Annotated in this window: 52 protein-coding genes and 1 pseudogene (1 of these 53 cut by a window edge); 29 read left to right on the top strand and 24 right to left on the bottom strand. The window is 70.9% G+C overall.

The annotated features are described in order from the left end of the window. The 3 genes from CG719_RS13480 to CG719_RS13470 form a co-directional block, all read right to left on the bottom strand. On the bottom strand, window positions 1-1354 hold the 5' portion of the coding sequence (locus CG719_RS13480) for an ATP-binding cassette domain-containing protein (protein ID WP_100568823.1). 1031 nt of this gene lie to the left of the window's left edge; 1354 of the gene's 2385 nt are visible here — the first part of the coding sequence; the start codon lies at window positions 1352-1354; the stop codon falls past the left edge of the window. 382 nt (window positions 1355-1736) lie between these two features. Then, window positions 1737-2111 carry a VOC family protein gene (locus tag CG719_RS13475; RefSeq protein WP_100568822.1) on the bottom strand — a complete coding sequence of 125 codons (375 nt, stop codon included), beginning with the start codon at window positions 2109-2111 and terminating at the stop codon, window positions 1737-1739. Between the two features lie 206 nt (window positions 2112-2317). Continuing rightward, the gene (locus CG719_RS13470) at window positions 2318-3574 is read right to left on the bottom strand and encodes an amidohydrolase (RefSeq protein WP_100568821.1); all 1257 of its coding nucleotides are present in this window, start codon (window positions 3572-3574) and stop codon (window positions 2318-2320) included. A 210-nt stretch (window positions 3575-3784) separates the two neighbouring features. On the opposite strand from CG719_RS13470, the gene CG719_RS13465 reads away from it, so the two are divergent. From CG719_RS13465 to CG719_RS13435, 7 genes are all read left to right on the top strand, one after another. Continuing rightward, complete coding sequence (locus tag CG719_RS13465; protein WP_100568820.1) at window positions 3785-4336, top strand: DoxX family protein; 552 nt, start codon at window positions 3785-3787, stop codon at window positions 4334-4336. Between the two features lie 183 nt (window positions 4337-4519). After that, a complete protein-coding gene (locus tag CG719_RS13460) occupies window positions 4520-5248 on the top strand; it encodes a DUF1684 domain-containing protein (protein ID WP_100568819.1) in 729 nt (242 codons plus the stop codon). Window positions 5249-5293: 45 nt separating this feature from the next. Continuing rightward, window positions 5294-6814, top strand: coding sequence for an ABC transporter substrate-binding protein (locus CG719_RS13455; protein ID WP_100568818.1), 1521 nt, complete (start codon window positions 5294-5296; stop codon window positions 6812-6814). Continuing rightward, entirely contained in the window at window positions 6814-7779 is a 966-nt protein-coding gene (locus tag CG719_RS13450; RefSeq protein WP_100568817.1) for an ABC transporter permease, read from the top strand. The genes CG719_RS13455 and CG719_RS13450 overlap by 1 nt, the downstream gene beginning before the upstream one ends. After that, window positions 7776-8654 carry an ABC transporter permease gene (locus tag CG719_RS13445; RefSeq protein WP_100568816.1) on the top strand — a complete coding sequence of 293 codons (879 nt, stop codon included), beginning with the start codon at window positions 7776-7778 and terminating at the stop codon, window positions 8652-8654. Before CG719_RS13450 ends, CG719_RS13445 begins: the two co-directional genes overlap by 4 nt. Continuing rightward, window positions 8651-9451 (top strand): ATP-binding cassette domain-containing protein, encoded by an 801-nt coding sequence (locus CG719_RS13440; RefSeq protein ID WP_100568815.1) that lies wholly within the window; start codon window positions 8651-8653, stop codon window positions 9449-9451. Before CG719_RS13445 ends, CG719_RS13440 begins: the two co-directional genes overlap by 4 nt. Then, complete coding sequence (locus CG719_RS13435; protein ID WP_100568814.1) at window positions 9448-10212, top strand: ABC transporter ATP-binding protein; 765 nt, start codon at window positions 9448-9450, stop codon at window positions 10210-10212. The genes CG719_RS13440 and CG719_RS13435 overlap by 4 nt, the downstream gene beginning before the upstream one ends. 55 nt (window positions 10213-10267) lie before the next feature. Here CG719_RS13435 and pepE read toward each other — a convergent pair whose 3' ends face one another. After that, entirely contained in the window at window positions 10268-10996 is a 729-nt protein-coding gene (pepE, locus tag CG719_RS13430; protein ID WP_100568813.1) for a dipeptidase PepE, read from the bottom strand. 29 nt (window positions 10997-11025) lie between these two features. Then, window positions 11026-11898: an IclR family transcriptional regulator gene (locus CG719_RS13425; protein ID WP_442802723.1), complete on the bottom strand. Its 873-nt coding sequence runs from the start codon at window positions 11896-11898 to the stop codon at window positions 11026-11028. Window positions 11899-12009: 111 nt separating this feature from the next. Between CG719_RS13425 and CG719_RS13420 the strand changes: the two genes are divergently transcribed. The 3 genes from CG719_RS13420 to CG719_RS13410 are packed head-to-tail and all read left to right on the top strand — an operon-like array spanning window position 12010 to window position 15694. Continuing rightward, the gene (locus CG719_RS13420; RefSeq protein WP_100568811.1) at window positions 12010-12963 is read left to right on the top strand and encodes a DUF1177 domain-containing protein; all 954 of its coding nucleotides are present in this window, start codon (window positions 12010-12012) and stop codon (window positions 12961-12963) included. Between the two features lie 2 nt (window positions 12964-12965). Beyond that, on the top strand, window positions 12966-14372 hold the full coding sequence (locus CG719_RS13415; RefSeq protein WP_100568810.1) for a cytosine permease: 1407 nt from the start codon (window positions 12966-12968) through the stop codon (window positions 14370-14372). Beyond that, window positions 14369-15694, top strand: coding sequence for a M20/M25/M40 family metallo-hydrolase (locus CG719_RS13410; protein ID WP_100568809.1), 1326 nt, complete (start codon window positions 14369-14371; stop codon window positions 15692-15694). Before CG719_RS13415 ends, CG719_RS13410 begins: the two co-directional genes overlap by 4 nt. Window positions 15695-15781: 87 nt before the next feature. On the opposite strand, the gene CG719_RS13405 is transcribed toward CG719_RS13410, so the two are convergent. Next, entirely contained in the window at window positions 15782-16498 is a 717-nt protein-coding gene (locus tag CG719_RS13405; RefSeq protein WP_100568808.1) for a TetR/AcrR family transcriptional regulator, read from the bottom strand. Between the two features lie 100 nt (window positions 16499-16598). On the opposite strand from CG719_RS13405, the gene CG719_RS13400 reads away from it, so the two are divergent. Beyond that, on the top strand, window positions 16599-18284 hold the full coding sequence (locus CG719_RS13400) for a CocE/NonD family hydrolase (RefSeq protein WP_100568807.1): 1686 nt from the start codon (window positions 16599-16601) through the stop codon (window positions 18282-18284). 56 nt (window positions 18285-18340) lie between these two features. Here CG719_RS13400 and uriT read toward each other — a convergent pair whose 3' ends face one another. Further along, window positions 18341-19783 carry a uridine transporter UriT gene (gene uriT, locus CG719_RS13395; RefSeq protein ID WP_100568806.1) on the bottom strand — a complete coding sequence of 481 codons (1443 nt, stop codon included), beginning with the start codon at window positions 19781-19783 and terminating at the stop codon, window positions 18341-18343. Then, window positions 19780-20727, bottom strand: a complete 948-nt coding sequence (gene uriH, locus CG719_RS13390; RefSeq protein ID WP_100568805.1) for a uridine-preferring nucleoside hydrolase UriH — start codon at window positions 20725-20727, stop codon at window positions 19780-19782. The genes uriT and uriH overlap by 4 nt, the downstream gene beginning before the upstream one ends. 262 nt (window positions 20728-20989) lie before the next feature. On the opposite strand from uriH, the gene CG719_RS13385 reads away from it, so the two are divergent. The 3 genes from CG719_RS13385 (at window position 20990) to CG719_RS13375 (ending at window position 24439) form a co-directional block, all read left to right on the top strand. Beyond that, window positions 20990-22087, top strand: coding sequence for a LacI family DNA-binding transcriptional regulator (locus CG719_RS13385; RefSeq protein WP_324838201.1), 1098 nt, complete (start codon window positions 20990-20992; stop codon window positions 22085-22087). Next, window positions 22084-22977 carry a ribokinase gene (rbsK, locus tag CG719_RS13380; protein ID WP_100568803.1) on the top strand — a complete coding sequence of 298 codons (894 nt, stop codon included), beginning with the start codon at window positions 22084-22086 and terminating at the stop codon, window positions 22975-22977. The genes CG719_RS13385 and rbsK overlap by 4 nt, the downstream gene beginning before the upstream one ends. A 334-nt stretch (window positions 22978-23311) precedes the next feature. Beyond that, window positions 23312-24439, top strand: coding sequence for an acyltransferase family protein (locus CG719_RS13375; protein WP_234375557.1), 1128 nt, complete (start codon window positions 23312-23314; stop codon window positions 24437-24439). A 7-nt stretch (window positions 24440-24446) separates the two neighbouring features. Here CG719_RS13375 and CG719_RS13370 read toward each other — a convergent pair whose 3' ends face one another. From CG719_RS13370 to CG719_RS13360, 3 genes are all read right to left on the bottom strand, one after another. Then, window positions 24447-24878, bottom strand: coding sequence for an ArsR/SmtB family transcription factor (locus CG719_RS13370; RefSeq protein WP_234375556.1), 432 nt, complete (start codon window positions 24876-24878; stop codon window positions 24447-24449). 197 nt (window positions 24879-25075) lie between these two features. Next, window positions 25076-25450 carry a hypothetical protein gene (locus CG719_RS13365; protein ID WP_100568801.1) on the bottom strand — a complete coding sequence of 125 codons (375 nt, stop codon included), beginning with the start codon at window positions 25448-25450 and terminating at the stop codon, window positions 25076-25078. A gap of 193 nt (window positions 25451-25643) precedes the next feature. Continuing rightward, window positions 25644-26939, bottom strand: coding sequence for a PP2C family protein-serine/threonine phosphatase (locus CG719_RS13360; protein WP_100568800.1), 1296 nt, complete (start codon window positions 26937-26939; stop codon window positions 25644-25646). Between the two features lie 409 nt (window positions 26940-27348). Here CG719_RS13360 and CG719_RS37130 point away from each other — a divergent pair, with 409 nt between their 5' ends. The 6 genes and pseudogenes from CG719_RS37130 (at window position 27349) to CG719_RS37125 (ending at window position 34066) form a co-directional block, all read left to right on the top strand. Then, entirely contained in the window at window positions 27349-29013 is a 1665-nt protein-coding gene (locus CG719_RS37130) for a glucuronyl esterase domain-containing protein (protein ID WP_100568799.1), read from the top strand. Between the two features lie 887 nt (window positions 29014-29900). Then, complete coding sequence (locus tag CG719_RS13350; RefSeq protein ID WP_100568798.1) at window positions 29901-30647, top strand: IPT/TIG domain-containing protein; 747 nt, start codon at window positions 29901-29903, stop codon at window positions 30645-30647. 158 nt (window positions 30648-30805) lie between these two features. Beyond that, window positions 30806-31825, top strand: a complete 1020-nt coding sequence (locus CG719_RS13345; RefSeq protein WP_199836627.1) for an IPT/TIG domain-containing protein — start codon at window positions 30806-30808, stop codon at window positions 31823-31825. Window positions 31826-31887: 62 nt separating this feature from the next. Next, window positions 31888-32298: pseudogene (locus CG719_RS37530) on the top strand (SH3 domain-containing protein); the annotation flags it as partial. 831 nt (window positions 32299-33129) lie between these two features. After that, on the top strand, window positions 33130-33552 hold the full coding sequence (locus CG719_RS36375; RefSeq protein WP_234375555.1) for a collagen-like protein: 423 nt from the start codon (window positions 33130-33132) through the stop codon (window positions 33550-33552). A gap of 379 nt (window positions 33553-33931) precedes the next feature. Continuing rightward, on the top strand, window positions 33932-34066 hold the full coding sequence (locus tag CG719_RS37125; protein ID WP_267895358.1) for a hypothetical protein: 135 nt from the start codon (window positions 33932-33934) through the stop codon (window positions 34064-34066). A gap of 69 nt (window positions 34067-34135) precedes the next feature. Here CG719_RS37125 and helR read toward each other — a convergent pair whose 3' ends face one another. Further along, window positions 34136-36304, bottom strand: coding sequence for an RNA polymerase recycling motor ATPase HelR (gene helR / locus CG719_RS13330; protein WP_100568795.1), 2169 nt, complete (start codon window positions 36302-36304; stop codon window positions 34136-34138). A 188-nt stretch (window positions 36305-36492) separates the two neighbouring features. On the opposite strand from helR, the gene CG719_RS36370 reads away from it, so the two are divergent. Beyond that, complete coding sequence (locus CG719_RS36370; protein ID WP_234375554.1) at window positions 36493-36858, top strand: hypothetical protein; 366 nt, start codon at window positions 36493-36495, stop codon at window positions 36856-36858. 28 nt (window positions 36859-36886) lie between these two features. Here the strand turns inward: CG719_RS36370 and CG719_RS13320 are convergent, their stop codons facing one another. Next, window positions 36887-37459 (bottom strand): TetR/AcrR family transcriptional regulator, encoded by a 573-nt coding sequence (locus CG719_RS13320; protein ID WP_100568879.1) that lies wholly within the window; start codon window positions 37457-37459, stop codon window positions 36887-36889. A 96-nt stretch (window positions 37460-37555) separates the two neighbouring features. Here CG719_RS13320 and CG719_RS13315 point away from each other — a divergent pair, with 96 nt between their 5' ends. Then, on the top strand, window positions 37556-37894 hold the full coding sequence (locus CG719_RS13315) for an EthD domain-containing protein (protein ID WP_100568878.1): 339 nt from the start codon (window positions 37556-37558) through the stop codon (window positions 37892-37894). A 132-nt stretch (window positions 37895-38026) separates the two neighbouring features. Here the strand turns inward: CG719_RS13315 and CG719_RS13310 are convergent, their stop codons facing one another. From CG719_RS13310 to CG719_RS13290, 4 genes are all read right to left on the bottom strand, one after another. Next, a complete protein-coding gene (locus CG719_RS13310; RefSeq protein WP_100568794.1) occupies window positions 38027-39040 on the bottom strand; it encodes an MASE1 domain-containing protein in 1014 nt (337 codons plus the stop codon). Window positions 39041-39226: 186 nt separating this feature from the next. Next, the gene (locus tag CG719_RS13305; RefSeq protein ID WP_234375553.1) at window positions 39227-40531 is read right to left on the bottom strand and encodes a PP2C family protein-serine/threonine phosphatase; all 1305 of its coding nucleotides are present in this window, start codon (window positions 40529-40531) and stop codon (window positions 39227-39229) included. A gap of 184 nt (window positions 40532-40715) precedes the next feature. Beyond that, entirely contained in the window at window positions 40716-40973 is a 258-nt protein-coding gene (locus tag CG719_RS13300; protein WP_159024869.1) for a hypothetical protein, read from the bottom strand. A gap of 493 nt (window positions 40974-41466) precedes the next feature. Next, window positions 41467-42609, bottom strand: a complete 1143-nt coding sequence (locus CG719_RS13290) for a chitinase (protein ID WP_100568790.1) — start codon at window positions 42607-42609, stop codon at window positions 41467-41469. Window positions 42610-43137: 528 nt separating this feature from the next. Between CG719_RS13290 and CG719_RS13285 the strand changes: the two genes are divergently transcribed. The 6 genes from CG719_RS13285 (at window position 43138) to CG719_RS13260 (ending at window position 49591) form a co-directional block, all read left to right on the top strand. Continuing rightward, window positions 43138-43485 carry a DUF1330 domain-containing protein gene (locus CG719_RS13285; protein ID WP_100568877.1) on the top strand — a complete coding sequence of 116 codons (348 nt, stop codon included), beginning with the start codon at window positions 43138-43140 and terminating at the stop codon, window positions 43483-43485. 67 nt (window positions 43486-43552) lie between these two features. After that, entirely contained in the window at window positions 43553-44284 is a 732-nt protein-coding gene (locus CG719_RS13280; RefSeq protein ID WP_100568789.1) for a FadR/GntR family transcriptional regulator, read from the top strand. 11 nt (window positions 44285-44295) lie between these two features. Further along, entirely contained in the window at window positions 44296-45351 is a 1056-nt protein-coding gene (locus CG719_RS13275) for an asparaginase (protein ID WP_100568788.1), read from the top strand. Window positions 45352-45388: 37 nt separating this feature from the next. Next, window positions 45389-46801, top strand: a complete 1413-nt coding sequence (aspA, locus tag CG719_RS13270; protein WP_100568787.1) for an aspartate ammonia-lyase — start codon at window positions 45389-45391, stop codon at window positions 46799-46801. Between the two features lie 208 nt (window positions 46802-47009). Beyond that, window positions 47010-48398 (top strand): polyprenol phosphomannose-dependent alpha 1,6 mannosyltransferase MptB, encoded by a 1389-nt coding sequence (gene mptB, locus CG719_RS13265; RefSeq protein WP_100568786.1) that lies wholly within the window; start codon window positions 47010-47012, stop codon window positions 48396-48398. Then, window positions 48395-49591: a glycosyltransferase 87 family protein gene (locus tag CG719_RS13260; RefSeq protein WP_100568785.1), complete on the top strand. Its 1197-nt coding sequence runs from the start codon at window positions 48395-48397 to the stop codon at window positions 49589-49591. The genes mptB and CG719_RS13260 overlap by 4 nt, the downstream gene beginning before the upstream one ends. A 49-nt stretch (window positions 49592-49640) precedes the next feature. Here CG719_RS13260 and CG719_RS13255 read toward each other — a convergent pair whose 3' ends face one another. From CG719_RS13255 to CG719_RS13240, 4 genes are all read right to left on the bottom strand, one after another. Beyond that, window positions 49641-50783, bottom strand: coding sequence for a site-2 protease family protein (locus CG719_RS13255; RefSeq protein ID WP_100568876.1), 1143 nt, complete (start codon window positions 50781-50783; stop codon window positions 49641-49643). 137 nt (window positions 50784-50920) lie between these two features. Continuing rightward, a complete protein-coding gene (locus tag CG719_RS13250; RefSeq protein ID WP_234375552.1) occupies window positions 50921-52504 on the bottom strand; it encodes a multicopper oxidase family protein in 1584 nt (527 codons plus the stop codon). Next, window positions 52501-52917, bottom strand: a complete 417-nt coding sequence (locus tag CG719_RS13245) for a hypothetical protein (protein ID WP_100568784.1) — start codon at window positions 52915-52917, stop codon at window positions 52501-52503. The genes CG719_RS13250 and CG719_RS13245 overlap by 4 nt, the downstream gene beginning before the upstream one ends. 146 nt (window positions 52918-53063) lie before the next feature. Then, the gene (locus CG719_RS13240) at window positions 53064-53537 is read right to left on the bottom strand and encodes a MarR family winged helix-turn-helix transcriptional regulator (protein WP_100568783.1); all 474 of its coding nucleotides are present in this window, start codon (window positions 53535-53537) and stop codon (window positions 53064-53066) included. Window positions 53538-53610: 73 nt separating this feature from the next. Between CG719_RS13240 and CG719_RS13235 the strand changes: the two genes are divergently transcribed. After that, complete coding sequence (locus tag CG719_RS13235; protein WP_100568782.1) at window positions 53611-53985, top strand: cupin domain-containing protein; 375 nt, start codon at window positions 53611-53613, stop codon at window positions 53983-53985. A 4-nt stretch (window positions 53986-53989) separates the two neighbouring features. Here CG719_RS13235 and CG719_RS13230 read toward each other — a convergent pair whose 3' ends face one another. The 3 genes from CG719_RS13230 to CG719_RS13220 are packed head-to-tail and all read right to left on the bottom strand — an operon-like array spanning window position 53990 to window position 56924. Then, window positions 53990-55147: an endonuclease/exonuclease/phosphatase family protein gene (locus CG719_RS13230; protein ID WP_442802722.1), complete on the bottom strand. Its 1158-nt coding sequence runs from the start codon at window positions 55145-55147 to the stop codon at window positions 53990-53992. A 12-nt stretch (window positions 55148-55159) separates the two neighbouring features. Next, window positions 55160-56236 (bottom strand): sensor histidine kinase, encoded by a 1077-nt coding sequence (locus tag CG719_RS13225; RefSeq protein WP_100568781.1) that lies wholly within the window; start codon window positions 56234-56236, stop codon window positions 55160-55162. Then, entirely contained in the window at window positions 56229-56924 is a 696-nt protein-coding gene (locus CG719_RS13220; RefSeq protein WP_100568780.1) for a response regulator transcription factor, read from the bottom strand. The genes CG719_RS13225 and CG719_RS13220 overlap by 8 nt, the downstream gene beginning before the upstream one ends. Between the last annotated feature and the right edge of the window lie 213 nt (window positions 56925-57137).

The following is a 57137-nucleotide window of genomic DNA, read 5'->3' as shown; positions in this document are numbered from 1 at the left end:
CGGCTCCGGGACCGAGGTCGACGACGTGGTCGGCGATCGCGATGGTCTCCGGCTTGTGCTCCACGACGAGCACGGTGTTGCCCTTGTCACGCAGCCGCAGCAGCAGGTCGTTCATCCGCTGGATGTCGTGCGGGTGCAGTCCGGTGGTGGGCTCGTCGAAGACGTAGGTGACGTCGGTCAGAGAGGAGCCGAGGTGGCGGATCATCTTCACGCGCTGTGCCTCGCCGCCCGACAGCGTGCCCGACGGGCGGTCGAGCGAGAGGTAGCCGAGGCCGATCTCCACGAACGAGTCGAGGGTCTGCTGCAGTGTGGCGAGCAGCGGTGCCATCGACGGCTCGTCCAGGCCGCGGACCCATGCGGCCAGATCGCTGATCTGCATCGCGCAGGCGTCGGCGATGCTGGTCCCGCCGATCCGCGACGACCGGGCCGCCTCGCTGAGCCGGGTGCCCCCGCACTCGGGGCAGTCGGTGAAGGTGATCGCCCGGTCCACGAACTCCCGGATGTGCGGCTGCATCGCCTCCCGGTCCTTGGAGAGCATCGACTTCTGGATCCTCGGGATCAGACCCTCGTAGGTCATGTTGATGCCCGCGATCTTCATCCGGGTCGGCTCGCGGTGCAGGAAGTCGTGCAGCTCCTGCTCGGTGTACTTCCGGATCGGCTTGTCCGCGTCGAAGAAGCCGGACTCGCTGTAGAGCCGGTAGTTCCAGCCGCCCGGCTTGTAGCCGGGGATGGTCAGCGCGCCCTCGGTGAGCGACTTGGAGTCGTCGTAGAGCTGGGTGAGGTCGACGTCGGAGACCGTGCCACGCCCCTCGCAGCGCGGGCACATGCCGCCGGTGATGCTGAAGCTGCGACGCTCCTTCACGGTCTTTCCGGCGCGTTCCACGGTGACCGCGCCCGCTCCGCTGATCGAGGGCACGTTGAAGGAGAACGCCTTGGGGGAGCCGATGTGCGGCTGTCCGAGCCGGCTGAAGAGGATGCGCAGCATCGCGTTGGCGTCGGTGGCGGTGCCCACCGTGGAACGCGGGTCGCCTCCCATCCGCTGCTGGTCGACGATGATCGCGGTGGTCAGCCCGTCGAGGACGTCTACCTCGGGCCGGGCCAGGGTCGGCATGAAGCCCTGCACGAAGGCGCTGTAGGTCTCGTTGATCAGCCGCTGCGACTCGGCGGCGACCGTGTCGAAGACGAGTGAGCTCTTGCCCGAGCCGGAGACACCGGTGAACACCGTCAGACGCCGCTTCGGGATCTCGATGCTGACGTCCTTGAGGTTGTTCTCGCGCGCGCCGAGCACGCGGATCATGTCGTGGCTGTCGGCAGCGTGTGCCGCGGGCGACGGCGTGTCCGTGGCGTTGCTCATCGTGTCTCCATCTGTGAGGCTGTGCCGCCTTCGCGGCGACGGTGGGTGTCCGCCTGAGCGGCGGTGCCGGCCGGGCTGGCGCGACGCTCGTCCGGCGGCGCTCACCGGGGCCGCGCTCCGCGCGAGAACCAAGGAATTATCCACACATTCCGACTTTGCGCACCCTTCCGCAGGTCATCGGACTGATCGCCGGACGGCTCGGCCCACGCTACCGGCGGCCCGGTTCCCGGCGCTTCTCGATTCCTGACCTTCCCGGGGCACGCCCTGACGGTTCGGAGAGCGTCCTGCCCGGTCAGGGCACGTACTGCCGGTCAGGGGGCGCGCCGAGCGCCCGGCCGGGCACCAGGGTGCCGGTGCCCGGCCAGGCTGGCTCCGCCCCGGTCTACAGATACGGGCGGGTGATCAGCTCGATCCCGTGGCCGGCGGGGTCCTTCAGGTAGACCCCTCGACCGCCGTGCTCGTGGTTGATCTCACCGGGGTGCTGCAGGTGCGGATCGGCCCAGTGCTCGATGCCGCGGTCGCACAGCCGCTGATACGCCCGGTCGAACAGGTCGTCGTCGACCAGGAACGCGTAGTGCTGCATCTGGATCTCCACCGGCGGCTCGGCGAACTGGAGCAGCACGCCGTCGGCGAGCTGGACGTTGGTGAACGGGCCCCAGGACGGCGCTGCCCCCACTTCGAGCAGCTCCCGGAAGAAGCGGGCCGACTCCTCGCGGTCCTTGGAGGCGATGATGGTGTGGTTGAACGTGGCTGTCATTCGGCTGACCTGACTGTGATTCGGCACGGAAACGGACTCGTCGTGGTGCACGAGCACGGGAGGTCCGCGTGCCGAACCCGGGGGGTGCCTTCTCGGCACCCGCGGTGCGATCAGCCCTCCACCGGGTTGCCCGTCCGTGAATGGCCTGTAGCCGGTCCGGTGTTCACATCGAGGACCCTACTCGATCCGGCTTCCCCGCGGGTGGGTCATGCGGAACGCGGGGCCGGGCCGAGCCAGGTGAGGGCCGCAGTGGTCAGGGCCGTGACGCCGTCGGTGAGGGTGGGCCGCATGACGGGGGCGAAGAGCGGCGAGTGGTTCTGCGGGATGTCACGGCTCCGGGTGCCCGCGGCGTCCGCCTTCGCGTAGGTGTCGGGGTCGACGCCGCCGAGAAGCCAGTAGCAGACGGGCACGTTCGCGCTGGTGCCGAAGACGCCGACGTCCTCACTTCCGGAGGAGGCTCCCGGGTCGGTCAGCCTGTCGTGGCCGATCACGTCACCGATGGCGGCCATGGTCCGGGCGCACGCCTCGTCGTCGTTGACCATCAGCGGGAAGGTGTGCAGGGTGCTGATCTCGGGATCCTGCTGCGCCCCGGCGACCGCCGCCTCGCCGCGGACGATCCGCTCCACCGCGTCCAGGACGGTCCGGCGGACCTGCGGGGCGTGGGTGCGGATGTTGAGCTGGAGTCGGGCCTCGTCCGGGATGATGTTGTCCTTGGTGCCGGCCTGCAGGGCGCCGACGGTGACCACGGCCCGGTCCTTGGAAGCGATCTCGCGGGAGACCACCGTCTGCAACCGCATCACGGTGGAGGCCGCCATCACCACCGGGTCGATCGACGCCTCCGGCATGGACGCGTGGGCCCCGCGCCCGAACATGCGCACCTGGAGCGCGTCGGTGGCGGCGAAGGCGAGCCCGGGGTGGCAGGCGACGGTGCCGGCCGGGAGCGCCATCACATGCTGGCCGAGGACGACGTCTGGGGTGCCGAAGCGGCCGTACAGGTCGTCGTCGACCATCGCCTGGGCGCCCTGGCCGAGCTCCTCGGCCGGCTGGAACACGGCCAGCACGGTGCCCGACCACCGCTCGCGGGCGCCGGCCAGAAGGGCCATGGTGCCGAACAGGCAGGTGACGTGCACATCGTGACCGCACGCGTGCATCACGCCTTCGTTGGCCGAGGCGTACGGCAACCCGGTCCGCTCGGTGACGGGCAGCGCGTCGAAGTCGGCGCGCAGGAGCACGGTCGGGCCCTCGCCGTTCACCAGCCTGGCCACGACGCCGGTCCGCCCGACGCCCTCGGTGACCTCGTACCCCAAGTCCCGTGCGCGGCGGGCGACTTCGGCGGCCGTGCGGTGCTCCTCGAAGGACAGCTCGGGATGGGCGTGCAGGTCCTGGTAGAGCGCTTCGAGGTCCTGGTTCAGGGGGGTGTCCAGACCGGCCAGGACCTGCCGGGCGGTGTCGTGTGCGGTCATCGTGATGCCCCTTCGGCCGGTGGGGGGCCGCCATGTCCGACGTAACCACACGCGTGGGAACGCGGCAGGCCGGCGGGCCGCCACGCCGGGCTGCTTGAAAGTTGTAGCAATAGCACCGTCCGGTATAGCTTGAAGTTTCAAGTTAACTCGGGTCCCCACGCCCAGCGCCGCGAGACCCCGCGCCCCCACGACCCGCGAGGAGCCACCACCATGACCACTTCCGACGCCACCCCGACCCGACCCGCCGCGGCGCCCGAGACGGCCCCGGCGGCCCCCGCCCACGCGTACGACGCCGGCCTGCTCGTCCTGCGCCTCGCGCTCGGGCTGACCATGGCCGCGCACGGCACCCAGAAGCTGTTCGGCTGGTTCGGCGGAGGCGGTGTGGACGGCACCGGGCAGTTCTTCGCGGCCTCCGGCTACCCCTCACCCAAGGCCTTCGCCGTCGTGGCCGGGCTCAGTGAGACCCTCGGCGGGCTCGGCCTCGTGCTGGGCCTGCTCACCCCGCTCGCCGCCGCGGCCGTCGCCGGCACGCTGGTCAACGCGATCTCCGTCAAGTGGGGCGGCGGCTTCTTCGCCCCGCAGGGCGTCGAGTACGAGCTGCTCATCGCCCTGTCCGCGGTGGCCCTCGCCCTGACCGGCCCCGGCCGGATCGCCGTGGACCGGCTGCTGCCCGTGCTGCGCTCGCACCGCGTCGCCCACGGCGTCGCCGCGATCGTGCTCGGCGCCGTCGTCGCCGGGGTCACGCTGCTGCTGCGCCACTGACGCCCCGCCCCAGACGGCGGACGGGCTGTGTGCCGTCCGCCGTCCGGGGCGCCGTCCGACCAGTGGATCTCATTTGACATTAGAGAGCCTTATAGAAGATAAAGGTGACGCTTTGGCCATCAATTCACGCGGCGTGACATCTGCGGCGTGATGCCCCCGAACGCTGCGCGAATGAGTCCTGACATGTCCCACCCCATCACCGACCAGCCCACAGCCGACCCCGCGGGGGAGTGGGACGCATGGCGGTCCGAGCGCCATCGGGCCCTCACCTCGCCGACGGGCAACCTCGCTCTCGTCGAGACCCGCTGGCTGCCGGCCGGTGAGCGCCCGGACGCCGAGGCCGCTCGCGCGGGCCGGCCGCGGACGGTGACCGTCACCACGCTCCAGCGCGCCGACCTCGTCACCGGCGAGCCCGAGCACGGCCTGCGCTTCTGGGACGCCGACTCGGACGCCGTCCGCCACTTCGACCGCGTCGACGTGTTCCCCTACGACCCGGCCTGGGTGCTCGAGGCGACCTACACGCCCGTACCCGGCGCCCGGCGCGTGGCCTTCGAGCACATCCGGGACAACGGCGGCACCCGCGACCTCGTCGTCCCGGGCGACATCACGCTCACCGTCGACGGCCGCGACTACACCCTCAGCGCCTTCGACGACGACGGCACCCTGCTGCTCGTCTTCGGCGACCCCACCAACGGGGACACCACCTACGGCGCCGGCCGCTTCCTCTTCGTGCGGCGCACCGAGGACGACGACCGCGTCCTGCTCGACTTCAACCGCGCCTTCGTGCCGCCCTGCGGATTCTCCGATCAGTACAACTGTCCGATGCCGCCGCGGCAGAACCGTTTCCACCTGCCCATTCAGGCCGGTGAGAAGCTCCCCGTCTTCCGCGGCGGCTTCCCCGCACAGCACTGATCACCCCGTAGCCTCCCGCACCCCCAGCACGAAAGCGCCACAGCCATGAGCATCAAGAAGACGTCCCTGTACGCCACCGCCACCGCTGCCACCCTCGCCGTGACCCTGACCGCCTGCGGCGGCTCCGGCTCGGGCGGCAACGCCTCCGGCGGCACCGCGAACAAGGACGCCACCGTCAACGTCGGCTCCCTCTACGAGCCGCAGAACCTCGACAACACCGCGGGCGGCGGCCAGGGCGTCACCGAGGCCCTCAACGGCAACGTCTACGAAGGGCTGTTCAAGCTCACCGACGACGGCAAGGTCGATAAGCTGCTCGCCACGGACTACAAGGTGAGCGGTGACGGACTCACCTACACCTTCACCCTGCGTGACGGCGTGAAGTTCCACAGCGGCAAGGCCCTTACCAGCGAAGACGTCAAGTACAGCCTGGAGAAGGTCATCGCGGACGACTCCCAGTCCGCCCGCAAGAACAACCTCCAGGTCATCAAGGACATCGCCACCCCCGACGCGCGGACCGTCAAGGTCACGCTGTCCAAGAAGTCGATCTCCTTCGTCTACAACCTCTCCTACGTCTGGATCATCAACTCCCAGGCGAAGAACCTGAAGACGACCGAGGACGGCACCGGCCCGTACCAGCTCGGCAAGTGGACCCGCGGCTCCGCGCTGAGCCTGGACCGGTTCCCCGGCTACTGGGGCAAGGCAGCCACGAACAAGAAGGCCGTCTTCCACTACTACAAGGACGCGACCGCCCTCAACAACGCGCTGCTGACGGGCGCCGTCGACGTGGTCACCAGCGAGCAGTCGCCCGACGCCCTCGACCAGTTCAAGAGCAACCAGAACTACAAGGTCAACGACGGCGACTCCACCACCAAGCTGCTGCTCGCCTTCAACGACAAGGCCAAGCCGTTCACCGACGTCAAGGTGCGCCAGGCCGTGTCCTCCGCCATCGACGACAAGAAGCTCCTCGAGTCCGTCTGGGGCGGCTACGGCAAGCTCATCGGCTCGATGGTGCCGCCCACCGACCCCTGGTACGAGGACCTCACCAAGGTCAACGCCTACGACCCGGCGCGGGCCAAGAAGCTGCTCGCCGAGGCCGGCTACGCCAAGGGCTTCAGCTTCACCCTCGACACCCCGAACTACGACCCGCACCCCACCGCCGCGACCTTCATCAAGTCGGAGCTCGCCAAGGTCGGCGTCAACGTCAAGATCAACACGATCACGCCGGACGAGTGGTACACGAAGGTCTACAAGAACCACGACTTCTCGGCCACCCTCCAGGAGCACGTCAACGACCGCGACCTCGTCTGGTACGGCAACCCCGATTTCTACTGGGGCTACGACAACAAGCAGGTCACGCAGTGGGTGGAGCAGGCCGAACAGGCCTCCAGCACCGCCGAGCAGACCGAGCTGCTGAAGAAGGTCAACCGCAAGACCGCCGAGGACGCGGCCAGCGACTGGCTGTACCTGTACCCGCAGATCGTCGTCGCGAGCAGCAAGCTGTCCGGCTACCCGCTCAACGGCCTCAACTCGCAGTTCTACGTCTACGACATCCAGAAGAAGGGCTGATGGCCCGCTATCTCCTGCGGCGCTTCGCCTTCCTCCTGGTGTCGCTGGCCCTGGCGAGCGTGGTGCTGTTCGTCCTGCTGCGCATGCTGCCCGGCGACCCGGCCAACGCACTCACCTCGGTGGGTGCGAGCCCGGAACAGATCGCCGCGGCACGGCACTCCATCGGGTCCGACAAGCCGCTGCCCGAGCAGTTCGTCCACTGGCTCGGGCAGTTGGCGAGCGGCGACCTCGGTACCTCCTTCGTCAGCTCGCTGCCGGTCGGACCCGAGGTCGCCTCCCGGATGAGCGTCACCGTGCCGCTGACCCTGGCCGCGTTCACCCTCGCCGTCGTCCTCGCCGTGCCCGCCGGGTTCGTCGCCGCGCACAAACGGCACACCTGGTACGGCGCACTGCTCAGCGGCGTGTCCCAACTGGGCATCGCGGTCCCGGTGTTCTGGCTCGGCATGATCCTCATCGCCGTGTTCGCCCTGAACGCCGGCTGGCTCCCGTCCGGCGGCTTCCCGCCGGACGGCTGGTCGGAGCCCGCCGAGGCGGTCCGTTCCCTCGTCCTGCCGGTCGTCACCATCGCCCTGGTGATGAGCGCGTCCCTGATCCGCTACGTCCGCTCCGCCACCCTCGACGTCCTCGGCAGCGACCATCTGCGCACCGCCCGCGCCCTGGGCTCGTCCTTCGGCCGGGCGATGTGGCGGCACGGACTGCGCAACGCCTCCGTACCGGTCATCTCGATCCTCGGCATCGAACTCGCCTCGACCCTGCTCGGCGCGGTCGTCGTGGAATCGGTGTACGCGCTGCCCGGCCTGGGCTCCCTGCTCGCCACCGCCATCGCCCAGCACGACTACCCGGTCATCCAGGGCGTGCTGTTCGTCTCCACCCTCGCCGTGCTGCTCATCGGCTTCGTCGCCGACCTCGTACAGCGGATCATCGACCCGCGTCTGCGCGGCCGGCTCTCCGGAGGTGCCCGATGACCCGGGCGGACACACTGCCCACCGTCCGGCCGGAGAAGACGCCACCGGGCGGACGCAGTCCCCGGCGCTCGGCCACGCTCGTCGTCGGCTGCGTCCTCGCCGGCCTCATCGCGCTGCTCGCGCTGGTGTCCCTGTTCTGGCTGCCCTTCTCCGCCGACGACACCTCCGGCGGGCGCCTCGCCGGTCCCGGGAACGGGCATCTGCTGGGCACCGACAAGCTCGGGCGCGACCTGTTCACCCAGGTCATGACCGGCTCGCGGATCGCCGTCGAGGCGGGCCTGGGGTCGGTGCTCGTCGCCGCCGCGATCGGCGTCACCCTCGGAGTGCTCGCCGCGTTCGCGCAGGGCTGGCTCGACGACACGCTCTCGGCGTTCCTCGACATCCTCATCGCCTTCCCGACCCTGCTGCTCGCGATGCTCATCGTCGCCGCACGCTCGGCGACCCTCGGCTCGGCCGTCCTCGCGATCGGCCTGGCGCAGAGCGCGGTCGTCGCCCGGCTGGTGCGCATCCTCGTCAAACGCGTGCTCGCGCAGGACTACATCACCGCGGCCCGCACCTCCGGCACGTCCTGGCCCAGGACCGTCGTCGGCCATGTGCTGCCCAACATCTGGCCCACCCTGGTGGTCAACCTGGCCCTCCAGTTCGGGCTCGCCGTACTCGCCGAGGCCGGACTGTCCTACCTCGGACTCGGAGCGCCCCCGCCGAACGCCTCGTGGGGCCGGATGCTCCAGGAGGCCCAGGCCACCTTCACCACCGCCCCGGCGGGCGCGCTCGCCCCCGGCATCCTGCTCGTCCTGCTCGTCATCGGCGTCAACCTCATCGCCGACGGCCTGCGCGACACCCTCGACCCGGCCACCCGCCGGAGGCGCGCGTGAACCTCCTCGACGTACGCGGACTGACCGTCCGCACCAGCGACGGCCGCACCCTGGTCGACGACCTGTCCTTCACCGTGTCCGGGGGCGAACGTCTCGGCCTCATCGGCGAGTCCGGCTCCGGCAAGTCCCTCACCACGCTCGCCGTGCTCGGTCTGCTGCCCGACGGCATGACCGCCACCGGCAGTGTCGAACTCGCCGGCACCCAGGTGGTCGGCGCCCCCGAGAAGCGGCTCACCTCCCTGCGCGGCCGGGACGCGGCCATCGTCTTCCAGGAGCCGCTCACCGCGCTCGACCCGCTGATGCGCGTGGGCCGCCAGATCGCCGAACCCCTCCGCAGGCGCACCGGCCTGAAGGGCAAGGACCTTCAGCAGGCGGTGGCGCGGACGCTCGTCCAGGTCCGGCTGCCCGAACCCGAGCGCATCGCCCGCGCCTACCCGCACGAGATCTCCGGCGGACAGCGCCAGCGCGTGGCCCTCGCCATGGCCCTGGCCTGCGAACCGAAACTGCTCATCGCGGACGAGCCGACCACCGCCCTGGACGTGTCCGTCCAGGCCGAGACGCTGGAACTCATCGACACGCTGGTCCGGGAACGGGACATGGCGGTGCTGTTCGTCAGCCACGACCTCGCCGTGGTGGCCAAGGTGACCGACCGCGCCCTGGTGCTGAAGGACGGGCGGGCCGTGGAGGAGGGCCCGGTCGGGGCCATCGTCGGCGCGCCCCGCGAGGAGTACACCAGGGCCCTCGTCGCCAGCGCCCGGCGCCTGGAATCCGCCCTGGACCTGAGGAGCGCGCGATGACCCCCGTACTCGAACTGTCCGGCGTCGCGCTGCGCTACCGGGGCGCCACCGGCAACGTGGTCGAGGACGTGTCGTTCGAGGTCGAGGCCGGGCACAGTCTCGCGCTCGTCGGCGAGTCGGGAGCCGGCAAGACCACGCTGCTGCGGCTGCTGCTGGGCCTCGCCCGACCCACGGCCGGCCAGGTCCGCTTCGACGGCGCGGTACTGTCCCCGCGGGACCGGGAGCAGATGCGCCGCTTCCGGAGCGGCGTCCAGTGCGTCTTCCAGGACCCGTACTCCTCGCTCGACCCGCGCCGCCGGGTCGGTGCCACCGTGGCCGAGCCGCTGCTCTCCCTGGGCATCGACAGCCGCGCCACGGCCCGGCCGAAGGTGGCCGCGGCCCTGGAAGGGGTCGGCCTGCCGGCCGACGCGGCGGACCGCTATCCGCACGAGTTCTCCGGCGGCCAGCGTCAGCGGATCGCCATCGCCCGCGCCACCGTCTGCACTCCGCGGGTGCTGCTGGCCGACGAACCCGTGAGCGCGCTCGACGTCACCACCCGGGTCAAGGTCGTCGACCTGCTGGCCGAGCTCAAGCAGGAGCAGGGGCTGACCCTGGTGATGGTCTCCCACGACCTGTCGGTCGTCGCCTCCCTGTGCGAACGCACGGCCGTCCTGGAACGCGGCCGCGTGGTCGAACACGGCGACACCGCCCAGGTCCTGACCCGGCCCGCCCACCCGTACACCCGCCGCCTGCTAGACAGCGTGCCGCGCCTCCCGGCCTGAACCGCCACCGCTTCCCCCGGCGCGGTGGCGGCTCTCCTTCGGCCCGCTCCCGGCCCTACCGCGCCGGTGTGTCGTACTCCGGGGTGGTGGTGAGCAGTTCGGAGACGTCCGTGCCGACCGGGATCTCGCGCGGTGCCGTGCCGCGGGAGAAGAGGCGGGCGGCGCTCTCGCCGCCGATCTCTGCGTGGGTCCCCGTCACACGCAGCCAGGAGCCCTCGCGCAGGCCGAGGACCGGCACGTCGTTCTCCTCGAGGAACTCCGTCAGGCGCTCCTCGCGGGTCTCGCCCTTGTGCGTGGAACCCGGGGCGGGGTCCAGGTAGTGCGGGTTGATCTGGAACGGGACAAGACCCAGCGCCTCGAAGGACGGAGGCTGGACGATCGGCATGTCGTTGGAGGTGCGCAGCGTGGGCGCGGCCATGTTGGTGCCCGCGCTGGCGCCCATGTACGGCAGCCCGTCCCCGACCGCCTTGATCAGCGCCTCCCGCAGACCCGTCCGGTACAGGGCGGTCAGCAGCCGGAAGGAGTTGCCGCCGCCGACGAACACGGCGTCCGCCTCGGCGAGCCGGCCGACCGGGTCACCGCCCTCGTGCACCCCGTGCACGTCGATGCCGGCCCCGGCGAGCGCGTCGCGCACCTTGGCCGTGTAGGCGTCGTGGTCGGCGAGCGCGTACGGCACGAACGCGAGCCGTGCCCGGTCCGGCAGGAACGCGGTCACGGTGTCGAGGGCGTGTTCCAGGTAACCACGGCCGTACTGGGTGGAGTTGGACAGGAGCAGCAGGTTCAAGGGGTGTTCCTCACCATGGGTTCGATGCTTCAGGCCGTACGGCCGCGCGGGCGGCGGTGGTGCTGGGGCGGATGCGTCAGCCGCTGTTCCAGCAGGCGGGCCGCCTTGCGCAGCGCGTCGAGCCGGTCCTCGGGACCGTCCGGGAAGCGCTCCCCGGCGGCCCCCAGGCTGAGACTGCCGTAGGGCTCGGCGCCGAGGAAGACCGGCACGGCGACAGTGCCGATGCCCGCGTCGTACTCGCCCACCGTCCACGCGTACCCCTGCGCCCGCACCTGACGGAACTCGCGTTCCAGCTGGTCGGGGTCGGTGACCGTGCGCTCCGTGAACCGGGCCATGGGCCGGCCGCGGAACAGCCGGTGGCGCTGCTCGTCGGGCAGGAACGCGTAGTACGACTTGCTGGTCGCGCCCGCGTGCGCCGGGTACAGCTCGCCGACCAGAGGGTAGTACCGCAGCGGCCCCTCCTCGCCCTCGACCGCCGCCACGCACCGCATGTGGAAGCTGTCGGGCAGACAGAACAGGACCGTGTCGCCGGTCGCCGCGCGCAGCTCCTGGAGGACGGGCTCCGCGAGCAGTTCCAGCGAGCCGGAGCGCTCCCAGAGTCGGCCGAGCCGCAGTGCGGCGGGACCGATCCGGTAGCGGCGGGTCGCCGGATCCGACACCAGGAAGCCGCGGCCGGCCAGCGTGGACAGGAGCCGCTGCGCGACCGAGGTGTCCCAGCCGAACTCGGTGGCCACCTCCGTCACGCCCCAGTCGGGCCGGGTGCGCTCGAACGCCAGCAGCACCAGCAGGGCGCGGTCGACGGTCTGCAGCGCCCCGGCCGGGGTCTTCCGGTCGACGGGGATGTCAGGCACGGCACTCCTCTCCGCATGACGTCCGCATTGGACGTCCGTCCCTCCGCCCATCTCGCCATTCAGACCTGAATTGCAGATAACGGGAAACAGTTGCGAAGAAGGTTAACGGATCCCGAATCTTCTGTCAGCACCGCCTCAGGTGCGGATCAGGAGAAGCTGCCCATGTTGAAGTACGTCCTGGACATCGTGGATCTGCTGGACGATCCCGATGCCGACGGCAAGGGAGTCGCCGCCTACCTCGACTCCGTGGCGGGCCCCGCCGGCTCCGGCGCCCAGGTCACCACCGTCACCGGCGAGCGGGGCGCCACGGACTTCGTCCTCGTGCGCGTGCCGGGCCGCACCGGCCGCAGCCGCGGCGGCACCTCGCGCACCCTCGGCGTGGTCGGGCGGCTCGGCGGCGTGGGCGCCCGTCCGGAGATCACCGGCCTGGTCTCCGACGCGGACGGCGCGATCGCCGCGATCGCCACCGCCGCCAAGCTGCTGGACATGCGCCGCCGCGGCGACGTGCTCGACGGCGACGTGATCGTGGCCACCCACATCTGCCCGAACGCCCCGACCGCACCGCACGACCCGGTGCCGTTCATGGACTCGCCGGTCGACATCGCCACCATGAACCGGCACGAGGTCACCGACGCGATGGAGGCGGTGCTCTCCATCGACACCACCAAGGGCAACCGGATCATCAACCACAAGGGCCTGGCCCTGTCGCCCACCGTCAAGGAGGGCTGGGTACTCAAGGTCAGCGAGCAGCTGGGCGAGCTGCTGGCCGTGGTCACCGGTGAGCCGTTGGTCACGTACCCGGTGACCACTCAGGACATCACCCCGTACGGTAACGGTGTACACCACATCAATTCGATCCTTCAGCCGGCCACGGCGACGTCCGCCCCGGTCGTCGGCCTCGCGGTCACCTCGGCCGCGGCGGTGCCCGGCTGCCAGACGGGTGCGAGTCACGAGAGCGACATCGCGGCCGCCGCCCGGTTCGCCGTCGAGACCGCGAAGGCCTACGGCGGCGGACGCCTGGACTTCCACGACGACGTGGAGTTCGACCAGCTCGTGTCCCGTTACGGCTCGCTGGCACACCTGCAGACCCTCGGCCGCGCACCCAGGGAGTCGTGATCATGGCCGCACACAAGAACACCGCCACCTCCCCGGACACCGCCGGCCAAAGAGCCCTGGGCAGCGACGACTACGCCCTCGCCCGCGTCCCGCGCGACGAACGGCTCGGCTTCTGGACGATGCTGCTCCAGTGGCTCGCCCAGTCCGGATCGATCTCGCAGTTCACGCTCGGCGCCACCATCGGTGTCGGGATGTCCTTCGGCAACGCGCTCCTCGCCTTCACCCTCGGCGCCGTGATCCTGGAAGTCGTGATCTTCGCGATCGGCCTGGCCGGTATGCGAGAGGGCCTCGCGACCCCGCTGCTGACCCGCTGGGTCGGCTTCGGCCGCAACGGCTCCGCGCTGGTCAGCCTCGTCATCTCCATCAGCCTCGTCGGCTGGTTCGGGGTGCAGAACACGATCTTCGGCAACAGCGTCTCCGCCCTGGTCGGCGGCCCCTCGTGGCTGTGGTGCGTAGTCGCCGGACTGGCCATCACGGTCCTGGTGGTCTTCGGCTTCCGGTACATGGCGGTCTTCGCGAAGATCGTCACCCCGCTGTTCTTCGCGATGGTCGCCTGGTCCGTCACCGACGCCCTGACCAAGCACTCCATCTCGGACCTCGTCCACTCGCCGGCCCCCGGCCCGGCGATCCCGCTGTCGGTCGCCGCGACCGCCATCGCGGGCGGCTTCATGACCGGCGCGATCGTCGCGCCCGAGATGACCCGCTACAACAAGAAGGGCGCCCACGTCTTCGTGCAGAGCGCCTCCTCCATGATCCTGTCCGAGTACATCGTCGGCATGACCGGTGTCCTGCTCGGTCATCTGGTGGGCAGCAACCAGGTCTCCCAGATCGTGCTCTCCACCTCCGGCGTCTTCGGTGTGCTGGTCGTCCTGATGTCCACGGCGAAGATCAACGACTGGAACCTGTACGGCTCCTCGCTCGGCGTCGTGAACTTCTTCCAGGTCGTCTTCCGCAAGCGCCTGCGCCGCGGCGCGGTGACCATCGTCCTCGGCCTCGCCGGCACCCTGCTGTCCGCGGTCGGCATCATGACCCACTTCACCGACTTCCTGTCGGTGCTCGGCGTGGCCATCCCGCCGGTCGGCGGCATCATCGTCGCCGAGTACTGGGTGGTGCGCCGCATGCGCGGACCGCTCGACGCCACCCGCGAGACGCAGACCCTGCCCGCCACCTCACCGGTCTGGGTGCCGATGTCCCTGGTCATCTGGGCCGCGGCGTTCTGCGTCGGCAAGTTCTACGACGGCGGCATCCCCGCACTCAACTCCCTGCTGACCGCCTTCGTCCTGTACAGCGTCCTCGGACTCGCCGGCTGGATCAGGACCTACGGCACCACCACCCTCGACGACGAGGCCGCCGACGGCACCGGGCAGTCCCCGGCCGCCACCGGCACGGCCCCCGTAGGAGCGTCATGAGCACCACCCCCGCACTCGCCGCCGCCTCCGAGGAGGCACAGCGCGAGGCCATCGAACTGTGCGCGGAGCTGATCCGCTTCGACACCTCCAACCCCACCAGCGACGAGCGGGCCTGCGCCGACCGGGTCGTCGAGCTGCTGGCCGAGGCCGGCGTCACCTCGGAGCTGGTGGAGAGCGCGCCGGGCCGCGCCAACGTCGTCGCCCGCATCCCGGGCCGCGACCCGGACCGCGGGGCCCTGCTCGTCCACGGCCATCTGGACGTCGTACCGGCCGACCCGAACGAGTGGCAGGTCCCGCCGTTCTCCGGCGAGATCCGGGACGGCTACCTGTGGGGCCGGGGCGCCATCGACATGAAGGACACGGTGGCGGTCATGCTGGCCACCGCCCGGCACTTCGCCCGCACCGGCACCCGGCCGTCCCGCGACATCGTCCTGGCCTTCCTCGCCGACGAGGAGGCGGGCGGCAGGTACGGCGCGCACTGGCTGGTCGAGCACCGGCCCGAGCTGTTCGCCGGCGTCACCGAGGCGATCGGCGAGGGCGGCGGGTTCAGCTACGCGCTCGACGACACCCGGCGGCTGTACCCGATCGAGAACGCCCAGCGCGGCATGGCCTGGATGGAACTGACGGCCACCGGCCGCGCGGGCCACGGCTCCTCGCCCAACGACGAGAACGCGGTCACCGACCTCGCCGAGTCGCTCACCCGCATCGGCCGCCACACCTTCCCGATCCGCCTGATCGAACCGGTGCGCGCGCTGCTCGCGGAGGCCGCACGGCTCCAGGGCGTCGACATCGACTTCGACGCCGAGGACCTCGACGCGGAACTCGCGAAGCTCGGGCCGGTCGCCGACTTCATGCAGGTGGTGCTGCGCAACTCCGCCAACCCCACCATGTTCTCGGCGGGTTACCAGACCAACGTGATCCCGGGCCGGGCCACCGCACGCGTCGACGGCCGCTTCCTGCCCGGCCATGAGCAGGAACTCGTCGACACCATCGACAAGTTGCTCCTGCCGTCGGTCAGCCGGCAGTGGGTCAACCACGACATCGCCATGGAGACCACCTTCGACGGCCCCCTCGTCGACGCGATGTGCGAGGCCGTACGCGCCGAGGACCCCGACGGTCACCCGGTGCCGTACTGCAACCCGGGCGGCACCGACGCGAAGGCCTTCACGAAGCTCGGCATCCGCTGCTTCGGCTTCAAGGGCCTGAAACTGCCCCACGACCTCGACTACGGCCGCCTTTTCCACGGCGTCGACGAACGAGTCCCCCTGGAAGGCCTGCGCTTCGGTGTCCGGGTGATGACCCGCCTGTGGCAGAGCTGCTGAAGGACCCGCTCCCACCCCTGCGCCGCCCCGTGCGGCCCGGCGAGCAGACGCTCACCGGGCCGCACGGGGCTTTCGGCGTGGCCGGGGTCAGTCGGTTCCGAGGCCGTCGATCAGGCGGTTGAGGAAGCGGCTGAACGTCGCTTCCGGAGTGAGGGGGCGCCCGGGGGCGGCGAGGGCCGCGGCGAGTTCCGGGTGGTGGCCGTCCGCGGCGACGGCGGCGAGATAACGGGCTTCGGCCGCGGCTCGACCGGGCGCCTGCGCGGCCGAGGCCTGTGCGATCTCGTGGCTGACGTGCCCGACCACGAACGCGGTGAGCTGGGCGAAGACCTCCAGCCTCGCCGCACCGTCCAGCCCGGTGGGCCGCAGGGCGGCGAGCGCGCGCTCCATGAAGGCCAGCGTATGGGGGCCGGGGGTGCGGCGTGTGGACAGGGCGGCGGGCAGCCAGGGATGCCGGAGCATCAGGGCGCGCTGGAGGTGGGCGATGGCCTTGATGTCGCCGCGCCAGTCGCCGGTGGACGCGACCGTGGTCGGCAGTTCGCCGCTGACGTGGTCGACCATCAGCTCCAGCAGCGTCTCCTTGTCGGGGGCGTAGCTGTAGAGGGACATGACGCCGGCTCCGACCCGTGCGGCGACCCGGCGCATGGTGACCGCGTCGAGCCCTTCCGCGTCCGCCAGGCCGACGGCTGCCGTCGTGATCGCCTCACGGCTGTAGGCGGGTCTGCGACCCCTGCGGGGCTGGAGGTGGCCCAGCCACAACTGCTCGGGATCGACGCCCGAGGCGCCGGTCTCTCCGTCTCGGGACACGGACTTCGTGCTCCTTTCCTCGTACGCGGCACCGCCCCTGTGAGTGTCATCCAAGCATCTTCTATTCTCGTACACTGTACGGAAAATGAGGAGGGGAACGATGGCACCACGCACACACGGCCCCGCGCCGACGCCGGCCTGGGCACCGCCTTCGCGAAAGCCGCCACTGGCCTCACGGCTGCTGAGGGCGACCTGGCGCGGACTCCCGCACAGACGGCACGACGCCGGGTGGGAGCCGGGCCTGGTGGTTCCGGCCGCCGACGGCAGCCCGTTGATCACCGACCACTACTTCCCCCGCGCACAGGGCGATTTCCCCACCCTTCTGGTGCGCTCGCCCTACGGCAGGGGCCTGCCCTGGTCCCCCATGTACGGCATGCTCTTCGCCGAACAGGGCTTTCACGTCGTACTGCAGAGCTGCCGCGGCACCGGCGGCTCAGGCGGTGCGTTCGACCTGTGGCGCAACGAGGGGGAGGACGGCCGGGCCACGGTGTCCTGGCTGCGCGATCAGCCCTGGTTCACCGGAACACTGGGGACCGTGGGCCCCAGTTACCTCGGCTACGTGCAGTGGGCTCTCGCCCTGGACCCGCCGCCGGAGCTGAAGGCGATGGTGGTGCAGGTGGGCCTGCACGATCCCCACGCGCTGTTCCACGCGGACGGCGCCCTCCGCCTGGAGAACGTCCTCGCCGTCGGCGCGGGCATGACCTATCAGCACCAGGGAACGGCAGCGTTTCTGAGGGCGACGCTGCGCCTGCGACGCCGCCTGCGTGAGGTCACCTTCGCGCAGCCGCTGCGCGGGGCGTATGTCTCCGCCCTCGGCGGCGAGGTGCCCTGGCTGGACGACGTGATGACGCACCCGGACGCCGACGACGCGTACTGGCGTGGAGCGTCGCTGGCAACGGCGGCGGACCGGCTGAACGTGCCGACCGGCTTGATCACCGGATGGCACGACGCACTGGTCGACCAGAGCCTCGAACAGTACGAGCGACTGCGCCGCGCCGGCTGCCGGACCGCCCTGCTCGTCGGCCCCTGGACCCACACCTCCGCACTTCAGCAGGGGTGGCCCGAGGTGTTCGCCGAAAGCCTCGCCTGGCTGCGCGCCCACCTCTGCGGAGATTCCTCCGGTCTGCGCCCCACCGTGGTGCGCGCGCACATCGGCGGCGAGGACGCCTGGCGCGACCTCGACGACTGGCCGGCGGACCCGGCCACCACGGCGTGGTTCCCCACCCCGGACGGGCACCTCACCCGACAGGCACCCACGGACTCCGGACCACTGGCGTCGTTCCGCTACGACCCCGCCGACCCCACCCCGTCCCTCGGTGGCCCGCTGCTCTCCCACGGCGCCGGTCCTCGGGACAACAGCAGCCTGGAAGCCCGGGACGACGTGCTGACGTTCACCGGCCCGCCGCTGACCGAACCCGTCGATGTCGTCGGCCCGGTCTCCGCCCGGCTGAGCATCTCCACGGACACCGGCCAGGCCGACGTCTTCACCCGCCTGTGCGACGTGGACCCACAGGGCCGCTCGGTCAACGTCTGCGACGGGCTGGGCCGGACGAGGACGGCTGGGCAGGGGTCCTCGCAGGTCAGCGTACCCATGAGCGCCACCGCCCACCGCTTTGCCGCCGGTCACCGCATACGCTGGCAGATCAGCGCGGGCGCTCATCCGCGCTACGCCCGCAATCCCGGTACCGGCGAGTCCCCCGTGGACGCCACCACCTTCACACCGGCGCGCGTCACGCTGCACGCGGACTCGGCACTGACACTCGCCCACGGTTCCGGGCCGGCTTGACCCTTCGCTACGACGCGGGCCCCGCCGGGAGTTCGCTCCCGGCGGGGCCCGCGTGCTCAACGCGCTTCCGCAGCCACCGGTTTGGGTATGAGGAACGACGTCACGACGGCGACGGCCATGATGACCGCACCCGTGATCATGGCGGTGGTGTAGTCGCCGGTCGACGACGGATCCGCGGGGGCCGCCGCGGTCTTCACCGCGTACAGCAGCGCGAAGCTCAGACCGGCGCCCAGGTTGAACGCGCCCGCGTTCAGACCGGGCAGGAACCCGGGGTTCTCACGCGGGGACAGCACGATGCCGAGCCCGTTGAGCACGATGTTCCCGATCCCGGCGTAGGTGATCCCCACCAGGATGGACGCCGTCAGCAGCATGGCCCGCGAATGGCCGTGCAGCGTGAGGATCATCAGGACCACGGTCGCCGCGGCTCCGACGAGACCGATGCGCAGGATCCGGCCGTACCCGAAGGTGGCGGCCAGCCGGCCGGCGATCGGACCCATGGCGAGCCCGGCCAGGGCGTACGGCGTGAGGGTCCACCACGCGGACTGCTGCGCGGACAAGCCGAGTCCCGCCTGCGCGTCCTCGGCGAACGCGGGGATCAGCCCGTTCATGACGGCGAACACACCCGTCATGGTGAGCACCGTCGTGAGCAGGAGCGCCCACGTGGAGCGCTGCCGCAGATGATGCGTGGCGACCAGCGGATGCCCGCTGCGGTTCTCCGTGCGCCAGAACAGCGCGAAGGCCACCGCGGCGACGACCACGAGCAGGGCGATCAGCGGCCAGTTGGCCGCGGCGAGCTTGCCGGCCTCGTTCAGCGCGATGAGCAGCGAGCCCACCGAGACCACGAGCAGCACGACGCCGGGCCAGTCCATGCGCTCGGCGACCGGCGCCTTGGACTCGCGGCTCATCAGCGCGACCATGGCCGTGGCGACCGCCGCGACGACGGCCATCGCCCAGAAGACCGACTGGAACCCGTGGTGGTCGGCGAGGTAGCCGCCCGCGAGGGAGTCGACACCCGCGACTCCGCCGTTGAAGGCGGTGATCACACCGAGCAGGGTGCCGTAGCGCTTGGGCTCGGGCACCTCCTCCCGCAGCATGATCAGGCACAGCGGGACGACCGGGCCGCTCACGCCCTGGATGATGCGCCCGGCGAACAGGACCGGGACGTTGTGCGCGAACGCGGCGACGACACATCCGACGGCCATCAGGGCCAGCATGCCGGTGAGGACCTTGCGGCGGCCGACGACATCGCCCAGTCGCGGCAGGAACAGCGAGAACAGGGCCGCGGACGTGAAGAACGCGGTCTGGGTGAGCCCGATCTCGGCCGAGGTGGCGTGGAGGGCGCCCTCCATGCTCTTCAGCGCCGGGCTGATCATGCTGGCGTTGAGCTGGAAGGCCACGCACGCGGCGAGCAGCGCGGTCAGTAGCACACCGATCCGGACGGGGGAGCCCTGCGCGGAGCCGGGTGGTCTGTCGGTGGTGGAAACGCTGGGAACGGTCATGCCTGGACGTCGCCGATCCGCTCGAGTGCGTCCACGACCAGGTTCCAGAACCGCTCGTGGTCGAGCTTCACCGCGACCTGCGTGTGGCAGTCGTCCGGGGCGGGCGCCCGGAAGTCGGCCACGGTCATGCCCAGGGTCAGCGTGCCGGTGAGCTCGATGTCCACGGGGGCCTTGCGCACCGTCATGACGTCGGGGTCGATGACGTAGGCGACCGCGCAGGGGTCGTGCACGGGCGGGAACTCGAAGCCCTGGGCCTGCTCGTACATCGCGCCGAAGAAGTCCAGCAGCTCCAGGACGAACTTGGCGGGCGCGGTGCCGACCGCGGCGATCTTCTCGGTGACGTCGGGCGTCGCGAGCGCCTGGTGCGTGAGGTCGAGACCAACCATGGTGACCGGCCAGCTCTCGTTGAAGACGATGTGCGCGGCCTCGGGGTCGATCTTGATGTTGAACTCGGCGACCGCGCTCCAGTTGCCCTCGTGGTAGCCGCCGCCCATCAGGACGACCTCACGGACACGGGAGGCGATGCGCGGCTCCTTGCGGACCGCCATCGCGATGTTGGTCAGACCGGCGGTCGGCACGATGGTGATCTCGCCCGGCTCGTGCGACATGACCGTGTCGATGATCAGGTCGACCGCGTGGCGGCGGTCCAGCTCCAGGGTCGGCTCGGGCAGCACGGGTCCGTCGAGTCCGGACTCGCCGTGGATGTCCGGCGCCGTCTCGATGTCGCGCACCAGAGGCCGGGGGCAGCCCGCGGCGAAGGGCACTCCGGTGATCCCGGCGATACGGGCCACGGACAGCGCGTTGCGGGTCACCTTCTCCAGCGTCTGGTTCCCGACCACGGTCGTGACGGCCACGAGCTCGATCTCGGGATTGCCGTGCGCCAGAAGCATGGCGATGGCGTCGTCGTGTCCCGGGTCGCAGTCGAGGATGATCTTTCTGGCCAACGGAGAGCCCCTTTGCTCGCTTACCTGGGTGAAACCGATCTCCGGGGACGCCCAGGGGCGGCCACGTCCGGAGGGCGCCGAGTGGTCCGGCGCCTGGGGAGACGTTAGGGAAAACGTTCTCCCGAACATTCGCCCATTCCTCATCAATATGTCAATGGACGTTACATCTTTCTCCCGCCCTCCCCTGCTCCACGGCAGTCCGGGGCGCAGGAGGCTGGTGATAACGTTCTCCGGCATCGGTGCTGGTCGGCGCCGGAGGGTCGTGTGCCGACCAGGAAACCGAGCCGACAGAAGGGGGCGGAGTGCGGTGACCGAGGTGACATTGCGTGATGTGGCTCGCGCGTCCGGATGCTCCGTCGCCACGGTGTCCCGCGTGCTGGCCGGCACCCGCCCGGTGGGAGCGGAGACGGCACGCCGAGTGCGGGCCGCGGCCGAAAGCCTCGGCTACCGCCCCAACCAGGTCGCCCGCGCCCTGCGCAGCCGCTCCACCGGCACCATCGGCCTGGTGCTGCCCCAGATCACCAACCCCTTCTTCCCCTCCCTCGTCCGTGAGGTCGAGCACGCCCTGCACGCCGGGGGCCGCGCCCTGCTGCTCGCCGACTGCGACGACGACCCGCGGACCGAGGCGGCCCGGATCACCGCCCTGCTGGACCGGCAGGTGGACGCGCTGCTGGTCATCCCGGTCGACGAGACCCACAGCCGCGCGGCGGTCGAACTCGCGGCGGCCCGCGTCCCGTTGGTCCTCCTCGACCGCTCCTGCGGCCCCGGCGTCGCCGACTCGGTGGCCGTCGACAACGCCGCCGGCATGGCCCTCGTCCTGGAGCACCTGACCCGCACCGGGCGCCGCCGATTCTGCTTCCTCGGCGCCGCCGGCACCGCCTCGACGGCCGTCGAGCGGCGCACGGCCTACGAGGCGGGCGTCGCCGCCCTCGACCCGCTCGCCTCCGAACGCACCGAACTCGGCGACTTCTCCGTGGAATGGGGGCGGGCCGCGGTCGACCGGATCTGGCCGGCCCGCCCGGACGCCGTCGTCTGCGCCAACGACCTCATCGCGGTCGGAGCGCTGCAACGCCTCGGACAACTCGGCGTCGACGTCCCCGGCGAGGTCGCCGTCACCGGCTTCGACGACATCCCCATGGCGAGCCTCGCCGAACCCAACCTGACCACGGTCCGCCAGCCGGCCGCCCAGGTGGCGGCCGAGGCGCTCCGGCTCCTTGCCGAGCGGCTCGACGGCGGGGGGGCCGAGGCGTACCGGGCCGTCCGCCTCTCACCCCGACTCGTCGTCCGCGCTTCCAGCGGCCCCCGCGCCGCCGCGCCCACGACCATCCCCGGCAGCAGAACCTCAGAGGAACACCAGTGATCGCAGTCGTCGGAAGCCTCAACCTCGATCTCGTCGCACCCGTTCCCCGGCATCCGGTGCCGGGGGAGACCGTGCTCGGCGGGGACATCGTCGAGCACCCCGGCGGCAAGGGGGCCAACCAGGCGGTCGCCGCGGCCCGGCTCGGCGGGCAGGTCGCCCTGATCGGCCGGGTCGGCGAGGACGACGCCGCCGATGTGATGGCCGCCGCGGCGCGCGCCGAGGGCGTGGACACCGCGCACCTGACCCGCACTCCCGGAGTGCCCACCGGACGCGCGCTGATCGCCGTCAACCCGTCGGGCGAGAACTCCATCATCGTCAGCCCCGGCGCCAACTCCCGCCTGACCGCGGCCGACTGCCGGGCCGCCGCCGACGTGCTGGGCCGGGCCGAGGTCACGGTCCTCCAGCAGGAGGTCCCCGACGAGGCCAACCACGCGGCGGCCGAGCTGGCAGGCGGCATCGTCGTGTACAATCCGGCTCCCGCCGTCGAGGGCGCCGTCCCGCCCCGCCACGTCGACGTGCTGGTCCCCAACCGCACCGAACTGGCCGCCCTCACCGGCACCCCGGTACCGGACACGATCGACGAGGTCGCCGCCGCCGCGGGCAAACTGCGCGGAGCGGGCGCGGTCATCGTCACCCTCGGCGGTGACGGCGTGCTCCTCCTGGAGGGCACCGCGCGGCTGCACATCCCGGCCTTCACGGTCGGGCCGGTCGACACCACGGCGGCCGGCGACTGCTTCTGCGGAGCGCTCGCCGTCGCCCTCGCCGAGGGCCGCACCCTGGAGCAGGCCGCCCGCTGGGCCTGCGCCGCGGCGGCACTGAGCACCACCCGCCCCGGCGCACAGCCGTCACTGCCCCACCGCGACGAGGTGGAGGCGTTCCTCAAGCGCTGAGGGCCCTCAGTGGGGGAGGGCCTGCCGGTGGACTGCCGGGTGACAGGTCGCCTCTGTGTGCGGTTCTTGTCACCCCGGCGGCCCCGTATCTCATCGAGGACTTCGGGTAGGCCACTTCTGTGGGCCAGGGCGGTGCCGGCACTCGCCCCCGTAGCGGAACGAGTACAAACTCGACGAAATCGTCATCCGCCCGTCGGGCATCGATCCGGATTCCAGGGCCCTTTCGGTAAAGGACGACTCTGGAACGGGAGATATGACCCAGACGGATCGCAGGGCATCGGCCGGTGCAGCCACGCGACCGCGGAACGAGGGGGCGGTCACCGAGGAAGTGCTGGTGCCGCAGGCACCCCCTGCGGCACCGGTGATCGTCGCCGGGCGCGGCACCGGCAGAGACCGGCTCGCCGCACTGGACGGGCTGCGCTTCCTGGCGGCGCTGTCGGTGGTGCTCTTCCACTTCGCCGGCCAGACAGCGGGGGCGATGCAGGTCATCTGGGGGCGCCCGTACCAGAGCGTCTTCCCCGAGCTGCACGGCTACTTCGCCTTCGGGCGGCTCGGTGTCGACCTGTTCTTCCTGATCAGCGGCTTCGTCATCTGCATGAGCGCCTGGGGGCGCACCCCGCGTGACTTCTTCATCTCCCGCGTCACCCGCCTGTACCCGATGTACTGGATCGCCATCGTGGTGTCGGCGTGCGTCATCTACTTCGCCGACACCCCCTTCGGGCACCCCCACCCGCGCGTCCTGCTCGCGAACTTCACCATGCTCCAGACCCCGCTCGGCGTGTCCAACCTGGACCCCGTCTACTGGACCCTGTGGCCGGAGCTCTGCTTCTACCTCACCTTCGCCGTCGTGGTGTGGAAGGGCCTCAGCTACCAGCGCGTCGTGATCTTCTGCGGGCTGTGGACGGTCGCCGCCGTACTCGCGCCCGCCGCCCACATCCCGCTGCTCACACTCGTGGTGAACCCGACCTCCGCCCCGTACTTCATCGCGGGCATGGCCTTCTACCTCATGCACCGCTACCGGCCCACACCTCTGTTGTGGGGCATCGTCGCCATGTCCTGGCTGCTGGCCCTGCACTTCCTGCTGGCACCCACCGGCGGGCGCAACAACTGGGAGACCTGGGCGCCCTGGCGCGGCTGGCTCGTACTGGCGGTCACGCTCTTCTTCCTGATGGTCGGCGCGATCGCGCTCGGCCGGACCCGCCGGCTCCGCTGGCGCGGGCTGACCGTCATGGGCACGATGACCTTCCCGCTCTACCTGCTGCACGACACGCTCGGCATGACCGTCGCGCACCACTTCGGAGACCGGTTCGATCCGCTCCTCCTGGTCGGGGTCACGGTCGTCGCCCTGGTCGTGCTGGCCTATCTCGTGCACCGGTTCGTGGAGCGTCCGATGGTGCGGGCCATGCGGCGTTCGCTGAAGAGCGCCACGTTCGTTCCGCAGCCTCCGGCGCGGCATCGTTGAGTGCCGCTCACTCCTTGTCGCGGCCCCGCGCCTCCGACGGCACGACGGTGTGCGCGAGTCGGGCCCCCACGGGCATCCGCCCGGATCCGGCGGGCACGGCGGGAACTGCACCGTCGGTCTGCCGGAGTTCGGCGAGCAGTTCGTTCTGGCCGGCCAGGAGTTCGGTGAGGATACGGCGGGCCGCGCGCAGCAGTTCGGCGACATCGCCGCCGGCGAGGGCGTAGCGGACCGTCGATCCTTCCCGGATGGACACGACGATGCCGGAGCGTCGCAGCACGGCCAGTTGCTGCGAGAGGCTGGACGGCTCGATCTCGATGTCGGCGAGCAGATCGCGTACGGGCACGGGACCGTGCTGGAGCAGCTCCAGGACCCGGATGCGCACGGGGTGCCCGAGCATGCGGAAGAACTCCGCCTTGGCCTGGTAGAGGGGGACTTGCATGAGTGCGTGCTCCCTGCCGCATCGGGGATGGTCCAAGACGCGGTGGCGCCCCGCGGGACGCCACACGGAATGTGCTGCGCAGAGCAGATCCTTCTCGCCCCGGGCCGCGTGCAACCACGAATTGGAATCATGCTGATGTGGTGACTTGAAGAAGTTTTCACATCATGGGCACACGTCGGCCCGGGGCAGGCGAAGAGCTAGATCTCGAGCTGTTCCTCGACGCGCTTGAGCTGGTGGCGGGCCATCGCCAGATTCGAACGGGTCTTGTCCAGCACCAGGTAGAGGAACAGGCCGTTGCCGTTGCGTCCGGTGACCAGGCGGATCAGGTGGTACTGGTCGCCGAGCGTGATCAGCACGTCCTGGATCTCACTGTTCAGGCCCAGCTGCTCCATGGTGCGCACCTTGGCGCGGATCACATCCGTGTTCCCCGCCGCGGCGATGGTGAGATCCAGGTCCTTGCCCCCGCCCAGGGTTCCCAGGGCCATTCCGCTGGTGTAGTCGACGACCGCCGCGCCCAGCGCCCCCTCGACCGCGGTCATCATTTCCTTCAGCGACACTTCCACACTCGCCACGGTGTCTCCCCTTGATCGTCGGCTGAGTCCGGGACGGCGCCGGCCGTCCGGTGAGCGCACCGTAGGCGCGCGTCCGGGACGTCCGAGGGGAGGTCTTCAACACTGACATCCATTGATCGGGGAGTGTCGAATACGAACACGTTGACGACCACAACTGACCTTTCGCTTCTCTGTACCCACGCGTTTCGAGGAATCAGGGGATACGCAGGGCGAGGATGGCGATGTCGTCGTGCTGGTCGTTGCTCAACCGGGTGAGCAGTTCGTCGCGGAAGACCGTCAGCGGTTCACGGGCCAGCGCGGCCGCGTGCTGGCGCAGCCGGGTGAGGCCGCGGCCGATGTCCTCGCCGGGGCGTTCGATGAGGCCGTCGGTGTAGAAGAGCAGGGTGCCGCCGGAAGGCAGGGCGACCACCGCGGTCTCGCGCCGGAGCTCCGGGTCGACTCCCAGGACGGGGGCGTGCCCCTCCTCCAGCAGGAGAGTGCGGCCGTCGGGCTGGGCGAGCAGCGGCGGAAGGTGGCCGGCGTTGGTCATGAGCAGCCGCCACGGTCCGTCGGGCGGCGTCTCGATGCGGGCGATGACGGCTGTGACGAGTTCGATGGTGGTCAGGCCCTGCATGACCCGGTCCAGACGGTTCATCACCCCGGCCGGATCGTCCCCGCTGTCGTAGGCGAGCGCGCGCAGCATGTTGCGCAACTGGCCCATGCGGACGGCCGCCGCCAGGTCGTGGCCGACCACGTCCCCGATCGCGAGGACCACCGAGCCGTCGGGGAGCGGGAAGGCGTCGTACCAGTCGCCGCCGACCTCGGCCCGCTCGCGGGCGGCCACGTAACGGGTGGCGAGCTGGAGGTGCCCGAGCCCGGAGAGATCGGGCAGAAGGGAGAGCTGGAGCTGCTCCGCGGTGTGCTGTTGCAGCGCGTACAGACGCGCGTTGTCCAGGGCGAGGCCCGCGCGGTGCCCCAGGTCGGCGGCGAGCGCCCGCTCCTGCTCGTCGAAGGGAACGGCCGGGGCACGGCGTACGAAGGTGAGCGCTCCGAGAGCCTCCCGGCGAACGCTCATGGGCACGATCAACGCGGTCTCGGCGCCCAGCATCCGGTATAGGGCCCACTGGGCGGAGCACAGGGAGTCGTCCGGATCGGGCATGTCGAAGTCGGTGACCACCGTCGGACCCGCGCCGCGCAGCACCTTCGCCAAGGCGGCGGCCGAGTCGTCCGGCCCGGGCAGGAACCCGCCGGGCAGTACCCGCAACACCCGCTCCGCGTCCCGGTCCATGACGGTGAGGCGGCGCAGCCCGTTCCCCTCGACCAGGTCGACGACACAGGCGTCGGCCAGATGCGGAACCACCACCCGGGCCACGCGGCGCAGCGCCTCCTCCGCGTCGAGCCCCGACGCCAGCGCGCGGCTCGCCTCGGCGAGCAGACGCAGCCTGGCCGCGGCGACCTCCGACGTGGATCCCGCCCTCGGCTCCGCCGGCTGTGAAGGCTTCCGCTTCATCGTGTTCCTTCCTTACGCACCCGTTGTAACACTCTGTCATCCTTCGCCGGGATACTGTGTCGTTCGGTGCGGTGAAGGCTCGTACTCGGTCCGTCACCGGTGTACGGTGCGCATCGAAAGTTTCGTTCTGCTGTACGAAACGGCCGGAACTTTCATTGTGTGGAGCCGCAGGAGCCGGGCGGATCGGCCGCTTTCCGCTCATCCGCCCTGTTTTGGCGATCCCGTGGTGCGCCGATGGCAGGGGTGGAATGGCCAAACCGAGGGGTCCACCTCCCGGGTGTTGTCATGCTCCGGGCCCCATTCCTACCCTTGGGAGCGCTCCCAGTTGCGCCGTGTTGCCCCGTGAACCACGCAACATTCGAACTGGCACACCCCACAGTCGATCGTGCGTCTTCCTCCGGAGGTCCCCATGCGCTTCCATCGGTCCCGATATCGGCCCAGAGTGTGGGCGGCTGCGGTCCTGGTCGCCACCGCGAGCCTCATCACCCCCTCGCTCACCCCACAGGCGGGCGCCGCCGAAGGAGCCGTCGTCGCCGCGCAGGTGCTGGCCGGCGGCGAGGACGACGGCGCGGACTGCGCGGTGCCCAACCCGGGCTCTCCGACGGCCAGTTCCATGCTGCCGGACCCCTTCAAGAAGCTGAACGGCACGCGGATCTCGGCCAAGGGCGACTGGCGGTGCCGCCGGGCGGAGATCAGCCAGCTGGCGCAGAGGTCCGTCTACGGCCAGAAGCCCGCGAAACCCGCCGGCGTCACGGGCACGGTGTCGGCGAGCAGCATCACCGTGAACGTGACGGACCAGGGCAAGAGCGCGAGCTTCTCGGCGAGCGTGAGCCTGCCGAGCGGTTCGGGGCCCTTCCCGGCCGTCATCGTGTTCGGCGGGCTCGGCGCGGACACGGCCACCATCAAGGCCTCCGGCGTCGCCGTCATCAACTACGACCCCTACTCGGTGGGCAAGGAGGGCACCGCACGGAACAACAAGCAGGGTGCCTTCTACAGCGTGTACGGCTCGTCCAGCAGCACGGGCCTGCTGATGGCCTGGTCCTGGGGCGTGAGCCGCATCATCGACGTCATCGAGCAGTCGGGCGGCAACATCCTCAAGGCGAGCGCGACCGGCGTGACGGGATGCTCGCGGTTCGGCAAGGGTGCCATCGTGGCCGGCGCGTTCGACCAGCGCGTCGCCCTGACCATGCCGATCGAGTCGGGAAGCGGCGGTGTGCCCATCCTCCGCGGTATTCCGGGGGAGAGCGGCTCCCAGCCGCTGAGCAGCGCCTACTCGGAACAGCCGTGGCTGGGCGACGCGTTCAGCTCCTACACGGGCAACCCGAACTCCCTGCCGGTGGACACCCACGAGATCCTGGGCATGGTCGCGCCGCGCGGGCTGTTCGTCATGGAGAACCCGTACGTCGACTGGCTGGCCGCCAGGTCGGGAAGCGTGGCGGCGCTGGGCGGGGCCGAGATCTACAAGGCGCTCGGCGCCGGCAGCAACATCACCTACTGGTCGGACGTGCAGGACGGGACCCACTGTGCCGTCAGGTCCGAGTGGAAGACACCGTTGCAGCAGAACCTCCAGAAGTTCCTGCTGGGCACGGGCAACGGCTCCGGCGTGTTCAGGATCGCGCCCAGCAAGTCCGGCAACCTGTCCTCGTGGCGTGACTGGCAGACGCCGACCTTGACCGACGGTGGAGGCGGCAACGGAGGCGACCCGGGTGGCGACCCGGGTGGCGGCACGGGGGGAAACCCGGGCGGTGACCCGGGCGGCGGCGGCACGAACGGTACTTGCACCGCCGCCTACCGCAACGTCAACAGCTGGCCCGGCGGTTTCCAGGGCGAGGTGACGGTCCGCAACAACGGCACCAGCACGCTCAACGGCTGGACCGTCGGCCTGAACCTGGCCTCCGGTCAGTCCATCAGCAGCCTCTGGGACGGGGTCAACACCGGGACCAGCGGATCCGTCACGGTGCGCAACAGCTCGTACAACGGCACCCTCGCGGCCAACGGCACCGCCACCTTCGGCTTCACCGCCACCGGCAACTCCACCCCCGCACCGGGAAACCTCACCTGCAAGAGCCCCTGATCATCAGTCAGGACGCTTGATGCCCCCTGCGCATCCGGGCTCCACACATTCGGAACCCACGTGTACCACCGGGTCAGCCGGTACCTGGACGGCACCGGCTGACCCGATCCAAATCCCTCTTCCGGGGGTGCCCATCGCGGCAAGCCGACGCGTACGCACGTCCTCCGGAGAGAAGCCGTACACGGATCGACTGCCACATCCCCCGGAGAGGACGGGCAGCCCACCGGTTGGATATTCACATCCAAGCCTTCGGGCCGGCGCACGGGCAAGGGGTTTCCGGGTGCGTCACTCCATCAGGGGAGCGCGATCACCGCGCTCGCCTCTCGCCGTACCACCTACTGGGATTGCCGAGGTTGCGCGCGCTGACATGGTCTTGTCTTGTGAGACGACGGAGTTGGCCACGAGGGCTCGGCGCGGCGGCCTGCAGTGTCCGGCCCGGGTGGCGCCGAAGGCCTGCGCGAGCCCCGGAGAGGGAAGCTGATCGGGCCCTGGGTGAGCACTGAACTACTCCATACGGGTGATGGTGGTGCAGGGCCTCTTGTCACCCGATCGGAGGTATGGGTCACTGAGAGTGCGACACCGGCGGGCTGCCCATCCCCGTGCCAGAAGGACGTTGAGACAGGCAGCCGTTGCCGGTTTTCTCCATGCCCAGGGGAGGCGACGCAGGCCGCTGCGCGCCCGGCCATGTGTGCCCGGCGACAGTCCGTTCGTTCCCTTCGTGCCCAGCCACACTCCTGAGCCGTGTTCTTCCATGCCTGAAGCAGCCCGAAAGAGCTGACGGCGCTCGCGTGCCTGCGGCGGTCCCGCTTCTTGGCGGTGACGCGGACGGTGACAGGCCATTCCGCCGGTTCCTCGCATGTCCCCAGCAGAGACGAAGGAGTGTCCCCATGCCCATCTCTCCGAACCAGGGTTCCACCGGCGGAGGCACGCCGGTGACCATCACCGGAACCAACCTCTCCAACACCAGCACGGTGATGTTCGGCACCAAGCCCGCCACGAGCGTCACCAACGTCTCCCCGACCCAGGTCACAGCGGTGTCCCCCGCGGGCGCGGGTGCCGTCGGGGTCACCGTGACCACCCCGGGCGGGACGAGCAACCCGCTGTCGTTCTTCTACGTCGGCGCCCCGTTCAAGTCCTCTCTGGACGCCGACTCCGGGCCGCTGGCCGGCGGCAACACCGTCACCATCAACGGCACCGGCCTGTCGACCGCGACCGGCGTGTCCTTCGGCGCGAACACCGCCACCCCGACGGTGAACTCCGACAGTTCCATCAGTGTCGTCGTGCCCGCGGGCACCGCGGCCGGACCGGTGGGGGTGACCGTGACGACCGCGGGCGGCAGCAACAACGGCCTGTCCTACACCTACATCGACGACCCCACGATCGTGACCGTCAACCCGTCCTCGGGCCCGACCTCCGGCGGAACGGCGGTGACCATCACGGGCACCAACCTCGACAGCACCGAGTCGGTCACCTTCGACGGAACCGCCGCGCCGTTCTCCGTCATCAGCGCCACCTCCCTGTCGGCGGTGACTCCGCCCGGCACGGCCGGCGCCGTCGACGTGGTGGTCACCAACCCGGCCGGAACCGCGACCGCCGCCGACGGATTCACGTACGTCGCCGGCCCCGGCATCTGATCCAGCAGCCCCGTTCCGGGGGTGCACACGACGCCCGTCCGAGCGCAGTCCCCTCCTCCGCTCGGGCGGGTGTCCCCCCATCGGCCGTCGTCCCGGCCGCCGTCGCCCGAACCGGTCCGACACGGATCTGCCGCAGTGTCGCGTGAAGGAGTACCGCCTTGGCCGCCCCCACCGTCTCCTCGATCAGTCCCGCGCAGGGGGCGTCCTCCGGCGGGACCGTCGTCACCGTGACCGGTACCGGCTTCACCGGTGTGACAGCCGTGCAGTTCGGCGGCGGAGCCGCCACCTCGTTCACCGTCCTCAGCAGCACACAGCTCACCGCGATCACTCCGGCCGGGACCGGAGCGGTCAATGTCGCCGTCACCACCGGCCAGGGCACCAGCACGCAGACCGTCACCTACACCTATGTCGCCGCACCCGCCGTATCGGGCGTGACGCCCGGTCAGGGCCCGGTCTCCGGAGGCACCTCGGTGACGCTGACGGGCACCAACCTGTCGGGGGCGACGACGGTGCTCTTCGACGGGATCGCGGCGGCGTTCACCGTCCTGCCCCCCTCGCGGATCGTCGCGGTGACCCCCGCCCACGCGCCCGGCGCCGCGGCGGTGACGGTGACGACCCCCGGCGGTACCAGCAACCCCGACAACCCCAGCGCGTACTTCTACTACACCCCGGTGCCGTCTCTGACCGACATCAAGCCCCCCGCCGGACCCTCGGCCGGCGGTGCCGCGGCGACCCTCACCGGCAGCGGACTCCTCAACGCGACGGCGGTGCGCTTCGACACGACGGCGGCATCGTTCACCGTCGTCTCCGATACGCGGATGACCCTGGTGACTCCCACTCACGCGGCCGGTGCCGCGGCGGTCACGGTCACCACCGCCGGTGGTACCAGCAACCCCCTGAGCTACGTCTACCTCGACGCGCCCAGCCTCACCTCCGTGACGCCCGGTCAGGGACCGACGTACGACGGTGCCGTCGTGACGCTGACCGGCGCCAACCTCACCACCACGACGGCCGTGGACTTCAACGGCATCCCCGCGGCGTTCACCGTGCTCTCGCCGTCCAGCCTCACGGCTGTCGCGCCCGCGGGTGCCGCAGGAGCGGTCACCATCACGGTGACCACGCTCGCCGGCGTGAGCAACGGGCTCCCGTACACCCGGATCGCCGGCCCCGCGATCTGACAGCTCGCAGTTCGATGAGATTTGGGATCTTATTCGTGTCATAGTGATGATATGGGCTGAATATGCGCTTTTCTCTTCCCGTCTCCTTCATCGCAGGCGAAGAGCGAAAGGCGTGGTGTTTTTTGATGCGAAGGATTACCTATCTGTCGCTGGCCCTGGGAGCGGTGAGCCTGGGCCTGGCATGTGAGCTGCAAGGGGCGGCGGCGACAGCCGCTCCGGGGCCCACGGACACGATGCGCTCAGGGGTCGCCGCCACCCAGCTGGAGCGGACCGCGTTCGCGACGGCGATTCCCGGGACGGTGACCTCCAGGACGAGCTTGAGCATCCGCGCCCAACCGGCCACCAGGTCGGCCCAGTTGGGGAGCTATGCCAGCGGCGCGCGGATCAGCGTCTCGTGCCGGACGGTGGGCGAGATCGTCGACGGCGACCCCTTCTGGTACCAGGTCGCCAACCGCTCCGGCTGGGTGGCCGCCCGCTACGTCAGCGTCTCCGGCCCCGTACCGTCGTGCGACGATCCCGGCCCGCAAGGGCCGCAGGGCGCTCAGGGTGCGACGGGGGCGACCGGTCCGCAGGGTGTGGGTGGTCCTGCGGGTCAGAAGGGCGACTCGGGTGGCATGGGACCCCAAGGCGCTACGGGCGCCATGGGCCCGCAGGGTGGCACGGGTGGCACGGGCCCGCAGGGCGTGACGGGTGCCAACGGTCCGCAGGGTGTGACGGGTGCGGCCGGTCCGCAGGGTGTGGGTGGTCCTGCGGGTCAGAAGGGCGACTCGGGTGGCATGGGACCCCAAGGCGCTACGGGCGCCACGGGCCCGCAGGGTGGCACGGGCCCGCAGGGCGTGACGGGTGCGGCCGGTCCGCAGGGTGTGGGTGGTCCTGCGGGTCAAAAGGGCGACTCGGGTGGCATGGGACCCCAAGGCGCTACGGGCGCCATGGGCCCGCAGGGTGGCACGGGTGGCTCGGGCCCTCAGGGCGTGACGGGTGCCAACGGTCCGCAGGGTGGTATCGGTGCGACAGGGCCTCAGGGCGTGACGGGTGCCAACGGTCCGCAGGGTGGTATCGGTGCGACAGGGCCTCAGGGCGTGACGGGTGCCAACGGTCCACAGGGTGGTATCGGTGCTACTGGTCCGCAGGGTGTGACGGGTGCGGCCGGTCCGCAGGGTGTGGGTGGTCCTGCGGGTCAGAAGGGCGACTCGGGTGGCATGGGACCCCAAGGCGCTACGGGCGCCATGGGCCCGCAGGGTGGCACGGGTGGCACGGGCCCGCAGGGCGTGACGGGTGCCAACGGTCCGCAGGGTGCCGCCGGTGTGAACGGGTCTCAGGGTGCGAGCGGGCCCCAAGGCGCTACAGGTGGCACGGGCCCACAGGGCGCTACGGGTGCCACCGGTCCGCAGGGCGGCACCGGAGTCACCGGTCCGCAGGGCGGCACCGGAGCCAACGGTCCGCAGGGAGCCACCGGCCCGCAGGGCGCGTCCGGTGGCGCCGATCTCACTCAGGTCGTCGGAGGCGACGCGACGCTGGCACCGGGGCAGAGCACGGCCCTGGTCGTCGTATGCCCGGCCGGTCAGACCGCGGTCAGCGGGGGCTGGGTCGGGGGCGACGAGGTCATCCCTGTGAACAGTTACCAGAGCACGAGCACGAACCCCGGCGACAGCTGGACCGTGAACTTCCACAACACCTCCGCCACCCAGAGTTACGAGGTCACCGCCCTTGCCTACTGCTCGCCGTGAAGGTCGGCTTCACCGCGAGGCGGCTCTACGGCGGACGGCGCGCGAGGATGGGAGGGTGGATGGAGAAGAGACACATCCACACCGGCTCACAGGAGAGGAGGGAGCGGGGATGGTTACGGCAGCTGAGACCGTGCTCGAGCCCACCGAGCGTGTCCGGGCCCAGAGGAAGATGTCGGACGCTGGACTGACCACGCTCGAGCCTGCGGCACGCGTGCGGGCCCAGAAGGGGCATTACACGACACAGAGCAGGCGAGCGTTCACCGGCCGTGCGCAAACCCAGCAGGACGGGGCCGGGGAGGCCCATCCTGACGGGGGTTTCCACCTGGGCACTCGCGTGTTCCGCGCCCCGGTTCCGATCCCGCACCTCAGTCTGGAGAACGTGCCCACCCGGGACCTGGTCTTCTACGGGGGCCTGGGAGCCCTCGCCGTCGCCGGGGCCCTGGAATGGCCGGTCGCCCTGGCCGTCGGGGGAGCCGCCTGGCTCGTGCGCGGCAGGCGGAAGGAAGGGCGCTGACGCCGCGGAGCCAGAAGGGAGCGGTGCCCGGCAGCGTGCGGCTGCCGGGCGTTCCCGGTGACACCTACGTCAGGGGCTCGTGAGGACGACCAGCTGCTGGGTCGCTCTGGTCATGGCGACATAGCGGTCGATCGCTCCTTCGACGCCCTCGCCGAACCTCTCGGGGTCGACGAGGACGACCAGGTCGAATTCGAGCCCCTTCGACAGCTCCGGGGTGAGGGACCGGACACGTGACGTGGTCCGGAACGTCGGATCGCCGATGACGCAGGCGATCCCGTCGGCATGCCCGGTCAGCCAGGTGTCGACGATCGAGCGCAGCTCCGAGGTGGATCCGCGCACGACGGGAACGCCGCCGCTGCGGACCGAGGTCGGCACGTTGGCGTCCGGGAGCACGGCCCGGATGACCGGCTCGGCTTCCGCCATGATCTCCTCCGGCGTGCGGTAGTTGATACTCAGGGACGCCAGGTTGATCCGGTCGAGCCCGATCCGTTCGAGCCGTTCCCGCCACGACTCCGTGAACCCGCGCCTGGCCTGGGCCCGGTCCCCGACGATGGTGAAGCTCCGCGACGGGCACCGCAGCAGCAGCATGTGCCACTCCGCGTCGGTCAGTTCCTGGGCCTCGTCGACGACGATGTGCGCGAACGGGCCGGCGAGCCGGTCCGGGTCGGCAGGGGTCAGTTCCGACTCGTCGACCAGGCTGACCTCGGCGTCCGCACCGCGCAGCATCGTCACCAGACCCTCGCCGTCGTCACCGTCGGCTCCGGAGTCGGCCGCGGCGGCGATCAGGTTGTCGACGACCTGCTCCATGCGCTCCCGCTGGGCGGCGAGGACGGCCGCGTGCCGGGCCTCGCGCCGCGAGGTCTCCGCGTCACCGAGCCGCTGCCGCGCCGCGTCCAGCAGCGGCAGGTCGGACACCGTCCAGGCCTGGGCGTCGGGGCGCTGGAGCCTTTCGACGTCACCGCGGCCGAGCCAGGGAGCGCACATCCGCAGATAGGCGGGTACGGACCACAGGTCTCCGACGAGGTCGGCCGCTTCGAGCAGGGGCCAGGCACGGTTGAGGGCGGTGAGCAGTTCCCTGTTCCGCGTCAGGGACGTGCGGAGTTGGTCGGCGGACACGTCGCCTTCGTGCTTGTCCACCAGGATCGTGAACAGTTCCTCCCGGATCTGGTCGCGCGCCTCGTTGTGCGGGGTACCGGGTTCGACCGCCTCGAACGCCGCCGCCCAGTCCTCGGCGCTCAGCCGGACGTCGGACCAGGGGGTCGTGACCGTCATCCCCTCCGCGGGTGGCTCCTCGTAGAACCTGACGGCCTTCTCGACCGCCTTCACCATGTCCGCGGACGACTTCAGGAGGGCCACGCCAGGGTCGCTCTCGACCGGCGCCGCGGCCCCCTCGGCGACGAGGTCGCGCAGGGTGCAGGTCTGCACGCCCTCCTCGCCGAGGCTGGGGAGGACGTCGGCGACGTAGCCGAGGTACGGCTGGTGCGGACCGACGAACAGCAGGCCGCCGCGGCGGTGGCCGAGGCGGGGGTCGGAGTACAGAAGGTAGGCGGCGCGGTGCAGGGCGACGACGGTCTTGCCCGTACCCGGACCGCCGTCGACGACGAGAGCGCCGCGGGATCCCGCGCGGATGATGGCGTCCTGGTCGGCCTGGATGGTGCCGAGCACGTCACGCATCCGCGAGGACCGGCTGCCGCCCAGGCTGGCGATGAACGCGGACTGGTCGTCGAGCGCGGCGTGACCGGCGATGTCGTCAGCGGTGAACACCTCGTCCCAGTAGTCGCCGATCCGGCCGCGGGTCCAGCGGTACCGGCGGCGGCTCGTCAGCCCCATCGGATTGGCGTGGGTGGCTCCGAAGAACGGCTCGGCCGCGGGGGAGCGCCAGTCGAGCAGCAGCCGGCGCCCCGTGCTGTCCGTGAGGCCGAGCCGCCCGACGTACACGGGCTCGGGGTGGTCCGTGCCGACCATGCGGCCGAGACACAGGTCCAGACCGAAGCGGCGCAGGGTGCGCAGCCGTGCGGTCAGCCGGTGGATCTCCAGATCCCGGTCCAGCGCCTGCCGGCCCGTCCCGCCGGGTGCCCTGCGTTCGGCGGCGAGGCGGTCGGACACCCCGGCGATCGACTGTTCGAGGCACTCCGCGATGGCCGCGAAGTGGTGCTCGTCGCCGGCGATCAGTGCCGGGTCGGCCTTGGGGGAGAGACGGTCGGGCAGGTCGAAAGCGCTGATGGTGAGGGGTTTCATGATCTCTCGGGTTCCGATCTGGGGTCGCTTGCGACCGTTGCGTGCGGCACAGGGATCGACGCGCCCGCGTGGCTCAGCGGGCACCGGCGGACTCTTGGTTTCCGGCTTCGGCCGGTGATTGTGCGGCACGACGGGGGCCTTGCCGCAAGCCCCCCACTGCGCTATATGTTGAGAGTGGAAAGGAGCGGGTGACCTCCTTTCCCTTTCTTTTTTGCCCGTCCTACGCCGAAGACCGAGGCCGACGGACAGGCGCCTCACCAAGCGGCAGCGCGCCGCGCGATGTGCCCGGCATCCTGCGCAAGCAGATGGAGCTCGGCGCCGCGATCGGCGCGCCGGTGACCGAGCGCGCGTGGGAACTCCCGGCCGCCGGCGCGACGCATGCGCGATCGGTGGGCGGCCATCGCCCCGGAGCCGGCCGGGTACGTCGCGGCGATCGGCTACGACGCCGACACCTGCCGGCTCACCGGGTGGCCGGCGTCGTCGGCCGCGGCCACCGTGCCAGGCCCGCCCGCGGGCCACAGATGGCCGGGGCTGCGCGCCCCACCGTGGAGTGAAACCGACGACGGCCTCCGGCGTCGCCGGTCAGCCGCCGATCCCCTCGATGACCAGTTGGAGAAGCCTCTCGGGCCTTTCCTCGTCGCCGCTCTCACTCGCCGTGGCCAGGGCGCCCACCAGGGCGAGCAGATCGGGGATGCGCAGGTCTCCACGCACTCCTCCGGTCCGAACGGCCGCTTCCAGGAGGGTGCCTCCGGCTTCGGTCACCGCTGCCTGGCACACGGCCACCAGGGTGTCGTCCTCCTGTGTGCCGGTGTTCAGCGCGGAGCCCAGTCCGCGGTGGGCGCCGACGTGGTCGATGTAGGCCCGGATCCAGGCGATCAGCGCGTCGCGGGGGTTCGGCTCGGCGCGCAGCCGCTCGGCCAGCTCGCACAACGTCTCGACCTCGCCGACGCACACCGCCACCAGGAGGTCGCGCCGGGTCGGGAAGTGCCGATAGAGCGTCGCGTTGCCGACGCCGGCCCGCCGCGCGATCAGATCCAGGGGGGCGTCGGGGCCTTCCGTGACGAAGACCTCCTCCGCGGCGGCGACCAGCGCCTCGTAATTGCGCCGGGCGTCGGCGCGCGCCGGCCGGCGGGCGAGTTGCCTCGGAGCGATCACGGAAAGTCCTCGTTTGACGAAGTGGGGAGTTCCCCGTTAGCTTACCAGAGCCGTAACCGGGGAACTCCCCGAATTGCACCAGGAGGCTCAACCACCATGATGAAGCTGCTCAGTTACCTGAAGAAGCGGGACGGGATCACCAGCGAGGCGTTCAAGGAGCACTACGAGAACAACCATGTGCCGCTGATCCTGAGCCTCGCTCCGTCACCCATCGTGTACAAGCGGCACTACCTGATCCGCGGCGACGCGTTCAACCTGCGCGAGGACGGGATCGACTTCGACGTGGTGACCGAGATGGGCTGGGAGGACCGCGACGCCTTCCAGGCGTGGATGGCGGCCGTCTCCGACGAGCGGGTGGGCATCGACGAGGCGCGGTTCCTCGACCGGTCCCGGACCCGTGCGCTCCTGATCGAGGACCGGGTGACGGCGGGCTGAGCCCGTTCCCGGACCGAACGTCTCCGGAAAGCCCCGGCAGACCCGAGAGGGTGGGGCTTCCGGGTCTCTCGGACCGCGTCCCTGACCGGCGCGGTCCGGTGGGACCGGTCCTCATCGGCCCCGTCCGATTGATCATGACGGTGGCGTCCGACCGCCGTTCTCCTCCCCGTCGCCCTGGGTATCGGGAAGCGCCGGGGGTCCGGTGTCCGGCGCGGTTCTCGCCACCATCTCGGCAAGTCGCCTGCTGGCCTCCTGGATCTTTTCCTGGGCCTGGTTCCGCGCGGTGATGGCCGCGGAGAGCAGCAGCGCGGTCAGCGCGGCGGCGCCGTTGAAGGCCTGCAGTGAAATCATGTCGGTGAGCAGGGTGTGACCGGCGAACGGGCCTGCTCTGCGAGTGGCGGCGAGGATGGCGAAGGTGGATACGGCCAGCGCGCAGGGCGTGGCTCCGGCGCGCTGGAAGCGGAAGGCCGCCCAGGTCAGCAACGGGAAGCCGAGGAAGAGCAGCGGTGCGGGGGAGGTCTGGAGGAGGCCGACGCCGGCGGTTGCCGCGACGAGCAGCGACCCCTCCGCCCATCTGGCTGGTGGTGCGTCCTTCGGCCAGCGCGCCGAGCGGAGGGCGAGCAGCAGCGGTGTGACCAGCAGGACGCCCGTGGCGTCGCCGGTCCACCAGACCCACCATGTCAGCCAGAACCCGCCGGGGGGCAGCGCGTGGGCGAGGCTCAGGGTGGTGCTGCCCACGGTCGCGCTGATGAGCATGCCGGCGAACGCGCCGAGGAAGACGAGCGTGAGCGCGTCCTGGAAGCGGTTCATCCGGGTGCGGAACCCGGTGACGCGAAGGAGGGCGTAGGAGCAGAGGGGCGCGAGTGTGTTGCCTGCCGTGATCGCGAGCACGGCGGGAAGTGACGGTCCCAGGGTGAGGTCGATCAGGAAGGAGCCGAGCACGATCCCGGGCAAGATCCGCAGGCCCATCAGGAGCAGTGCGGCCAGGGCGATCCCGGTCGGCGGCCACAGCGGCGTCACCTGGCCGCGCATGAAGTGTTGGAGGAGTCCCAGCTTGCCGGAGGCGAAGTACAGCGCGGCAACGGCGATGATCCGCAGGACCCACAGGCCACCGCTCCGGAGCTTGTCGCGGCTCGCAACAGTCATCGGGAGGTCTTCCCCCCGGCCCTGCTCCGTCGTCCACCGTTCGCTGACCCTTCCGGGCCCACGACACCGCCGCTCATCTGTATGACCTTTCGCAATGTGCTCTGCCGGGATTGCTTCGGGTGACCACTCGGGAGCGACTTGTGACGTGAAGGATCTGCCTCTCAGTAAGAGTGGGTCTGTGCGGTCTCAGCGCGGAGTGCGCAGGGCGAGGATGGCCATGTCGTCGTGCGCGTCGCTGGGGTGGTGGTCGGCGAGGGCCTGCACGAAGTCCTGCAGGGGCAGGGCCGCGTGTGCGGTGGCGAGTTCGGCCAGTTTGTTCAAGCTGTCGTCGAGGGGGTGGGCGGGGTGTTCGATGAGGCCGTCGGTGAAGAAGACCACGGTGGTGCCCGGGGGCAGAGGATGGGTGTGGTCGGGGCGGGGCAGCCCGACGTCGACGTTCAGTGGTAGTCCGGGCTCCGTGAACAGGTATTCCGTCCGGCCGCCCGGGGCGATCAGCAACGGGGGGACGTGGCCCGCGGAGCTCCAGTGCAGCCTCCAGGCAGCCCCCGCGGGTTCGATGCGCGCCAGGCTGGTGGTGGTGACGGGGCTGTCGGTGATGGCTTCCAGGGTGCGATCGAGCTGGGCGAGGACAGCGCTGGGCGGAGTGAGCAGGGTGAACAGCAAAGCGCGCAGCATGTTGCGAGTGGAGGCCATGGCGGCGGCGGCGTGCAGATCGTGACCGACCACGTCGCCGATGACGACCGCCACCGCGCCGTCCGGAAGCAGGATGGCGTCGTACCAGTCGCCTCCCACATGGTGGGGTTTGGCGGCGGGCCGGTAGATGGCGGCGGCGTCGAAGGGCCGCATGTCGGGCAGCGTCGGCAGCAGACGCCGCTGGAACTGTTCGGATCCGGTACGAACCTGTTCGAAGAGCCGGACGTTGTCGATCGCGATACCGGCGGCACTGGCGAGGGCGACGACGATGGTCTCGTCGTGGGCGTCGAAGGGCCGTCCGTCGCGCCGCTCGGAGAGAAAGAGGTCGCCGTAGATTTCGCCGCGGACGCTGACGGCGACGCCCAGCAGGGTCTGCATGGGCGGGTGGCCTGGCGGCAGGCCGACCGAGGACGGATGGGAGGAGATGTCGTCCACCCGCAAGGGCTCGGGGTGGCGGATCAGGTGCCCGAGAACGCCGAGGCCGCGAGGAAACCCCGCTTCGGCCAAGGCCGACCGCTCCTGCTCGGTCACGCCGACGGCGATGAACTGCTCCAGGAACTGGCCGGACTCGTCAAGAACTCCCAGCGCCCCGTAGCGGGCGCCGACCAGTTCCATGGCGGTCGTCACGATGCGGTGCAGTACCGCGGGCAGCTCCACCTCCCGGGTGATGGCCACCACCGCCTGCAACAGGCCCTGAACCCGGTGCTTGGCGGCGGCCAGAGCGCGCAGTTGCTCATCGATCCGGCCCAGCTCGGCATCCAGACCCGCAAGCAGGTCAGGGGTTGGCGGCCGCTCCACCCCTTGCCTCTTCTTGCCCACCACCATCACGATCGCCTGCTGCGCGGGTACCCGCTCCCGGTGGCCTTCAACCGGCAGGAGTCAGTGGCGGGCCGGATCGCCGCGCACGGACGAGGGCCACCCGGCAGCGGGGTCCTCGCCGACACCACCCGCTCGGCCGTGGCTTCGGCGGTCCTGGTGGGGGTCATAAGCTCGTGCCCTTCGTCGTCGCACGCCTCGTCACCGGCTTCAGCAGCTGCTTGCACTCGCTCATGTCCGCCGGCGCAGTCTGCGCGTCCGGCGGCAGCCGCCGCGCAAGCGGGGAGATCACCTTCGCGCCGGGCGCGCCCTCGTCACGGTGGGCGTCGTCCGCCTGTCCGCCGCCTCCACCATCAAAGTCTGCCTCGCCGCTGTCGTCCGCCGCCTCCCGGTGCTCGATGGCCCTGCGGGCCTCGACGGCCACCAGGCCGCTGCTGACGGAGCCCACCCTCGGCCCTGCCTGAGGACGACATCCGCAGCGTGCCCGGCGCACACTTGTTCACCGGTTCCGACACGCTCCTCCGTGGCGGCGGCTTCCTCCGCTTCAGCGGTACCGGATGCCCGAGTGCCTTGGCCACCGTGTTCCGCGGCACCCGGTACTTCTGCGCCGACGCCCGCCCCGTGATGTCCGGGTTCTGTCGCTTGTTCCGGAGGATCCGCTCATACAGCCACTCACTCGATCTGTGCACCCACAGTCTCCTGACACGACCGTGATCAACCCGCACAGAGTGGCGCGGCCAGACAGCCTAACCCGCCTATTACGCTGAAAGCGGCATGTCACACACCGTCATGCAGGCGGGCTGCCCGCCTCGTTGCCGCAACAGCGGCTCCCGGCTGGCGAGAGCGCGCAAGCAGACGGGGCGTGGACCGAACTTCCTCGGCCCACGCCCCGCCTCCCGCCTGCGGAAGGGTGTTGCTCAGCAGTACAGGTTGTTACCGGGGCTCACGCCGAGGATGGACGCGAAGCGCTGGTAGGCGTCGACGCGGCTCTGCACCTGGGCGGGATTCCTGCCGTCGCACTCCAGGGAGCCGTTGATCGAGCGGATGGTCTGCCCGAATCCGGCGCCGTTGACCATGGCGGCGTGCGGAGTCATGGAGCCGGGACCCGACTGGGTGTTCCAGTACCAGAGGCCGGTCTTCCAGGCCACGGAAGCGTCGTTCTGCACCAGCCAGGGGTTGTTGAGCAGGTCGATGCCGAGCGCGTCACCGGCTGCCTTGTAGTTGAAGTTCCAGCTGAGCTGGATGGGCCCGCGGCCGTAGTAGGCCGCCTGTCCGGCGGGGCAGCCGTACGACCGGCTCGAGTCGCAGTAGTGCGGATAGTTGGCGGTGTTCTGCTCGACGACGTAGACCAGGCCGCCCGTCTCGTGATTGACGTTCGCCAGGAACGCGGCCGCCTCCTGCTTCTTGGTCGTGTCGCTGCCCGTACCGGCGAAGCCGGGGTAGGCGCTGAGCGCGGCCTTCAGGCCGCTGTAGGTGTAGAAGGAGTTCCGGTTCGGGAACATCTGGTTGAACTGGGCCTCGGAGACGACGAACCCGGACGGGTTGCCGCTGCCGCCGCTCGACGGGGCGCTCCACTTCTGGTTGCCGCCCCCGGTGCAGGTCCAGATCTGCAGACGGGTGCCGTTGGCGCTGTTGTTGTCCCGCACGTCGAGGCACTTGTTCGCGGCCGGGTTGACGATGTCGCGGGCGGCGGTGACGACCCACTGCTGGTTCGCTCCGCCGGAGCAGTCCCACAGCTGGACGGCGGCGCCGTCGGCCGTGCTGCGGTCGACGACGTCGAGGCACTTGCCGAGCGCCCGCAGGGTTCCGTCACCGGAGTTGGACCACTTCTGGGCGTTCGTGCCGTTGCAGTCGTAGAGCTGGACGGCCGTGCCGTTGGCGTTGCTCGCGGCGGCGACGTCGACGCACTTGCCGGCGAGGCCGCTGATCTGCCCCTCCGCCGCCCAGGCGGGGGAGACGGCGAACAGGGCGGAGAGGGCGAGAGCGAGCACCGCGCTGACCGTGAGCTTGGCCAGGGGTGCGCGTCTGCGGAGGCTCAAAACGGGGTGGGGGGTGGGCATGTGGGGTGTGCTCCTGAGGAAGAGTCGGTTGAGTGACGACGTGGCCACCCGGCTCCGGTGGGGCGGGGGAGCGGTCGCGGGGGTGGGCGTACGAGTACGGTCCGGCAATGACCGCCGGTGCGACACGGGCACTCGACCCGGCACGGTGGGGGGCCTGACGGCCTGGAATCTAAAGGTCTAAACCAATACGGTCAAGAGCCGCACATGATCTGGCCGATAATCGAGCCACCGACGGCCACGCTCTCCGCGCTGCGCCCCGCGGCCCACGCCTTACATGACGTCAGCTCGGGCGGCTGCGCGGGCTGTTCGGCGTCACCGCACCTTGCCCGGCAGGCATCGCAAGGCCGGCCGCACCGAGTCGCAGGGGTGCGGCCCACGCCGGCTCGCGGAGGGGGCGTACGAGCCGGTGTGGCGGCTTCGGTCCTGCCCGGGCGTACCGAGCGCGCTTACCTGGCAGGTCATCGCCCTTCGTGCAGCCGCCTGCCAGGATCGCCGGTGCAGCAGAGCCCGACCGGACGGAAGGACGACATGACCGCCTACGCAATAGCTCACTTGCAGGAGGCCGCTCCGCATCCGGAGATCGCCGAGTACATCGAGCGCATCAGCGGCACCTTCGAGCCGTACGGTGGCCGTTTCCTCGTGCATGCCACGCGGCACGAGGTGAAGGAGGGAAGCCGGCCCGGGCATGTCGTGGTGATCGGCTTCCCCGGGATCGCCGAGGCGCGCGCCTGGTGGGACTCACCCGCGTACCAGGAGATCGCACCCCTGCGCTCGCGGCACATCGACGGCGACATCATCCTGGTGCCGGGTGTGCCCGAGGGCTACGACCCGGCCGGCACCGCGAAGGTGATGCGGGAGGCGCTGCCCGCCGAGTAGTGCGTGGCCTGCCCTCGGAGAAGGGCGCGCCTTGACAGTCCGGCCCCGCCACCCGCAGGATCACCCCGTGAACCTGTCAGACAGCCAGACAGGTGGTCCGGGGCCGCGGCGCGTCAGCGCCATGGAAGCGGTGCTCGGCCACCTTCGCGGTGCCATCGAGCGCGGCGAATACGCCATCGGCGACAAGCTCCCCTCGGAAGCCGAGCTGTGCCGCACCCTGGAGATCAGCCGGCCCGTGCTGCGGGAGGCCCTGCGGGCCCTGCAGACGATGGGGCTCACGGCCTCCAGAACCGGCAAGGGCACCTTCGTCGTCGCCAACGCCGTCGAGGAGCCCACCTTCGGCGACTACGCGGCCGGCGACCTCCTGGAGGTGCGCCGTCACGTCGAGATCCCGGTCGCCGGATACGCGGCGGAGCGCCGTACGGCCGAGAACCTCGATCACCTGGTCCACCTCCTGGAACGGATGGAGCAGGAGACGGACACCACCGCATGGGTCGCGATGGACACCGTCTTCCACCTGGCCGTGGCCGAAGCCGCCCAGAACCCCGTCTTCCGCCGGGTGATCGAGGAGATCCGGGACGCGCTGGCCCGCCAGTCCGCCTTCCTCAACGAGCTCGGCGGCCGGCGCGAGCAGTCCAACCGCGAGCACCGCGCGATCGTCGAGGCGCTGATCGACGGTTCCGGACACGACGCGGTGCAGGCCATGACCCACCATCTCGACCGCGTCGAGAAGACACTCACCGACATCATGCGCCCGAACCGCACGGACGCCCCCACGGAAGACGGTTCCAAGGCGTGAACCAGACAGTCATGTACGGAAGTCCGGCCGTGGCCGGGGCCCCCGTGGTCCGGGAACCCCTCCACGTGCCCGTCGCCCATCTCGTCCGCGGCGGGGTCGTCGAGGGCATCCACTACGGCTCGGTCGTCGTCCTCGGCGCCGACAGAGCCGTGGAGCTGCGACTCGGCGACATCGAGGCCGCCTTCTACCCGCGTTCGGCGCTCAAGCCGATGCAGGCGGTGGCGATGCTCCGGGCCGGGCTGCCGCTCGACGGGGAACTGCTGTCGCTGACCGCCGCCAGCCACTCCGGGGAGGAACGGCACCTCGCCGGCACCCGGCGCATCCTGGAGCTGGCCGGAGTCACCGAGGACGACCTGCGCAACGTCCCCGACCTGCCGTACGACCCGGTCGTCCGCGACGCCTGGGTGCGCGAGGGACGCCGGCCGTCCCGGCTCGCGCAGAACTGCTCCGGCAAGCACGCGGCCATGCTCCACACCTGCGGGCTCAACGGCTGGCCACTGGAGGACTACCTCGATCCGGGCCACCCCTTGCAGCGCGCCGTCGCCGAAACCGTCGAGGACCTCACCGGCCAGGCGATCGCCCGGGTGACCGTCGACGGCTGCGGCGCGCCCCTGTTCGCCGTCTCACTGCACGGGCTCGCGCGCGCCGCTGCCCGGATCACCACCGCACCGGCCGGCACCCCCGAGGCACGGGTCGCGGACGCCATGCGCGAGCACGCCGAGATGGCCTCCGGCTCCCGGCGGGACGTCGCGGCGCTCATGCGCGCCGTGCCCGGGCTGCTCGCCAAGGACGGCTTCGAGGGCGTCCAGGTCGCGGCGCTGCCGGACGGCCGGGCCGTCGCCGTGAAGATCGCCGACGGAGCGAACCGGGCGCGCGTCCCGGTCGCCGCCGCGGCCCTCGCACGGGCCGGGATCGACCCGGCCGCGCTCGCCGAGTTCGCCGGTGAGCCCCTGCTCGGCGGCGGCCGACCGGTCGGTAGCGTCCGGCCCGTCCGCGCCCTCGACCCCGCCCCGGTCTCCGGGTCCCGCTCGGGCGGGGACCACCCCCACGCCCGGACGCCTGCCTGACCGAACCACCCACCTCCGAAAGAGGACCCGCACAGCCATGACCGCCGCAGCCCACCGCAGCGAGCACGACCTGCTCGGCCACCGCGACGTACCCGCCGAGGCGTACTGGGGCATCCACTCCCTGCGCGCCAAGGAGAACTTCCCCATTACGGGGACGCCGATCTCCGCCTACCCGCACCTGATCGACGCCCTCGCCGCCGTCAAGGAGGCCGCCGCCCTCGCCAACGAGGAACTCGGCCTGCTGGAGCCGCGCAAGGCCGCCGCCATCGTCGAGGCCTGCCGCGAGATCCGCGACGGCAAACTGCACGACGAGTTCGTCGTCGACGTCATCCAGGGCGGCGCCGGCACCTCCACCAACATGAACGCCAACGAGGTCGTCGCCAACCGTGCGCTGGAACTGCTCGGCCACGCCAAGGGCGAGTACCAGCACCTGCACCCCAACGAGGACGTCAACCTCGGCCAGTCCACCAACGACGTCTACCCGACCGCCGTCAAGATTGCGACGGTGTTCGCCGTACGCGGCCTGCTCAAGGCGATGGCCGTGCTCCAGGACGCCTTCGCCGGCAAGGCCCTCGAGTTCCGCGATGTGCTCAAGATGGGCCGCACCCAGCTCCAGGACGCCGTGCCGATGACGCTGGGGCAGGAGTTCTCCACGTTCGCGGTCATGCTCGACGAGGACCGCCTGCGGCTCGCGGAGGCCGTCGAGCTGATCCACGAGATCAACCTCGGCGCCACGGCGATCGGCACCGGTCTCAACGCCCCCGCCGGATACGCCGAGTCGGCCCGCCGCCACCTCGCCGGGATCACCGGCCTGCCGCTGGTGACGGCCGCCAACCTGGTGGAGGCCACCCAGGACTGCGGTGCCTTCGTGCAGATGTCCGGCGTGCTCAAGCGGATCGCCGTCAAGCTCTCCAAGAGCTGCAACGACCTGCGCCTGCTGTCCTCCGGTCCGCGCGCGGGCCTCAACGAGATCAACCTGCCGCCGGTGCAGGCCGGTTCGAGCATCATGCCCGGCAAGGTCAACCCGGTCATTCCCGAGGTCGCCAACCAGGTCGCCTTCGAGGTGATCGGAAACGACGTGACCATCACCATGGCCGCCGAGGCCGGTCAGCTCCAGCTGAACGCGTTCGAGCCGATCATCCTGCACTCCCTGTCGGAGAGCATCACCCACCTGGAGCGCGCCTGCCTGACCCTCGCCGAGCGGTGCGTGTCCGGCATCACGGCCAACACCGAGCAGTTGCGGGCCGCGGTGGAGAACTCCATCGGTCTGGTCACCGCCCTCAACCCGCACATCGGGTACGAGGCGGCCACCGGCATCGCCAAGGAGGCCCTGGCCACCGGCCGCGGCGTCGCCGAACTCGTCCTGGAGAAGGGCCTGCTGCCGGCCGAGCGCCTTCAGGCGCTGCTGCGGCCCGAGGTGCTCGCGGGCAGCGGCTCACCGGAGCTCTGAGCCACCGCCCGCCCGGCGACGACCGGGCCGAGACATCCACGTCGCCGGGACACGTACGTCACGCCGGGCACGCGACGGGCACCAGCGACGCGGCGGGGAATTGCGTCCGCCGCGTCGCTCATACAGCGGTCATGCGCACGCCGCCCCGCTGAGGGGCGTGCGTCGCCCTCCGGCCACCCGGCGTTGACACGCTTCCCGAGTGTTGGCCATGGCTTTCCCCGTCGATCTCCGCCGCTGCCAGGCCCTCGGCCTGGCCGGTACCGCCTTCCTCGCGCTGGGCGGTCAGACCGCCGGGGCCCTGCCTGTCGCGGATCTGGTCTCTCCCGAGTCCGGGCGCGCCGCGCTCGGACTCGTGGGCGTGTACTTCGGGGTCGTCCTGCTGATCGCCGCGTGGGCGCTGCTCGGCAGGGTGATCCGCGGCCCCGAGCCGCCAACGCCCCGGGCCCTGCTGCTCGTCCTGGCCGTATGGGCGGCACCGCTGCTGCTGGCGCCGCCGCTGTTCAGCCGTGACGTGTACAGCTATCTCGCGCAGGGCGCCATGGTCGACGCCCACCTCGACGTGTACACGCACGGGCCCGCACAACTCGGCGGGCCGCTCGCGGCCGAGGTGGCGCCGGTGTGGCGGGACACCGCGGCCCCGTACGGCCCGGTCTTCCTCGCCGTCGCCTCCGCCCTGTCCGGACTGACCCGCGGGGAACTGCCGGCGGGCCTGCTCGGCATGCGGCTGGTCGCCCTGCTCGGCGTGGCACTCATGGCCGTGGCGCTGCCGCGGCTCGCCCGCCAGTGCGGCGCCGACCCTGCCGCCGCGCTGTGGCTCGGCGCCCTCAACCCGCTGGTGCTGCTGCACCTGGTCGCCGGCGCCCACAACGACGCCATCATGCTGGGACTGCTCGGCATCGGTCTGCTCGCCGCCCGCGGCCGCCTGCACGTCCTCGGGGTCGCCCTGATCACGCTCGCCGCGCTGGTGAAGGCGCCGGCCGCGCTCGGCCTGCTGGCCGTGATCGCACTGCGCCGGCACACCGGACTGGCGCGCGCGATCGCGACGACCACCGCCGTCACCCTCGCCACCACGGTCGTGGCGACCGCCCTCACCGGCACGGGATACGGCTGGATCGCGGCCCTGCGGACACCCGTCTCCCCGCACAACTGGTCGCCCACCAGCCTCCTCGGCCGCGCCACGGGCGACGTCCTCGCACATCTGGGCAGCGGCCTCGCACCCCTCGCCACCCCCGTCTGGCACGCGGCCGGCCTGCTCGCGACCCTGGCCGCGGTGCTCTTCATATGGCTCCGGCTGCGTCCCGGCCCGATCTACGCGCTCGGCCTGAGCCTCGCCGCCGTGGCCGTTCTCGGCCCGGCGATCCGGCCCTGGTACGCGCTGTGGGGCCTGTTCCTCATCGCCGCCGCGGCCCCCAGCGCCTCCGTCCGCCACCGGGTGGCCGCCGCGACCGCCGTCCTCGCGCTCGCCGTACTGCCCAGCGGCGGCCCGCCGGACCTCGCCCAGGTGGCCCTCGCGGTCTCCGGAGGCGCGCTCGCCCTGGTCGTCCTGTGGCAGGCCCACCAGACGGCCCGGGCCCCGGTGCTCGGAGGGACCGCGTGAGACTGCCGCGTACCGACCTGGGACGGCTCGTCCTCGTCCTGTGCCTCGCCGTCGCCGTGACCGCCTTCACCGCCACCGTGCCGCTGCTGCGCGGCTGGTTCGACCTGCGCGTCTACTACGGTGCCGTGAACGACTGGGTGCACCACGGCGGCCGCATCTACGACTACCACCTGCCGGGGACCACCTTCGGTTTCACCTACCCGCCGTTCGCCGCGCTGAGCATGCTGCCGATGGCGCTCGTCGGCCCTAACACGGCGATCGCGGGCGCGCTGCTGCTCAACCTCGTCGCCGTCGCCGTCGTGCTGCGGATCCTCGCCGGCCGGAAACTGAACCGCCACGGCTGGTTCGGCTGGGCCCTGGCGGCCTGCGCCCTGGCGCTGCTCGAACCCGTGCGGGACACCATCAGCTTCGGGCAGGTCAACCTCCTGCTGCTGGCCCTCGTACTCACCGACGGATGGCTGCTGTCCACCGGGCGCGGCCGCTGGGCGGGAGCGGGCATCGGGCTCGCCGCGGCCGTCAAGCTCACGCCCGCGGTCTTCATCGTCCTGCTGCTGCTCGCCCGGCGCCGGCGGGCCGCCGCCGTCGCGACCGCCGTCACCACCGCCGCCACGGTCCTCGCGGCCTGGGCGGCACCGGACGCCTCCCGCTTCTACTGGACGCACGCCGTCTGGGACACCACCCGCGTCGGCCGCCTCGACTACGTCTCCAACCAGTCCCTCCAGGGCGTCCTCGCCCGCCTCGCGGCACCCGGCGAACCCAGCCGCGCCGCCTGGGCCCTGGCCGTCCTCCTCGTCCTGGCGGTGTGGGCGTGGCGCACGCACAAGGCGCTGCGCGCGGACGACTGGCGGGCCGCCTTCGCCCTCACGGGGCTGGTCTCGTGCCTGATCAGCCCGATCACCTGGGTGCACCATCTCGTCTGGCTGCTGCCGTCGTTCGCGGTGCTGGCGCACGCCCGCCGCCTGCGGATCGCGGCCGTCCTGTACGGGCTGCTGTGCAGCAGCGTGGTCTGGCTGTGGTTCGACGACGCCTCCGGACTCGGCGGTTTCCTCGGCAGCAACACATATGTGTGGATCACCCTGGGCCTGCTGCTGGCACTGCCGACCGGCCGGCCCTGCGTCGCGAGCCCGCCCCTCGCCGACGGTACCGGCGCGCCCGCACCCGGAGCCGTCGGTCGTACACCGACGGCGTCCTGACCCGCGCGGCGCGACGGCCGGGGCGGCGGCGAACCGGCCGTCCGGCCCGCTACACCGGGCGCTCCCTGTGGGCCGAGGGGTCGCGGTGCCGCCGGCGGGACCGGTCGATGTCGTGCGCGGTGACGATCCCGCCGAGCCGGCCGTCGTCCATGACCAGGATGGGCAGTCCGCCGCCCGCGGCGCCGAGGCGCTCCAGTACGGAGTTCAGCAGCTCGTCCGGTGCGGCGAGCGTGCACCGGGACAGCGGGGTCGCGAGGTCCCGCGCCCGCAGCCGCTCCCGCTGCCCGGGCGGCACGGCGGCCAGCCTGCGCATCTGCAGGAGACCGCTGGGACGGCCGTCGAAGTCCAGCAGCGGCACCACCGAGTGACCCGTCCGGGTGGCCACCTCGGACAGGAAGCTGCCCACGGTCAGCCAGTCGGGCCCGGTCACCACCGGAGTGGTCATCGTCTGCCCCACCCGCACGCCACGCAGGGCGGTGACCAGCTCCGCCCACCGCCGCTCGGTCGCGGCGGTACCGGCCACGAACAGGCCGATGGCCATCAGCCACAGGCCGCCGGTCGTGCCCCTCAGGAGCACCACCCACCCGGCGGCGGCCAGCGCCATGCCGATGACCTGTCCGCTGCGGCCGGCCGCCCGCTGGGCCCGCTCGCGGTCCCCCGTACGCCACCACACCGCGGCCTGGACCAGCCGGCCCCCGTCCAGGGGTGCGGCGGGCAGCAGGTTGAAGACACCCAGCAGCAGGTTCGTGCCGCCCAGCCACCCCAGTACGGCAATCGGAACCCGCCATCTCAGCGTCGCGTCCACGGCGGCCGCAAGGCCCAGCCAGACACCGCCGAGCAGCAGGCTGGCGACCGGGCCGCTGACGGCGACCCAGAACGCCGCACGCGCCGTCGTCGGCCGGTCCATCCGGGTCAGCCCACCGAGTGCCCACAGCGTGACGTCCCGTACGGAGATCCCCGCCCTGCGGGCCGTGAGCGCGTGTGCCACCTCGTGCACCACCAGGCTCACCAGCAACAGCGAAGCGCCTACCACCCCGCCGGCCGCGTACACCACCGGCGCCAGACCGGCCGCGTACCTGGGCAACGTCCAGACGGCCAGGCCATAAGCGAAGAAGAACATGACCAGCGGCACGCTCCAGTGCGCCTGGATCGCCAGTCCCCGGATGTTTCCGAGCCGGACAGAACCCTTCATTCCCATCACCGCCGACAGGTCACGCCCTGCTTCCAGGGTCCGCCACCGGCCGGTGAAAGGGAACATCCGGCTTCCGTCCGGCGAGGGGTGTGCCGCCTGTCGGACAGACGGCGCCCGGCCGCTTCGGCGCGCGGGCGCTACTCGGTGACGAAGTCGCCCATCATGGCCATGTCCTCGTGCTCCAGGTTGTGGCAGTGGAGCATGAAGGGGCCGGTGTAGTCGGTGAAGCGGACGACCACTTCCACGGCCTCGGCCGAACGCAGGGCCACGGTGTCCTTCCAGCCGTGGTCGTACGCCCCCGGGCCCCGATTGTTCCGCGAGACCACCTGGAAGTGGTCGAGGTGGAGATGGACCGGGTGGTGGAAGTTGGTGGTGAACCGCCACACCTCGGTCTGTCCCAGCTTGGGCCTGGCCAGAGCCCTCCCCGGCCGGTACTCCAGACCGTTGATGGTCCACCCGTCGACCGAGCCGCGGAAGTGGAAGTCCCGGGTGACCGTGGCCCGGCCGGGCTCCAGCGCGACCACCTCACTGAGCCTGTCCGGCACCGTCGTGTCGTCCCTCGGTGAGCCCGACCCCACGTCGAAGCGCATGACCTCGGCGGTCGTGCCGTCCCCGAAGCGGTTCAGCAGGCGCACCCGGGTGCCCGCGCGGTACCGGGAGAAGTCGGTGACGACGTCGAAGCGTTCTCCGGGCGCGATCTCCAACGCGTCGTGGCGCCGCGGCTCGGACAGCAGCCCGCCGTCGCCGCCGATCTGCACGAAGGCGTCACCGCCCGCCGGCTGGGGGTCCAGCTCCAGTTTGTATACGCGGGCGTTTGAGGCATTGAGGAAACGCAGGCGGTAGCGCAGCCGCTCCACCTCGTGCACCGGCCAGGGCGCGCCGTTGACCAGCACCACGTCGCCCAGCACGCCGTCCATGTAGGCATCGGTGACGCCTGGGGCGTGGAACTCCGGATCCAGCATGGGGTAGCGGAACGATCCGTCCTCCGCGAAGGACCGGTCCGCGATCATCAGCGGAATGTCACGCTCGCCGTTCGGCAGCGGCAGCCGATCCTCCTCGTCGTCGTGGACGAGATGGAACCCGGCCAGCCCCCTCCACACGCTCGCGCCGGTGTAGCCCATGCGGTGATCGTGGTACCAGAGCGTCGCCGCACGCTGCTTGAACGGGTAGGTGTGACTCCGCTCGCCCTCGGCCAGGTCCATCGCGCCGTGGTCCATGGCCATGCCGTGCCTGCCGCCGGCCATGTCCTGGGCGGCGCGGTGGGCGTCGTAGGAGCCGTCGGCGGGCAGGATGAGCGAGGTCGGGTAGCCGTCGCTCGCCGCAGGGGTGTGCCCGCCGTGCAGATGCACGACGACGGGCTGGTCCAGCTCGTTGCGGTGCCGGACCACGGCGCGCCGGCCGGAACGGGAGACGAGGGTCGGCCCTGGGAAGGTCCCGCCGTACGTCCAGGCCCTCGTTCTCAGACCGGGCAGGATCTCCAACTCGGCCACGCGCTGGGTGATCTCGTAGCTGTCCGTGGTGCCGCTGCCGGCGGCGGGCTCCAGCACCGGCGGTACGGGGAGGGGTACTTGATACGGCCGGGGCAGTTCCGCCGTGCTGCCGAGCAGGTGGCCGGGCCTGCCCGCGCCGAAGAAGGAGCGCAGCAGGGGCAGGCCCGCCAGTGTCACGGCTCCCGCGCCGAGGGCGGCGCCGCCCGCGCTCAGGACGGTACGTCGTCTCACGCGACCAACTCCGATGCGCGGTCCGGCGCTTCGGGGGAGTCACCGGGTGGCAGCGGGGTGCTCAGCACACGCTGGGTGAACATCGCGGAAGCCGCGACGATGAGCACCCCGAGCAGGACGTGGGCGGGCACGCTGTGCTTCACCCCGAGCACCACCTGGCCGAGCAGTGCGACCAGCAGCAGGAGAGAGAGTCCGAGGAACGACGACGGCCCGCCCGCCCGGCGCACCAGGAAGGCGGCCACGGCCATCAGCACCGCCACGCCCACGACACCGCGGGCCAGCATGCCGTGCATCTCCAGCATGTTGAAGTGTCCGCCCAGGAAGCCACCGGCCAGGGCGACTTGGGCGACGAGCAGTACGGCCTGGAGCAGGGCGACGATCCGGACGGCGAGCAGGGAACGACGTAAGGACATACGGAGACCTCAGCTCTGTCTCGATACAGGGGATGTGCGACATGGGAGTGGTGCACACTCGGACACAGTCGTAGAACCCGGGTCATCGAACCGTCTGAGGACTCAGCGGCGCAACCCCAATGGCGAGTCGTGAAGGATGGTGACTGTCACCAGACGGGACGCAGCGGCGGGATCGAGTCGCCGGCCAAGGCCCTGATGAGGGCGGCGAGTTCGGCCCGTGGCACCTGGAGCCCGGTCTCGTGGAGCCGCTTGGCCAGTTGCGCCTCCAGATCGTGCAGGATCCGCCCGGCCACGGCCAGGTGCTCGTGGGCCCTGGTGGTCAGCACGACGAGTTTCCGCCGACCGCCGGCAGGGTGTGGTTGCCGCTGGACGTACCCCCGTTCTTCGAGGTCGTCGATGATCTGTCCGGCGGCCTGCTTGGTGACCCCGAGCTGCTCGGCCAGCTCGCTGCTCGTGGCACCGGCACCCCGGAGCGCCTGGAAGACCAGACCGTGCACGGGGCGCAGGTCGGTGTGTCCGGCGGCGTCCACGCGGCTCACGAACTCGGAGAGGACCAGCTGGAAGGCCAGGCCGAGCAGGAAGGTGAGCTCGGTGCGCTCGAGTGGGTCGTGGGTCTCCATCGGCTCATCTTGACACACCTGTGTAAAGCCCCTTTACTCGATGTGAGTAAAGCTGGTTTACACAGGAGGTGCCATGTACGTGGTCAGTGAGACCGAGCAGCGGACGACCAGGACGCCTGCGGGATCGGTGTTCGGCCTGGCGGGTCCGAGCCAGGGCAGCAGCGAGGTCAGCACCTGGCGGGTGGAGCTGGGCGCCGCCTCGGCCACACCCGTTCACGTCATCGACCGTGAGCAGGTGTGGATGCCGTTGTCGGGGGAGTTCCTGGTGGAGGCCGACGGCAGGACCGAGCGGGCCGGGGCCGGTCAGGCGGTCGTCGTCCCGGCCGGCGTGGTGCGTCAGTTCAAGGCCGTGGGCGGTCCCGCGGAGGCGCTGGTCGCCATGGCCGTCGGCGGCAAGGCGATGCTGCCGGGCAGTGCGGACAGGATCCCACTGCCGTGGGCCGAGTGACCTCTCACCAGCTGATTCCGGCCGCCACCGGCAGGTGGTCGCTGCCGGTGGCCGGCAGCACCCAAGAGCTCTCCGGCTTCACGCCCCTGACCAGGATCTCGTCGATCCGCGCCACCGGGAACTTCGCCGGCCAGGTGAAGCCGAAACCGCCCCCGGCCGCGTCCTGGACCGACCGCAGCCGCGAGGTGATGCCGGCGAACGCGCGGTCGTCCATGGTGCCGTTCAGGTCGCCGAGCAGCACCACCCGCTCACTCGGATCGGCGGCGATGGCCTCGCCGAGCGCCTGCGCGCCCCTGTCCCGTGAGACCGTCCAGAAGCCTCCCCTGGGCATGACCCGTACGGATCCCAGGTGGGCGACATAGACCGTCAGTGGACCCTGGTCCGTGGCCACCGTGGTCCGCAGCGCCCGGTTGTAGGCCATCTTGACGTCGGCCGGCTTGGTGTCCCCCAGTGGCCCGTAGTCCGTCTTGATGTCGACCGGCCGGGTGTCCGACAGCGGCAGCTTGCTCCACAGCCCGACCGTGCCCTGCACCGTGTGGTACGGGTACGCCTTCGCCAGCCCCTTCTCGTACGCGTCCCGAGCCTGCTCGGTCAGCTCCTCCAGTGCCAGCACGTCCGCACCGGAGGCGGCCAGGTCGCGCGCGGTACCCGCCGGGTCGGGGTTGCCGGCGTCGACGTTGTGGCTCGCCACGGTGAGGTCGCCGCCCGGGTGGGACTTGTCGGTGAGCAGCCCGTCGAAGAGGTTCAGCCACACCGCCACCGGCAGCAGCAGCGCGGCCGCCGCGGCGGCGGAGCGGCGCCACAGCGCCCCGGCCAGCAGCACCGGGATGAACAGGCCGAACCACGGCAGGAAGGTCTCCACCAGGCTGCCGAGGTTCCCGATCCGGTTCGGGATCCTGGCGTGCAGCAGCATGAGCAGGCCCAGCAGCAGCGCCGACGCCGCGATCAGCGGGCCGCGCTTCCACGGCCCCGGCCACGCGTCGACGCGGAGCGCCCGGCGGATGACCGCGCGCCGGGTGCCGGGGCCGGTGTTCCGGCGGTCGGCGCCGCCCGGTCCGGTCTCCGCCGTGTCCGCGGTGTCCGCCTTGTTCAGGGTCTCGGCGCGTTCCTCGGCTTCGAACTGCTGCCGCGCACCCGCGAATTCTTGTATGGGTTCACTCACTGACCAAATGCCCTAATCGTGAAATATCGGAAGCTGAACGGTGATACGGAGTCCGCCCGCGGAGCGCGGGGTGATGGTGAGGGATCCGTCGTGCACTTCGGTGATCCTCTTGACGATCGCCAGGCCGAGGCCCACACCGGCGTGGTCGTCGCGTATGCGTGCGGTGCCGCGCTGAAACGGTTCGGTGAGTGTCGAGACCAACTCGGAGGAAAGCTTCTCGCCGCTGTTCTCGACAGTGAGCACCACGGTCTCGGCGCGGACGCCGGTCGTGACCCACACGGCGCCTTGTTCGGGCAGGTTGTGCACGATGGCGTTGTGCACAAGGTTCGTCGTCATCTGGAGCAGGAGCGCCTGCGACCCGAACGCCGGGGTGATGTCACCGGACGTGTCGAGGGTGATACCGCGCTTCTCGGCGAGCGGGAGAAGTGTCTCGGCGGCCTCCTCCATGAGCAAGGACAGGTCGACGGGCTCCCGGGTGAAGGCCCTCTGGTCGGCGCGGCTGAGCACGAGCAGCGCCTCGGTGAGGTCGATCGCCCGGGCGTTGACGGCGTGGAGGCGGTCGACGAGTTCGCCGGGGTCGTGCGGCGGATCGTTGCGGGCCACGTCGAGCAGTGCCTGCGAGATCGCGAGCGGGGTGCGCAGTTCGTGCGAGGCGTTGGCCGCGAATCTCCGCTGCTCGGCGACGTGTGCTTCGAGCCGTACGAGCATGGCGTCGAAGGCGTCGCCGAGCTCGCGGAACTCGTCCTTGCGGCCTTCCAGCCGGATCCGGTGGGAGAGTGACCCGTTCGCGGCCATGCGTGTGGCGTCCGTGATGCGGGTCAGCGGGGCGAGCATGCGGCCGGCGAGAATCCATCCTCCCAGGAGACCGAACACCAGCAGGAAGACCAGCCCCGCGCCCGCGATCGGCGCGAAGATGCGCAGGAAGTCGGAGCGCTTCAGCGGCCCGGCGGGGCTGGCTCCCATGTCGGGCATGAAACGCAGCAGGGACACCCACACGGCCACGAGCAAGAGGGCCCCGGCCAGCATGAGGAATCCGGCGTAGCTGAGCGTGAGTTTGAGGCGAACGCTCAATCCGGGCGCTCTATCCACGGTCTCCTCCCTCGGCTCCGGCCTCCGGTCGCGTGTCGATGCGGTAGCCGGCGCCCGGCACGGTGGCGATGATCCAGGGTTCGCCAAGACGCTTGCGCAGTGCCGATACGGTGATGCGCACCGCGTTGGTGAACGGGTCCGCGTTCTCGTCCCACGCGCGTTCCAGGAGTTCCTCGGCGCTGACGACACCGCCCTCGGCCGCGACGAGGACTTCGAGCACCGCGAACTGCTTCCTGGTCAGCGCGACATGGCGGCCGTGGCGGTGGACCTCCCGGCGGAACGGATCCAGCCGCAGACCCGCGATCTCCCGCACGGGCGGCCTGTTGTGTGCACGTCTGCGGTCGAGTGCTCTGAGCCTGAGCACGAGTTCCCGGAGGTCGAACGGCTTCGTGAGGTAGTCGTCGGCGCCGAGTTCGAACCCGGTGGCCTTGTCGTCGAGACGGTCGGCGGCGGTGAGCATGAGGATCGGCATGCCGCTGCCGGAGGCGACGATGCCTTTGGCGATCTCGTCACCGCTGGGTCCGGGGATGTCCCGGTCGAGGACGGCGATGTCGTAGGCGTTGACACTCAGCAGCTCCAGCGCCGTGTCGCCGTCACCTGCGATGTCCGCCGCGATCGCTTCCAGACGCAGGCCGTCGCGGATGGCCTCCGCCATATAGGTTTCGTCCTCGACGATCAGTACACGCATGCTGCGAGGCTACGAGGCGGCACATATCGTCGGCGTATCGAAAACCGTGTATGTGCCGGCAGGCACACCGTGACGATCCCTGAGCCGGCCAGTAGGAGTGCGGCCGTGCGGGACGACCACGCCGCAATCCAGCTCCGCGCAGCCGCGGTTGGCCCCCGCGTGGCCCGCCGCCCAGGACCGGCGGGCCGGCGCCCCGGAGGCGCCTTCGCGAGG

The sequence above is a fragment of the Streptomyces sp. CB01373 genome (genome assembly GCF_002803075.1).
In the GTDB taxonomy this organism is placed as follows: Bacteria; Actinomycetota; Actinomycetes; order Streptomycetales; family Streptomycetaceae; genus Streptomyces.
The sequence above is the reverse complement of the archived record's forward strand: the minus strand, read 5'-3'. Positions and strand labels throughout refer to the sequence as shown.

Bases quoted from the DNA above. Each gene is read 5' to 3' on its own strand.
- CG719_RS13470 (WP_100568821.1), bottom strand. From the start codon at position 3,574: ATGACCGCACACGACACCGCCCGGCAGGTCCTGGCCGGTCTGGACACC.
- CG719_RS37130 (WP_100568799.1), top strand. From the start codon at position 27,349: ATGCGCTTCCATCGGTCCCGATATCGGCCCAGAGTGTGGGCGGCTGCG.
- CG719_RS13370 (WP_234375556.1), bottom strand. From the start codon at position 24,878: ATGCAAGTCCCCCTCTACCAGGCCAAGGCGGAGTTCTTCCGCATGCTC.
- helR (WP_100568795.1), bottom strand. From the start codon at position 36,304: ATGAAACCCCTCACCATCAGCGCTTTCGACCTGCCCGACCGTCTCTCC.
- CG719_RS13475 (WP_100568822.1), bottom strand. From the start codon at position 2,111: ATGACAGCCACGTTCAACCACACCATCATCGCCTCCAAGGACCGCGAG.
- CG719_RS13275 (WP_100568788.1), top strand. From the start codon at position 44,296: ATGTACGGAAGTCCGGCCGTGGCCGGGGCCCCCGTGGTCCGGGAACCC.
- CG719_RS13360 (WP_100568800.1), bottom strand. From the start codon at position 26,939: ATGAAGCGGAAGCCTTCACAGCCGGCGGAGCCGAGGGCGGGATCCACG.
- aspA (WP_100568787.1), top strand. From the start codon at position 45,389: ATGACCGCCGCAGCCCACCGCAGCGAGCACGACCTGCTCGGCCACCGC.
- CG719_RS13310 (WP_100568794.1), bottom strand. From the start codon at position 39,040: ATGACTGTTGCGAGCCGCGACAAGCTCCGGAGCGGTGGCCTGTGGGTC.
- CG719_RS13255 (WP_100568876.1), bottom strand. From the start codon at position 50,783: ATGAAGGGTTCTGTCCGGCTCGGAAACATCCGGGGACTGGCGATCCAG.
- CG719_RS13235 (WP_100568782.1), top strand. From the start codon at position 53,611: ATGTACGTGGTCAGTGAGACCGAGCAGCGGACGACCAGGACGCCTGCG.
- CG719_RS13290 (WP_100568790.1), bottom strand. From the start codon at position 42,609: ATGCCCACCCCCCACCCCGTTTTGAGCCTCCGCAGACGCGCACCCCTG.
- uriT (WP_100568806.1), bottom strand. From the start codon at position 19,783: ATGACCGTTCCCAGCGTTTCCACCACCGACAGACCACCCGGCTCCGCG.
- CG719_RS13425 (WP_442802723.1), bottom strand. From the start codon at position 11,898: ATGGGCGGAGGGACGGACGTCCAATGCGGACGTCATGCGGAGAGGAGT.
- CG719_RS13460 (WP_100568819.1), top strand. From the start codon at position 4,520: ATGTCCCACCCCATCACCGACCAGCCCACAGCCGACCCCGCGGGGGAG.
- CG719_RS13445 (WP_100568816.1), top strand. From the start codon at position 7,776: ATGACCCGGGCGGACACACTGCCCACCGTCCGGCCGGAGAAGACGCCA.
- CG719_RS13315 (WP_100568878.1), top strand. From the start codon at position 37,556: ATGATGAAGCTGCTCAGTTACCTGAAGAAGCGGGACGGGATCACCAGC.
- CG719_RS13350 (WP_100568798.1), top strand. From the start codon at position 29,901: ATGCCCATCTCTCCGAACCAGGGTTCCACCGGCGGAGGCACGCCGGTG.
- CG719_RS13435 (WP_100568814.1), top strand. From the start codon at position 9,448: ATGACCCCCGTACTCGAACTGTCCGGCGTCGCGCTGCGCTACCGGGGC.
- CG719_RS13455 (WP_100568818.1), top strand. From the start codon at position 5,294: ATGAGCATCAAGAAGACGTCCCTGTACGCCACCGCCACCGCTGCCACC.
- mptB (WP_100568786.1), top strand. From the start codon at position 47,010: ATGGCTTTCCCCGTCGATCTCCGCCGCTGCCAGGCCCTCGGCCTGGCC.
- CG719_RS13240 (WP_100568783.1), bottom strand. From the start codon at position 53,537: ATGGAGACCCACGACCCACTCGAGCGCACCGAGCTCACCTTCCTGCTC.
- CG719_RS13285 (WP_100568877.1), top strand. From the start codon at position 43,138: ATGACCGCCTACGCAATAGCTCACTTGCAGGAGGCCGCTCCGCATCCG.
- CG719_RS13465 (WP_100568820.1), top strand. From the start codon at position 3,785: ATGACCACTTCCGACGCCACCCCGACCCGACCCGCCGCGGCGCCCGAG.
- CG719_RS13415 (WP_100568810.1), top strand. From the start codon at position 12,966: ATGGCCGCACACAAGAACACCGCCACCTCCCCGGACACCGCCGGCCAA.
- CG719_RS13245 (WP_100568784.1), bottom strand. From the start codon at position 52,917: ATGTCCTTACGTCGTTCCCTGCTCGCCGTCCGGATCGTCGCCCTGCTC.
- CG719_RS13410 (WP_100568809.1), top strand. From the start codon at position 14,369: ATGAGCACCACCCCCGCACTCGCCGCCGCCTCCGAGGAGGCACAGCGC.
- CG719_RS13400 (WP_100568807.1), top strand. From the start codon at position 16,599: ATGGCACCACGCACACACGGCCCCGCGCCGACGCCGGCCTGGGCACCG.
- CG719_RS13220 (WP_100568780.1), bottom strand. From the start codon at position 56,924: ATGCGTGTACTGATCGTCGAGGACGAAACCTATATGGCGGAGGCCATC.
- CG719_RS13450 (WP_100568817.1), top strand. From the start codon at position 6,814: ATGGCCCGCTATCTCCTGCGGCGCTTCGCCTTCCTCCTGGTGTCGCTG.
- CG719_RS13420 (WP_100568811.1), top strand. From the start codon at position 12,010: ATGTTGAAGTACGTCCTGGACATCGTGGATCTGCTGGACGATCCCGAT.